Annotated in this window: 43 protein-coding genes (1 of these 43 only partly in view); 26 read left to right on the forward strand and 17 right to left on the reverse strand. The window is 57.5% G+C overall.

Features of this window, described 5'->3' with window-relative positions; all coding sequences use genetic code 11:
• Positions 1-564 carry the 5' portion of a PP2C family protein-serine/threonine phosphatase gene (locus BLW02_RS01590; RefSeq protein ID WP_092696690.1) on the reverse strand. It extends 243 nt beyond the left edge of the window, so only the first 564 of its 807 coding nucleotides appear in the window; the start codon lies at positions 562-564; its stop codon lies beyond the left edge, outside the window.
• Between the two features lie 120 nt (positions 565-684).
• On the opposite strand from BLW02_RS01590, the gene BLW02_RS01595 reads away from it, so the two are divergent.
• On the forward strand, positions 685-888 hold the full coding sequence (locus BLW02_RS01595; RefSeq protein ID WP_026436080.1) for a YdcH family protein: 204 nt from the start codon (positions 685-687) through the stop codon (positions 886-888).
• On the forward strand, positions 888-2,945 hold the full coding sequence (yoaA, locus tag BLW02_RS01600; protein ID WP_092696691.1) for a DNA repair helicase YoaA: 2,058 nt from the start codon (positions 888-890) through the stop codon (positions 2,943-2,945). Before BLW02_RS01595 ends, yoaA begins: the two co-directional genes overlap by 1 nt.
• On the opposite strand, the gene BLW02_RS01605 is transcribed toward yoaA, so the two are convergent.
• The gene (locus BLW02_RS01605) at positions 2,908-3,705 is read right to left on the reverse strand and encodes an outer membrane protein assembly factor BamD (protein ID WP_092696692.1); all 798 of its coding nucleotides are present in this window, start codon (positions 3,703-3,705) and stop codon (positions 2,908-2,910) included. The two genes, yoaA and BLW02_RS01605, sit on opposite strands and share 38 nt — an antisense overlap.
• 198 nt (positions 3,706-3,903) lie before the next feature.
• Between BLW02_RS01605 and dnaE the strand changes: the two genes are divergently transcribed.
• The 3 genes from dnaE to clpA all read left to right on the forward strand — a co-directional run bounded on the left by dnaE (position 3,904) and on the right by clpA (position 10,323).
• The gene (gene dnaE, locus BLW02_RS01610; RefSeq protein ID WP_092696746.1) at positions 3,904-7,452 is read left to right on the forward strand and encodes a DNA polymerase III subunit alpha; all 3,549 of its coding nucleotides are present in this window, start codon (positions 3,904-3,906) and stop codon (positions 7,450-7,452) included.
• 96 nt (positions 7,453-7,548) lie between these two features.
• Positions 7,549-7,917, forward strand: coding sequence for an ATP-dependent Clp protease adapter ClpS (gene clpS, locus BLW02_RS01615; RefSeq protein ID WP_092696693.1), 369 nt, complete (start codon positions 7,549-7,551; stop codon positions 7,915-7,917).
• A 57-nt stretch (positions 7,918-7,974) separates the two neighbouring features.
• Positions 7,975-10,323 carry an ATP-dependent Clp protease ATP-binding subunit ClpA gene (gene clpA, locus BLW02_RS01620; protein WP_092696694.1) on the forward strand — a complete coding sequence of 783 codons (2,349 nt, stop codon included), beginning with the start codon at positions 7,975-7,977 and terminating at the stop codon, positions 10,321-10,323.
• Positions 10,324-10,453: 130 nt separating this feature from the next.
• Here clpA and BLW02_RS01625 read toward each other — a convergent pair whose 3' ends face one another.
• Positions 10,454-11,773, reverse strand: coding sequence for a lytic murein transglycosylase (locus BLW02_RS01625; RefSeq protein ID WP_092696695.1), 1,320 nt, complete (start codon positions 11,771-11,773; stop codon positions 10,454-10,456).
• A 214-nt stretch (positions 11,774-11,987) separates the two neighbouring features.
• Here BLW02_RS01625 and sbcB point away from each other — a divergent pair, with 214 nt between their 5' ends.
• Complete coding sequence (gene sbcB / locus BLW02_RS01630; protein WP_092696696.1) at positions 11,988-13,433, forward strand: exodeoxyribonuclease I; 1,446 nt, start codon at positions 11,988-11,990, stop codon at positions 13,431-13,433.
• A 148-nt stretch (positions 13,434-13,581) separates the two neighbouring features.
• Positions 13,582-14,823 (forward strand): cystathionine gamma-synthase family protein, encoded by a 1,242-nt coding sequence (locus BLW02_RS01635; RefSeq protein ID WP_092696697.1) that lies wholly within the window; start codon positions 13,582-13,584, stop codon positions 14,821-14,823.
• 77 nt (positions 14,824-14,900) lie between these two features.
• On the opposite strand, the gene BLW02_RS01640 is transcribed toward BLW02_RS01635, so the two are convergent.
• On the reverse strand, positions 14,901-16,130 hold the full coding sequence (locus BLW02_RS01640) for a nucleoside recognition domain-containing protein (protein ID WP_092696698.1): 1,230 nt from the start codon (positions 16,128-16,130) through the stop codon (positions 14,901-14,903).
• A 287-nt stretch (positions 16,131-16,417) separates the two neighbouring features.
• Here BLW02_RS01640 and BLW02_RS01645 point away from each other — a divergent pair, with 287 nt between their 5' ends.
• The 6 genes from BLW02_RS01645 to BLW02_RS01670 all read left to right on the forward strand — a co-directional run bounded on the left by BLW02_RS01645 (position 16,418) and on the right by BLW02_RS01670 (position 21,662).
• Entirely contained in the window at positions 16,418-17,131 is a 714-nt protein-coding gene (locus BLW02_RS01645) for a YebC/PmpR family DNA-binding transcriptional regulator (RefSeq protein WP_092696699.1), read from the forward strand.
• Positions 17,132-17,193: 62 nt separating this feature from the next.
• Positions 17,194-17,478 carry a DnaJ domain-containing protein gene (locus tag BLW02_RS01650; RefSeq protein WP_026436069.1) on the forward strand — a complete coding sequence of 95 codons (285 nt, stop codon included), beginning with the start codon at positions 17,194-17,196 and terminating at the stop codon, positions 17,476-17,478.
• The gene (locus BLW02_RS01655) at positions 17,475-18,044 is read left to right on the forward strand and encodes a hypothetical protein (RefSeq protein WP_092696700.1); all 570 of its coding nucleotides are present in this window, start codon (positions 17,475-17,477) and stop codon (positions 18,042-18,044) included. Before BLW02_RS01650 ends, BLW02_RS01655 begins: the two co-directional genes overlap by 4 nt.
• A gap of 21 nt (positions 18,045-18,065) precedes the next feature.
• Positions 18,066-18,815, forward strand: coding sequence for a hypothetical protein (locus BLW02_RS01660; protein ID WP_092696701.1), 750 nt, complete (start codon positions 18,066-18,068; stop codon positions 18,813-18,815).
• A 112-nt stretch (positions 18,816-18,927) separates the two neighbouring features.
• Entirely contained in the window at positions 18,928-20,214 is a 1,287-nt protein-coding gene (locus BLW02_RS01665; RefSeq protein WP_092696702.1) for a hypothetical protein, read from the forward strand.
• A 287-nt stretch (positions 20,215-20,501) separates the two neighbouring features.
• Complete coding sequence (locus BLW02_RS01670; protein ID WP_244273589.1) at positions 20,502-21,662, forward strand: GGDEF domain-containing protein; 1,161 nt, start codon at positions 20,502-20,504, stop codon at positions 21,660-21,662.
• A gap of 110 nt (positions 21,663-21,772) precedes the next feature.
• On the opposite strand, the gene BLW02_RS01675 is transcribed toward BLW02_RS01670, so the two are convergent.
• Complete coding sequence (locus tag BLW02_RS01675; RefSeq protein WP_092696704.1) at positions 21,773-22,111, reverse strand: TonB-dependent receptor; 339 nt, start codon at positions 22,109-22,111, stop codon at positions 21,773-21,775.
• A gap of 212 nt (positions 22,112-22,323) precedes the next feature.
• On the opposite strand from BLW02_RS01675, the gene BLW02_RS01680 reads away from it, so the two are divergent.
• Positions 22,324-24,042, forward strand: coding sequence for a nitrite reductase (locus BLW02_RS01680; protein WP_092696705.1), 1,719 nt, complete (start codon positions 22,324-22,326; stop codon positions 24,040-24,042).
• A gap of 98 nt (positions 24,043-24,140) precedes the next feature.
• On the opposite strand, the gene upp is transcribed toward BLW02_RS01680, so the two are convergent.
• The 4 genes from upp to BLW02_RS01700 form a co-directional block, all read right to left on the reverse strand.
• A complete protein-coding gene (gene upp, locus BLW02_RS01685; protein ID WP_092696706.1) occupies positions 24,141-24,770 on the reverse strand; it encodes a uracil phosphoribosyltransferase in 630 nt (209 codons plus the stop codon).
• 45 nt (positions 24,771-24,815) lie between these two features.
• A complete protein-coding gene (locus tag BLW02_RS01690) occupies positions 24,816-25,802 on the reverse strand; it encodes a threo-3-hydroxy-L-aspartate ammonia-lyase (protein WP_208859672.1) in 987 nt (328 codons plus the stop codon).
• A 145-nt stretch (positions 25,803-25,947) separates the two neighbouring features.
• Complete coding sequence (locus tag BLW02_RS01695) at positions 25,948-26,790, reverse strand: enoyl-CoA hydratase-related protein (RefSeq protein ID WP_092696707.1); 843 nt, start codon at positions 26,788-26,790, stop codon at positions 25,948-25,950.
• A gap of 181 nt (positions 26,791-26,971) precedes the next feature.
• Complete coding sequence (locus BLW02_RS01700) at positions 26,972-28,498, reverse strand: helicase HerA-like C-terminal domain-containing protein (protein ID WP_092696708.1); 1,527 nt, start codon at positions 28,496-28,498, stop codon at positions 26,972-26,974.
• Positions 28,499-28,748: 250 nt separating this feature from the next.
• On the opposite strand from BLW02_RS01700, the gene BLW02_RS19550 reads away from it, so the two are divergent.
• Entirely contained in the window at positions 28,749-29,153 is a 405-nt protein-coding gene (locus BLW02_RS19550) for a hypothetical protein (RefSeq protein WP_139285315.1), read from the forward strand.
• A gap of 98 nt (positions 29,154-29,251) precedes the next feature.
• Here the strand turns inward: BLW02_RS19550 and BLW02_RS01705 are convergent, their stop codons facing one another.
• From BLW02_RS01705 to BLW02_RS19555, 3 genes are all read right to left on the reverse strand, one after another.
• Positions 29,252-30,589, reverse strand: coding sequence for a relaxase/mobilization nuclease domain-containing protein (locus tag BLW02_RS01705; protein ID WP_092696709.1), 1,338 nt, complete (start codon positions 30,587-30,589; stop codon positions 29,252-29,254).
• A complete protein-coding gene (locus tag BLW02_RS01710) occupies positions 30,586-30,984 on the reverse strand; it encodes a plasmid mobilization protein (RefSeq protein ID WP_159433759.1) in 399 nt (132 codons plus the stop codon). The genes BLW02_RS01705 and BLW02_RS01710 overlap by 4 nt, the downstream gene beginning before the upstream one ends.
• A 328-nt stretch (positions 30,985-31,312) precedes the next feature.
• Positions 31,313-31,603, reverse strand: coding sequence for a hypothetical protein (locus tag BLW02_RS19555; protein WP_139285316.1), 291 nt, complete (start codon positions 31,601-31,603; stop codon positions 31,313-31,315).
• A 788-nt stretch (positions 31,604-32,391) separates the two neighbouring features.
• On the opposite strand from BLW02_RS19555, the gene BLW02_RS19560 reads away from it, so the two are divergent.
• Entirely contained in the window at positions 32,392-32,727 is a 336-nt protein-coding gene (locus tag BLW02_RS19560; RefSeq protein ID WP_139285317.1) for a hypothetical protein, read from the forward strand.
• Positions 32,728-33,146: 419 nt separating this feature from the next.
• Positions 33,147-35,831: a DotA/TraY family protein gene (locus BLW02_RS01720; RefSeq protein WP_092696748.1), complete on the forward strand. Its 2,685-nt coding sequence runs from the start codon at positions 33,147-33,149 to the stop codon at positions 35,829-35,831.
• A gap of 42 nt (positions 35,832-35,873) precedes the next feature.
• Here BLW02_RS01720 and BLW02_RS19565 read toward each other — a convergent pair whose 3' ends face one another.
• Together BLW02_RS19565 and BLW02_RS01725 are read right to left on the reverse strand one after the other, a co-directional pair.
• Complete coding sequence (locus BLW02_RS19565) at positions 35,874-36,317, reverse strand: hypothetical protein (protein ID WP_139285318.1); 444 nt, start codon at positions 36,315-36,317, stop codon at positions 35,874-35,876.
• Between the two features lie 95 nt (positions 36,318-36,412).
• A complete protein-coding gene (locus tag BLW02_RS01725) occupies positions 36,413-37,405 on the reverse strand; it encodes a DNA-methyltransferase (RefSeq protein WP_092696712.1) in 993 nt (330 codons plus the stop codon).
• A 98-nt stretch (positions 37,406-37,503) separates the two neighbouring features.
• On the opposite strand from BLW02_RS01725, the gene BLW02_RS19995 reads away from it, so the two are divergent.
• Together BLW02_RS19995 and BLW02_RS01730 are read left to right on the forward strand one after the other, a co-directional pair.
• The gene (locus tag BLW02_RS19995; RefSeq protein ID WP_167544051.1) at positions 37,504-37,716 is read left to right on the forward strand and encodes a helix-turn-helix domain-containing protein; all 213 of its coding nucleotides are present in this window, start codon (positions 37,504-37,506) and stop codon (positions 37,714-37,716) included.
• On the forward strand, positions 37,709-38,272 hold the full coding sequence (locus tag BLW02_RS01730) for a PDDEXK family nuclease (RefSeq protein ID WP_167544052.1): 564 nt from the start codon (positions 37,709-37,711) through the stop codon (positions 38,270-38,272). The genes BLW02_RS19995 and BLW02_RS01730 overlap by 8 nt, the downstream gene beginning before the upstream one ends.
• A gap of 74 nt (positions 38,273-38,346) precedes the next feature.
• Here the strand turns inward: BLW02_RS01730 and BLW02_RS19570 are convergent, their stop codons facing one another.
• Genes BLW02_RS19570 through BLW02_RS01740 form a run of 3 tightly spaced genes read right to left on the reverse strand, consistent with a single transcriptional unit; the run spans position 38,347 to position 40,187 of the window.
• Positions 38,347-38,658 (reverse strand): hypothetical protein, encoded by a 312-nt coding sequence (locus BLW02_RS19570; RefSeq protein WP_139285319.1) that lies wholly within the window; start codon positions 38,656-38,658, stop codon positions 38,347-38,349.
• A gap of 59 nt (positions 38,659-38,717) precedes the next feature.
• Complete coding sequence (locus BLW02_RS01735) at positions 38,718-39,086, reverse strand: H-NS histone family protein (protein ID WP_092696713.1); 369 nt, start codon at positions 39,084-39,086, stop codon at positions 38,718-38,720.
• Between the two features lie 48 nt (positions 39,087-39,134).
• A complete protein-coding gene (locus BLW02_RS01740) occupies positions 39,135-40,187 on the reverse strand; it encodes a site-specific integrase (protein ID WP_092696714.1) in 1,053 nt (350 codons plus the stop codon).
• A 152-nt stretch (positions 40,188-40,339) separates the two neighbouring features.
• Here BLW02_RS01740 and BLW02_RS01745 point away from each other — a divergent pair, with 152 nt between their 5' ends.
• The 7 genes from BLW02_RS01745 (at position 40,340) to rng (ending at position 47,291) form a co-directional block, all read left to right on the forward strand.
• Positions 40,340-41,059, forward strand: coding sequence for a YebC/PmpR family DNA-binding transcriptional regulator (locus BLW02_RS01745; RefSeq protein WP_092696715.1), 720 nt, complete (start codon positions 40,340-40,342; stop codon positions 41,057-41,059).
• 253 nt (positions 41,060-41,312) lie between these two features.
• Positions 41,313-42,593, forward strand: coding sequence for a phosphoribosylamine--glycine ligase (gene purD, locus BLW02_RS01750; protein WP_092696716.1), 1,281 nt, complete (start codon positions 41,313-41,315; stop codon positions 42,591-42,593).
• Positions 42,593-43,564, forward strand: coding sequence for an oxygen-dependent coproporphyrinogen oxidase (gene hemF, locus BLW02_RS01755; protein WP_092696717.1), 972 nt, complete (start codon positions 42,593-42,595; stop codon positions 43,562-43,564). The genes purD and hemF overlap by 1 nt, the downstream gene beginning before the upstream one ends.
• Before the next feature lie 193 nt (positions 43,565-43,757).
• Complete coding sequence (rsfS, locus tag BLW02_RS01760; protein ID WP_092696718.1) at positions 43,758-44,537, forward strand: ribosome silencing factor; 780 nt, start codon at positions 43,758-43,760, stop codon at positions 44,535-44,537.
• Between the two features lie 75 nt (positions 44,538-44,612).
• On the forward strand, positions 44,613-45,080 hold the full coding sequence (rlmH, locus tag BLW02_RS01765) for a 23S rRNA (pseudouridine(1915)-N(3))-methyltransferase RlmH (RefSeq protein ID WP_007858784.1): 468 nt from the start codon (positions 44,613-44,615) through the stop codon (positions 45,078-45,080).
• 101 nt (positions 45,081-45,181) lie between these two features.
• Complete coding sequence (locus tag BLW02_RS01770) at positions 45,182-45,796, forward strand: Maf family protein (protein WP_092696719.1); 615 nt, start codon at positions 45,182-45,184, stop codon at positions 45,794-45,796.
• A gap of 7 nt (positions 45,797-45,803) precedes the next feature.
• On the forward strand, positions 45,804-47,291 hold the full coding sequence (rng, locus tag BLW02_RS01775) for a ribonuclease G (RefSeq protein WP_092696720.1): 1,488 nt from the start codon (positions 45,804-45,806) through the stop codon (positions 47,289-47,291).
• Positions 47,292-47,584 lie beyond the last annotated feature (293 nt).

Below are 47,584 nucleotides of genomic sequence, written 5' to 3' on the forward strand. Positions count from 1 at the left end.
CACTTGCTGGATGGTGTGGGTGGTGATGGGCGGGTCGCTCTCGGTGCCCAGGCAGCCCACCAGAATGTTGGAGTGCGGATGGATGTTGGCCTCGGCCTCGGTCAGCTCGCCGCGATCGACCAGGGCCTGAACATACGAGTGGTCACTCGTGCGAAAGGTCAGCCTGGCCCCTTCAAAGTGGTAGATGCGCGAATCGCCTGCATGGACCCAGTGGCAGTCACCGCGGGGGTTGATCAGGAAAGCCGCAATCGTGCTGTGCGGTTCCTGCTCGGATGAAATGGCCGTGAGGCGGATGACGATGTGGGCCTCTTCCACCATGTTCTTGAGCATGGCGGCAGGGTCGTCGGTTTCCGGCGAGTAGCGTTCGAACAGCTGGCGTGCCGTCATCATCACCTGGTCGGAGGCCTTGCGCCCGCCACTGCGCCCGCCCATGCCATCGGCAACCACACCGAGCACGCATCCGTTGTAGCGGTCGTGCGAGATCAGGGCCACCTGGTCTTGCTGGTATTCGCGGTCACCCTTGTGGATGCCGGTCGATGCGATGAGGCGGAACGCTTTGGTCATGCTGGTGATTGTGGGGGGCGGCGGCGCAAATACCCATCGGAGAGGCGTGTCGGAGCGCGTATTATCCGCTCGCGTGTGGCATTTTTGCCATGCCCATGGGCGCATGGCGCCGCCACCGCCTTGAAATCAAACCACCACTCCTTGCCCCGCCAGTTGATAGATCTGCGCATCGCCCATGCCGATCTGGACGCCCGCATCGACCACGGCGCGCTGGAGGCGGTGCCTGACGAGTTTTCGCTCAGGCGCCTGAAGAAGCGCCGCCTCGCATTGCGCGATGCAATCGACCGCCTGGAGCGTGCGCTCCAGCCCCAAGAACCTGCGTGATGGGTCTTGCGGACGCAGTGCATGCGGCATTCCAACCCGATGGGGTGCTGTCGCGAACGGAGGGCCACTACCTCGCGCGCGAGGGGCAGATACGGATGGCGGATGCGGTGGCCAGGACCATCGAGCTCGGTGGCGCCCTGGTGGTCGAAGCCGGCACCGGCGTTGGCAAGACCTTTGCCTACCTGGTTCCGGCGCTGCTCAGTGGCGAGCGGGTATTGCTTTCCACGGCCACCAAGGCCTTGCAGGACCAGCTTTTTGCCCGGGACCTGCCTCAGCTGGTCTCTGCGTTGGGCTTGCCGGTACGCACGGCACTGCTCAAGGGGCGGGGCAGTTACCTGTGCCTGCACCGCATGGAACAGGCACGGCAGGACACCGCGCTGCACGATCGCAACGTGCAGCGGGTGCTGGCGAAGGTGGAGGTCTGGTCGCACAGCACGCACTCGGGTGATCTGGCGGAATTGCCTGGTCTTGACGAGCGATCGCCCGTCATCGCGCTGATCACTTCCACCCGTGAAAACTGTCTGGGCGTGGCGTGCCCCCGCTTTCGCCAGTGCCATGTGCACATCGCCCGGCGTGAAGCGCTGGCCGCCGATGTGGTGGTGATCAACCACCATCTGTTCTTTGCCGACGTGGCCGTGCGGGAGTCGGGCATGGCCGAGTTGCTGCCGACTGTGCGGGTCGTGGTGTTGGATGAGGCGCACCAGATCAATGAAATCGGTGTGCAGTTTCTCGGCACGCACCTGTCCACAGGGCAATGGCTGGATTATTCCCGTGACCTGCTGGCGACAGGTTTGCAGCACGCCCGCGGCCTTGCGGACTGGAGCACGCTGGCGGGGCACCTGGAGCAGGCGTGTGGCGATCTGCGAATTGCCGTGGGGCCGAGGGTGACCGGCGCCAAGCTGCGCTGGACTGGCGAAGTACCCGAAACCGTCACGCCTGCCGGCTGGCATGAGGCCCTTCGGGGCATGGCATCGGCGTGTGCGCAAGCGATGGAAGCGCTGGACCCGTTGAGCGAGGTGTCCCCTGATCTTGTCCGGCTGTATGAGCGTGGCTCGGAACTGTTGGCGCGCCTGGGCCGGTTTGCCGCGCCCTGCAGTCCGGACGCCGTGCGCTGGCTGGACGTGGGCGGCCAGCTGCGGCTGGTGGAGTCGCCGCTGGATATTGCACAGACCATGCAAACCCGCGTGCTTGCTGCTCCCGCTGAATCCGACGCCGAAAAAGATGACGGCGACGGATGGCCGGCCCCCGCGCAGCATGCGGGCCGGGCCTGGATTTTTACGTCCGCCACCCTGGGGGACGATGCCGGGCTGACATGGTTCACCGAGCGCTGTGGCCTGCAGAACGCTGAAATACTGCGTGTTGACAGCCCGTTCGACTATGCATCCCAGGCGGCGCTGTATGTGCCCCGGCATTTGCCAGAACCGTCTGATCCCGGCCATAGCCTGGCAGTGGCCGGGCTGGCTGGAGCGGCTGCCAGCCGCCTTGGCGGGCGCACGCTGGTTCTGACCACGACGCTCAAGGCCCTGCGCGCCATCGGTGATGCGTTGCAGGCCCGTTTCAGCAACCTGGAAGGGCCGGAGGTGCTGGTGCAGGGCGACCGGCCCAAGCGCCAACTCATGCAGCGCTTTCGCGAGGGAACCTCTGGCGGCGGACGCGGTTGCGTGTTGGTGGCTTCGGCATCCTTCTGGGAAGGCTTTGATGTGCCTGGCGATGCCTTGCAGCTGGTGGTCATCGACAAGCTGCCTTTTCCACCCCCTGGCGACCCGCTGATAGAGGCACGCAGCCAGCGCATCAAAGCCGCTGGCGGTCGCTCGTTTCAGATGGTTGCAGTGCCCGAGGCGGCTGTTGCACTCAAGCAAGGCGCAGGGCGGTTGATCCGGAGGGAGTCGGACCGCGGTGTGCTGGTCGTGTGCGACACGCGCTTGGCCACCATGGGCTATGGCAAGCGGCTGATGCGCGCGCTGCCGCCCATGCGCGTTCTGGAAAACACCGAGGGATTGGAGGCCGCGCTGGATGCGCTTACCAGAACTTCCACCACGGATTGGACTTGGCCTTGACGGTACCCGTGGCGTAGGCGCCCTGGGGGTAGGAGGCTTGCATGACCCGGCGGGCATCATCACGCAGCTGGGTCATTCCCAGGGCATCGTAGGACTGGATCAGGATGTACAGGGCTTCTTCCAGTGCAGGGACACCCTGGTAGTCGGCCAGTGCAGCCTGGGCGCGGCCGATGGCTGCCACATAGGCGCCGCGCTGGAAGTAGTAGCGGGCAACGTGGACTTCATACTGGGCCAGCGAATTGACGATGTAGGTCATGCGCTGGCGAGCGTCTTTTGCGTAGCGCGAATCAGGGAACCGTGTCGCCAGTTCGCTGAACGACTCGAAGGAATCCTTTGCGGCTTTCTGGTCGCGTTCGGAGAGATCCTGCTGGGAGATCCATGAAAAAAGACCCAGGTTGTCGTTGAAGTTGACCAGGCCTTTGAGGTACAGCGCGTAATCGAGCGCAGGACTTGCGGGGTGCAGCTTCATGAAGCGGTCCAGCGTGGCGATGGCCTGTGCCTTTTCCCCGCCCTTGTACTGCGCATAGGCTTTGTCCAGCTGCGCCTGCTGGGCCAGGGGCGTACCTGCCGCACGGCCCTCCAGTTTTTCAAGCAAGGGCACGGCCTTGTCGAAAGCGCCGCCGCTCAACTCGTCCTTGGCTTCCGAGTAAATGCGGTTGGGGCTCCAGCCCGCTGTCTTGTCTTCCGGCGTGCTTGAACAGCCCGCGAGCAAGCCGGCGGTCAGCAGGGCAGTGATAAAAGGCAGGGGGGCACGCAGCATCGCAGGCAGCTTTCAGACAAAAAGTGAACGTGTGTCCCGTGAGGCGCTGCACCGGCTGTCGCACCGGCATGGTACGGCTTGGCCTGCGGCGCAATCTCAACCGACACCGGCATTGTACCGACGGTGCCTGCCTGGTCCCGTTTGCCTGAAACGGCTATTGCCCGAGCCGGGCCAGGTGGGCTTCCTACAATGGAGCCCATGTTTGTACACCTGCGCCTGCACACCGAATTTTCCGTCGTTGACGGCACCAATCGCATCGATGACCTGGCCAAGGCAGCGGCCAAGGATGGCCAGCCTGCATTGGCCATCACCGACCTCAACAACCTTTTTGGCGCCATCAAGTTCTACAAGGAGATGCGCGGCAAAGGCGTCAAGCCGATTCTGGGCGCTGAAATCTTTCTGGAAGGCGAGGCGGGTGCAGCACCGTCGCGCATGCTGGTGCTGGTGCAGGGGCGCCAGGGCTATCTGAATCTGTCCGAATTGCTGGCACGTGCCTGGACCCGCAATGTGTCCAAAACCCATGCCGTCTGCACCTGGGAGTGGCTGGAGGAGCTGGGTGAAGGGCTGATCGCGATCTCGGGCGCCCAGGCAGGAGCGGTGGGGCAGGCCCTCATGAAAGGCGATGACGCCGGGGCGGCGCGTCTGGCGTTGCGGCTGGCGGGCATCTTTCCCCACCGTTTCTACGTGGAGTTGCAACGGGCAGGCCGCTCCGACGACGAGGCCCATGTGGTGGCGGCTGTGCAGCTGGCGGCACGGCTGCATCTGCCTGTGGTGGCCACGCATCCCGTGCAGTTTGCCACGGCGGACGATTACGAGGCCCACGAGGCGCGGGTGTGCATTGCCGAGGGCGAGATCCTGGGTAACCAGCGTCGGGTGCGCAAGTTCACGCGCGAGCAGTATTTCAAGTCGTCGGCGCAGATGCAGGCGCTGTTTGAGGACCTGCCCGCCGCGCTGGCCAATTCTGTGGAGATTGCCCGTCGTTGCAACATCACCCTGGTGCTGGGCAAGCCCCAACTGCCCAATTTTCCCATTCCTCCCGTGAATGGGCAGGTGCTGTCGGTGGAGGACTACTTTCGCCATGTGTCCTTTGAGGGGCTGGAGGAGCGCCTGACGCTTCTGTTTCCCGAAGAAGCCAAGCGCAATGCGCAGCGCCCACGCTATGTGGAGCGGCTGGAGTTCGAGCTCAACACCATCCTCAAGATGGGGTTTCCCGGCTACTTTTTGATTGTGGGGGACTTCATCCAATGGGCCAAGACGCACGGCTGTCCCGTCGGGCCGGGCCGGGGTTCCGGCGCGGGTTCGCTGGTGGCCTACGCACTCAAGATCACCGATCTGGACCCGCTGGAATACAACCTGCTGTTCGAGCGTTTCCTGAACCCGGAGCGGGTGTCCATGCCCGACTTCGACATTGACTTTTGCCAGGCGAACCGCGACCGCGTGATCGACTATGTGAAGGACAAATACGGCAAGGATGCCGTCAGCCAGATTGCCACTTTCGGCACCATGGCCGCCAAGGCCGCCATCCGCGACGTGGGCCGGGTGATGGACATGAGCTACACCTTTTGTGACGGCATTTCCAAGCTGGTGCCCAACAAGCCGGGGCAGTCCTACACCCTGCAGTACCCGCCCGAGACCAAGAAGGAGGGGGACAAGAACAACTACGCGCTGGAGCTGGAACCCCTGCTCTACGAGCGGGTGCGCAAGGAGGACGACGTCAAGACCATCATCGAGATGGCGCAGAAGCTCGAAGGCATGACGCGCAATATCGGCATGCATGCCGGGGGCGTGCTGATCGCGCCGGGCAAGCTCACCGATTTTTGCCCGCTGTACCAGCAGCCTGGCAGCGAATCGGCCGTGAGCCAGTACGACAAGGACGATGTGGAGGCCATCGGCCTCGTGAAGTTCGACTTTCTGGGCCTGGCCACGCTCACCATCCTGGAGATCGCGCGCGAGTTCATCATCAAGCGCCACAAGGGCCAGGAGAACTTCGCTTTCGAAACCATTCCGCTGGACGATAGCCCGACCTACCGGTTGTTCTCGGATGGCAAGACCGAGGCCGTTTTCCAGTTTGAAAGTCGCGGCATGCAGGGCATGCTCAAAGAGGCGCGACCCAGCCGTCTGGAGGATTTGATTGCCCTGAATGCTCTGTACCGCCCTGGTCCCATGGACCTGATACCGAGCTTCGTGAACCGCAAGCACGGCAAGGAGGTGGTGGAGTACCCGCACCCGCTGGTGGAGCCCGTGCTGGCAGAGACCTACGGGATCATGGTGTACCAGGAGCAGGTGATGCAGACCGCCCAGGTGCTGGGCGGCTACAGCCTGGGCGGCGCCGACATGCTGCGCCGTGCCATGGGCAAGAAAAAAGCGGAGGAGATGGCCGAGCACCGCGCCATCTTCCGCAAGGGTGCGGCTGAAAAGGGCATCGGCCAGGAAAAGGCCGACGAGGTGTTCGACCTGATGGAGAAGTTCGCGGGCTACGGCTTCAACAAGTCGCACGCCGCAGCCTACTCGCTGCTGGCCTATCACACGGGCTGGCTCAAGGTGCACTACACGGCCGAGTTCTTCTGCGCCAACATGACCGTGGAAATGGACGACACCGACAAGCTCAAGGTGCTGTTCGAGGATGCGGTCAAGAACTTCGGGATGACCTTCGAGCCCCCAGACGTGAACCGGGGCGTGTACCGGTTCGAGCCTGTGACCGACAAGGTGATCCGTTATGGCCTGGGTGCCGTCAAGGGTACGGGGCAGCAGGCCATCGAGGCCATCGTCGCCGCCCGTGAGGGACGGGGCGAGGGGCCGCAGGGCTCCACCACTGGCCCCTTCAAGAGCCTGTTCGATTTTTGTGTGCGGGTAGACCGGGCACGCCTGAACAAGCGCACGGTCGAGGCGCTCATCAAGGCAGGGGCGTTTGATGCGCTCCATCTCAACCGTGCCGCACTGGTGGCTTCGATCGACCGGGCTTTTGACTTTGCCGCGGCCACACTGGCCAACGTGAACCAGGGCGGGCTCTTTGACATGATGGGCGAAGACGCCCATGGATCGAGCACGCAGGAGCCCGATCTGGTCGATGCGGTGCCCTGGGGCATCAAGGAGCGGCTCACCCAGGAGAAAACGGCCGTCGGCTTCTACCTGTCAGGCCACCTGTTTGACGAGGTGGCGCACGAGGTGCGCCGTTTCGTGCGCACGCAGATCGATGAATTGCTGGACAGCCGCGAGCCCCAGATCTTGGCCGGCATCGTCAGCGACTTTCGGGTGATCAACGGCCAGCGGGGCAAGCTGGGCCTGTTCCGGCTGGACGACAAATCGGGCGTGATCGAGGCGTCCGCCGATGAAGCGCTGCTTAACACCTACCGCAACCAGCTCAAGGAAGATGAATTCGTGGTGATGATGGGGCGCCTGCAGCTCGACCACTTCAGCGGCGGGCTGCGGGTGAAGGTGCAGCAGGTGTGGGACATGGCCGGAGCGCGCGCCCGGTTTGGCAAATACCTGCATGTCGTGGTGGGGGACAAATCCCCTGACGTGCCAGGTCTGGTGCGGGAGTTCCCTCCACGCCGGGAGGAGTCGGAGCAGGGCGATCTGCTGCACGGGCTGCGCGTGCGCATGGGTGTGCGCTGCGTGGCAGAGCAGGGGGCCGCGGTGGCCGAACTCCAATTGGGTGACGCCAGCCGCTTTTACCCTGGCGATGCCGCGCTGGCGGCCTGGAGCGCAGGGGTGGGAACCGGCTCGGCCACGGTGATCTATGAGTGACCCCTGGATGGGGCGGCGTGCATTGCGCCGGCGGTTGTAAAAACCGCAATCGTCCTCAGATGACACCGGCTGCAGTGCAACGAATGCATCGCTAGAATGAATTTCATGGCAACAAAACCACCTTCTCCCCCCACCGCGCTGCCCTCCACCCGGCCAGCACAGGATGATGGCGGTTCGGTCGTGCTCGAAAGACGCGCGCAAAAGACCCAGCCGCCCCATATGTACCAGGTGGTCATGCTCAATGACGACTACACGCCCATGGAATTCGTGATCGTGGTGCTGCAGGAGTTTTTCAGCAAAGACCGCGAACAGGCCACCCAGATCATGCTGAAGATCCACCTCGACGGCAAAGGCGTGTGCGGCGTGTATTCCCGCGATGTGGCCGCCACCAAGGTGGACCAGGTGCTGGAGGCGGCGCTGAAGGCCGGCCACCCCCTGCAATGTGTGAGTGAGCCTGTTGAATAACGGGTTTCTCGTCCCGATCTAAAGTTATCCCTTCCACGCAAGCACAAAGGAGTTCACATGATTGCCCAGGAACTGGAAGTCAGCTTGCACATGGCCTTTGTTGAGGCCCGCCAGCAGCGCCACGAGTTCATCACCGTGGAGCATCTGTTGCTTGCACTGCTCGATAACCCCAGCGCAGCGGAGGTGCTGCGCGCATGTTCGGCCAATATCGATGATCTGCGCTCATCGCTGTCGAATTTCATCAAGGACAACACGCCGCAGGTCGCAGGGTCTGACGAGGTGGACACCCAACCCACGCTGGGCTTCCAGCGGGTGATCCAGCGCGCCATCATGCACGTGCAATCCACGGGGAACGGCAAGAAAGAGGTGACGGGTGCCAACGTGCTCGTGGCCATCTTCGGCGAAAAGGATTCGCATGCTGTGTATTACCTGCACCAGCAGGGCGTGACGCGCCTCGATGTGGTCAATTTCATCGCCCACGGCATCAAGAAGGGCGAGCCGCCAGAGCCCGCCAAGGCCGAGAGCCAGGCCGAGGGTGAAGAGGGTGGCGGCTCCGAGCGCAACGAGAAAGCCTCGCCGCTGGAGCAGTTCACCCAGAACCTGAACCAGCTCGCCAAGGACGGCAAGATCGACCCGCTGATCGGCCGGCACTACGAGGTGGAGCGCACGATCCAGATCCTGTGCCGCCGCCGCAAGAACAACCCGCTGCTGGTGGGCGAGGCGGGCGTGGGCAAGACCGCGATTGCCGAGGGCCTGGCTTGGCGCATCACGCAGAACGACGTGCCCGAGATCCTGGCAGAGGCCACGGTGTACTCGCTGGACATGGGCGCGCTGCTGGCGGGTACCAAGTACCGCGGTGATTTCGAGCAGCGCCTCAAGGGCGTGCTCAAGTCGCTCAAGGACAAACCCAACGCGATTCTGTTCATTGACGAGATCCACACGCTGATCGGTGCCGGTGCGGCATCTGGTGGCACGCTCGATGCATCCAACCTGCTCAAGCCGGCGCTCTCCAGCGGCCAGCTCAAGTGCATCGGTGCCACCACCTTCACCGAGTACCGTGGCATCTTCGAAAAAGACGCGGCGCTGTCGCGCCGCTTCCAGAAGGTGGATGTGGTCGAGCCCACCGTGGCCGAGACCATCGACATCCTCAAGGGTCTCAAGTCGCGCTTCGAAGAGCACCATAGCGTGAAATACGCGGCGGCCGCCCTGCAGGCTGCGGCCGAGCTGAGCGCCAAGTACATCAACGACCGCCACCTGCCCGACAAGGCGATCGACGTGATCGACGAAGCGGGTGCCGCCCAGCGCATCCTGGTGCCCAGCAAGCGCAAGAAGACCATCGGCAAGGCCGAGATCGAAGAGATCGTGGCCAAGATTGCGCGCATTCCGCCCGCCAACGTGTCCAACGACGACCGCGGCAAGCTGCAGACGCTGGAGCGCGACCTCAAGAGCGTGGTGTTCGGCCAGGACAAGGCGCTCGAAGTGCTCGCCAGCTCCGTGAAGATGGCGCGCTCGGGCCTGGGCAAGGGCGACAAGCCGATCGGCTCGTTCCTGTTCAGCGGTCCCACCGGCGTCGGCAAGACCGAGGCGGCCAAGCAGCTCGCCTACATCATGGGCATCGAACTGATCCGCTTCGACATGTCGGAGTACATGGAACGCCACGCCGTGAGCCGCCTGATCGGTGCACCTCCGGGCTACGTGGGCTTTGACCAGGGTGGCTTGCTGACCGAGGCCATCACCAAGAAGCCGCACGCGGTGCTGCTGCTCGACGAGATCGAGAAGGCGCACCCGGACATCTTCAATGTGCTGCTGCAGGTGATGGACCACGGCACGCTGACGGACAACAACGGCCGCAAGGCCGACTTCCGCAACGTGCTCATCATCATGACCACCAACGCGGGCGCCGAGACCATGAACAAGGCGACCATCGGCTTCACCAACCCGCGCCAGGCGGGCGACGAGATGGGCGACATCAAGCGCCTGTTCACGCCCGAGTTCCGCAACCGGCTGGATGCCATCGTCAACTTCAAGGCACTCGACGAGCAGATCATCCTGCGCGTGGTGGACAAGTTCCTGCTGCAGCTGGAGACCCAACTGGCCGAGAAGAAGGTGGAGGTCACCTTCACCGACCAGTTGCGCAAGCACCTGGCCAAGAAGGGCTTCGATCCGCTGATGGGCGCGCGCCCCATGCAGCGCCTGATCCAGGACACCATCCGCCGGGCGCTGGCCGACGAACTGCTGTTTGGCCGCCTGACCGAAGGCGGGCGCCTCACGGTGGACATCGAGCTCAAGACCGATGACAAGGGTGTGGAAACGTCCGAGGTGCTGCTGGACATCCAGCCGCTGCCCAAGAAAGAGCGCTCGGCCAAGTCAGAACCCGCCGAACCCGAAGAAGCCACGGCGGATTGACGCAGTGCAGTGGCTGCTGCCGCCGCCGCGGTCGCTGCAGCCCGCCAAAAGAAAGCCCACGGTGTATTCCGTGGGCTTTTTTCATGGCGCCAGGCGGGGGCCCCGGAGTGCGCTGTGGCACTACCGCCACTCAAGGGGTTTGCAGGCGTTGCAGCAGCTCCAGGGTGGGGTAGCCATCCTGCGCCGTGCCGATGCTGCGCTGGAAGGCCCGCAGCCCTGCGCGGGTGGCGGGGCCCATCACGCCGTCCGGGGTCCCGGCAGCAAACCCCCTGAGGTTCAGTGCCTCCTGCAGTGCCTGCATCTGCGCGCGCGACAGGGGCTCCAGATCGCGCGGCCAGGCGCCCGCGACCGCTGCGCCGCCGCCGATCTGTTGCGACAGCAGCGCCACCGCGAGCGCGTAGTGGATCGAGTTGTTGTACCGCAGGATGGTCCGGAAATTCGCACCCACCAGAAGCGCCGGGCCGCGGGCACCGGCCGGAGCCACGATGGAGGCCGCACCCAGGGCCGGCAGCCTCTGACCATCGAGCGCTTGTATGCCCTCGTTTTCCCATTGCGCGGTGGTTTGTTGCACCGACAGGTCCGCCCGGGCATGGTCGAACGCGGGTGGGAGCCGCACTTCGGCACCCCAGGGCTCGTGGGCCTGCCAGCCGGAGCGGGACAGAAAATGGGCCGTGGAGGCCGCCACATCGGGGATGCTGCCCCAGATGTCGCGGTGCCCGTCGCCATCGGCATCCACGGCGTAGGCCAGGAACACCGAGGGCAGGAACTGGGTGTGGCCCATGGCGCCAGCCCAGGAGCCCACCATGCGCTCGGCGGTGATGTCACCCTGGTCCAGGATGCGCAGTGCCGCCAGCAGTTCGCCCTGTGCCCAGGTGCGGCGCCGGCCGTCGTAGGCCAGCGTGGCCAGCGCATCCACGGTGCGGATGCTGCCGAAGTTGCTGCCGTAGTTGCTCTCCATGCCCCAGATGGCGGTGAGCACCGTGGCGGGCACGCCGTAGCGGGCGGCGGCCGCCTCCAGTGCTGCGTGGTGCTCGGCCAGCTGGGCCTTGCCCTGCGCGATGCGCTGCGCCGAGACGGCACTGTCGAGGTAGGCCCAGGGCGTGCGGGTGAATTCGGGCTGGGCACGGTCCAGCTCCACCACGCGGGGTTGCCATTGCGCGTTGCCAAGCACGTCGCGCACGGTGCCGGGCCGGATGCCGGCCGCAAGGGCCTGCGCAGAAAACGCGGCGCGCCAGGCGGCAAAGCCTGCGGCGTGCTCTGCATCGGCTGGGGTGTCCGCACTGGCGGCCGCTGGCAACGTGGTGCTTGCCGTGAGGGGCTGGCTGGGGGGCGTCGGCACGGAGGAGCAACCTGCGAGGGCCAGGGCCGCTACCAGTGCGGCAGGCAGCAACGTGGACGCGAGGGCCGGGCAAGGCGGCGGGAAAGAGGAAAGTGCTTGTATGCGGTGCATGCACCATTGTCCCGTGCTGCAGCGCCCGTGTCTTGCCGCACGCGTGGCACGCCGCGAATGGGCTGGTTTGCGTTTTTACTACTATTTTGATAGCTGCCAGTGCTTGATGTGCAAGCGCTGTAGGCCAAAATTTCACAAATCCCGGTTACAGTTGGAATTTGGCGCTTGTGATGCCCCTGCGCACTCTTTTCCAGCCTTTGTTTGTCCACCGACCATGGCCTCTCACACCTTTCTCTGGCACGACTACGAAACCTTTGGTGCCAACACCCGGCGCGACCGGCCGGCGCAGTTTGCGGCCATCCGCACCGACGCGGAGCTCAACGAGATCGGCGCGCCGCTGATGCTCTATTGCCAGCCGGCCAACGACTACCTGCCCGATCCAGAGGCCTGCCTCATCACCGGCATCACGCCCCAGCTGTGCCTGGAAAAGGGCGTGCCCGAGCATGAATTCGCCAACCGCATCGAGGCCGAATTCGCGCAGCCAGGCACCATCGGCGTGGGCTACAACACCATCCGCTTCGACGACGAGATCACGCGCTTCATGTTCTGGCGCAATCTCATCGACCCCTATGCGCGCGAGTGGCAGAACCAGTGCGGCCGCTGGGATCTGCTCGATGTGGTGCGCATGACGTATGCGTTGCGCCCCGACGGCATGGAGTGGCCTCGCAAGGAAGACGGCACGCCCAGTTTCAAGCTGGAGCATCTTTCCAAGGCCAACGGCTTGCTGCACGAGGCCGCGCACGATGCGCTGTCCGATGTGCGCGCCACCATCGCGCTGGCGCGGCTCATTCGCCAGCACAACCCCAGGCTGTTTGACTTTGCCCTGTCGCTGCACAAAAAGGACCGCGTGGCTGCCGAGTTGCGCCTGCCCGCCACGGCGCTCACGGCGCGGCCTTTTTTGCATGTCTCGGGCATGTTTCCGGCCGAGCGCGGTTGCCTGGCGGTGATGTGGCCGCTGGCCAGCCATCCCACCAACAAGAACGAGCTGATTGCCTGGGACCTGGCCCATGACCCGCGCGAGCTGGCCACGCTGGGCGCCGACGAGATCCGGCTGCGCATGTTCTCCCGGGCGGCCGACCTGCCGGAAGGCACCACGCGCCTGCCCATCAAGACCATCCACCTGAACAAGTCGCCCATGGTGGTCGGCAATGTGAACACGCTCACGCCCGCGCTGGCGCAGCGCTGGGGCCTGGACCTGGCCCAGGCAGCGCAGCACGCCGATAGGGCGCGGGCCTTGCCGGACATGAGCGGCATCTGGCCGGCCGTGTTTGCCCGCCCGGCCGAGCCCGCCCCCGATGTGGACCAGGACCTGTATGGCGGATTCGTCGGCAACAGCGACCGCCGCCACCTGAACGATCTGCGCGTGCTGAGTGGCGCGAAACTGGCTGCCGCGCGCACCGGCTTTGACGACCCGCGCCTGGCCGAGCTGGTATGGCGCTACCGGGCCCGCAACTTTCCCGGTACCCTGTCGCACGAAGAGGCCGAGCGCTGGGAGGCGCATCGCGCCGCCTGCCTGTTTGACGGGGCGGGCGGGGCGCGCACCGTGGAGCAGCTGTTCACCGAAATCGACCAGATCTCGGAGACCGCCGACGACGACCGCACCCAGGAGATCCTGGGCGCCTTGTACGATTACGCCGAGCACATCGCGCCTGAACGCTAGCCCCCTGAGGCGCTGGCGCGCCTTCCCCCAGAGGGGGACGCACCCGGTGGCCTGGCAGAGCCAGTTCCACGGGTGCGCTGGCGTCAGGGCGCGCCAGTATTGATCGTCCCGCCTTGTAAGTAGCCCCGCAGAAACAGCGCAGATTTTTATGACGACACCGCAAAACCGCAGCTTCACCACCCAGATCGTGCATGCCGACCGCCTGGGCGGCGCCGTGCATGGCGCCATTCACCAGCCCATCCACACCTCGGTGCAATACGGTTTCGACCAGGTCGAAGATCTGATTGCCGTGTTCCAGGGCACCGCCAAAGGCGGATTCAACTACGCCCGCCAGGGAACCCCCACCACGGCCGCGCTCGAGGCCAAGCTGACGCAGATGGAGCAGGGCCAGGGCAGCATCGTCTTTGCTTCCGGCATGGCGGGCATTTGCGCCATTTTTCTCACGCTGCTCAAGGCGGGTGACCATCTGGTGGCTAGCAAGTTCGTGTTTGGCAACACCAACAGCGTGTTCGGCACCCTGGTCGATCTGGGCATCGAGGTGACCACGGTGGATGCCACGGACGCCGCCCAGGTAGCTGCCGCCGTGCGGCCGCAGACGCGCATGGTGTTTGTCGAGACCATCGCCAACCCCGGCACCCAGATGCCCGACCTGGAGGGCATTGGCGCGCTGTGCCAGGAGCGCGGCCTGCTGTACGTGGTGGACAACACCGTGGCCTCGCCGTACCTGTTCCGTCCGGGCACGGTGGGGGCGGGCCTGGTGGTGCATTCGCTCACCAAGAGCATCGGCGGGCAGGGCGACGCGCTGGGCGGCGCCGTGATCGACACCGGCGTTTTCGACTGGAGCTGCTACCCCAACATCTTTCCGGCCTACCGCAAGGGCGATGCCAAAGGCTGGGGCCTGCAGCAGCTGCGCAAGAAGGGTCTGCGCGACATGGGCGGCAGCTTGTCATCCCATGCCGCGCACCAGATGGCGCTGGGCGCCGAAACGCTGGCGCTGCGCATGGACCGCACCAGTGCCACCGCATTGGCGCTGGCCCAGTGGCTGGAGCAGCACCCGGCCGTGGCGCGGGTGCATTACCCGATGCTGGCGTCGCACCCGCAGCATGCCCAGGCCCAAAAGCACCTGAAGGCAGGCTCGTGGCTGCTGTCGTTTGAACTGCGCGACCCCACCCGGTGCCTGCCCCTGTGCAACCGGCTGCAGCTGCCCGTCAAGGCCACGGGCCTGGCGGACACGCGCACGCTCATCATCCCGGTGGCCCACACCATCTTCTGGGAAGCGGGCCCCGAGGTCCGGGCCGCCATGGGCATTGGCGACAGCATGATCCGCCTGTCGGTCGGCCTGGAGGAGTTGCAGGACCTGCTGGCCGACTTTGCGCAGGCGCTGGCCTGAAAGCGGGTGATGTGTTCTTAAAGTTATAGATTCCAGCGCTTTGTCTGTAATCGCTGGTAGCCAGTTTGGCTTGAAATTCAGTCAAAAAACCGGTAGCACACCCCAATGGCCGCCACGACGCCTGCCAGCTCCGCCAGCAGCGCGCAGGCCACCGCATGGCGGGCGCGCTGGATGCCCACCGCCCCGAAGTACACCGCCAGCACATAAAACGTGGTTTCGGTGCTGCCCTGGATGGTGGCGGCCACCAGCGCGGCGAAGCTGTCCACGCCCTGGCTCTGCATGGTTTCGATGAGCATGGCGCGCGCCGCGCTGCCCGAAAACGGCTTGACCAGCGCCGTAGGCAGGGCATCGACGAAGCGCGCATCCACGCCCAGCAACTGCACGCACCAGCGGATGGCGTCGAGCACATAGGCGAGGGCGCCCGAGGCGCGGAATACCCCCACCGCGCACAGCATGGCCACCAGGTAGGGCAGCAGGCCCTTGGCCACTTCGAAGCCCTCGCGGGCGCCTTCGATGAAGGCTTCATAGACGGCCACCTTGCGCCAGGCGCCCACCACCACAAAGAGCACGACCAGGGCAAACAGCGTGAGGTTGCCCAGCAACGACGACAACTGCGCCAGGGCTGCCGCCGACAGCGTGGCCAGCAGCGCCATGAAGCCTGCCAGCGCCAGCGCCAGCGGCAGCAGGTAGGCCAGCACCACCGGGCTGAACAGCGGCAGGCGCTGCACCACGGCCACGCTGAGCAGCCCCACCAGCGTGGATGCCGACGTGGCCAGCAGGATGGGCAGGAACACCAGCGTCGGGTCGGGTGCGCCCTGCTGCATGCGGTACATGAAGATGGTCACCGGCAGCAGCGTGAGTGATGAGGCGTTGAGCACCAGGAACAGGATTTGCGCATTCGTGGCGGTGTCGGGCTGGGGGTTCAGCTCCTGCAGCGCGTGCATGGCTTTCAGGCCCATGGGCGTGGCGGCGTTGTCCAGCCCCAGCGCGTTGGCGGCAAAGTTCAGTGTCATCAGGCCCAGGGCCGGGTGGCCGCGCGGCACGCCGGGCATCAGCCGCGCAAACAGCGGCGCCAGCCAGCGCGCCAGGGCGTTGACGATGCCCGCCTTTTCGGCAATGCGTAAAAAGCCCAGCCACAGGGTGAGCGTGCCAAACAGCAACACCATCACCTCGACCGACAGCCTGGCCATGGCAAACAGGGCCTCGACCATGGCCGCAAAAATCTGGGCATGCCCGCCGACCAGCCATTGGGCCAGGGCGGCAACTGCCGCGGTGACAAAAAACCCCAGCCAGAGGATGTTGAGCAAGGAAAAAACTCCGTGTGGGCCGTAATGCGTTGTGGGGCCGGCTCGCAGCCGTCCTGATCGCCACGCCCACCTGGGTGGCGAACCCGGCCATGGATAGGTTAACCCGCATTGTTGCCTGCAAACGCGCAACGGACAGGGTAAATCGCCGGGTGGTAATCTACAGGGTTCGGTTGCGTGCCCGGTTTTGGTTGAAAAAACCAGCACGCATTCGCCCCACGACAAAAACCAGGCGCCATGGATCCATTGAACCGGTTCATCGAGCGCCACAACACCAAGGAACATCCGCCATGGGCGCGCAATGGAAAGCAAAAGGCAAGGCACAGGTTGCAGATGCCAGAGGCAAGCTGTTTGGAAAACTGGCCAAGGAAATCATGGTGGCTGCGCGCGGCGGGGCCGACCCGGCTGGCAACTCGCGCCTGCGCCTCGTGGTCGAGCAGGCCCGCAAGGTCTCCATGCCCAAGGACACGCTGGAGCGCGCCATTAAAAAGGGCGCCGGCATTGGCAGTGAGGCCGTTCATTTCGAGCATGTGATCTACGAAGGCTACGCCCCCCACCAGGTGGCCGTGATGGTCGAGTGCCTGACCGACAACGTGAAACGTACGGCGCCCGAAATGCGCGTGCTGTTTCGCAAGGGCCAGCTGGGCACATCGGGTTCGGTGGCCTGGGACTTCGACCATGTCGGCATGATCGAAGCCGAGCCTGCGGTTGCCGGTGCCGACCCCGAAGAAGCCGCGATCGAGGCTGGTGCGCAAGACTGCGAAGCGGGCGATGAGGCTGGCACGACCACCTTCTGGACCGACCCCGCTGAACTCGACCTGGTCAGCCGTGCGCTGCCGGCGCACGGCTTCACCGTGCTGTCGGCCAAGCTGGGCTACAAGCCCAAGAATCCGGTGAACCCCGCCAACCTGACACCAGAGCAGCTGGAAGAGGTGGAAAGCTTTCTGGCCGCCATTGACGCCAACGACGACGTGCAGAACGTCTTTGTGAGCCTGGGCAGCTGATCGCCCGGGGCTGGCCACCACCCCGGCCCGCGCTGGGCTTTTGTTTTTTTGGCAACCATTCCATGACCGCTGACCATTACGCAGCCCTCGGGCTGGGCGCCAACGCGTCGCTGTCCGACATCAAGAAGGCTTTTCGCCAGAAGGCATCGTTCTATCACCCCGACCGGAACGACGCACCCGATGCCGCACAGCGCTTCCAGGCCGTGCAAAAAGCCTACGAGGTGCTGGCGGACGACGAGGCCCGCCAGGCCTACGACGACAACCGCCGCCGCAACCTGCTGGACGACCCGCTGCAGACCGCACAAGAGATCTGGCAAACCTATTTCAAGAGCATTCTTCCTTCGTGAAACTATCCCCTTACTTTTATGACTTGCGTTCGGCCTACCAGGCCGAGCTGGATGACCTGGTTTCGGATTCGGAGGGCAAGGATGTGCTGCGCAAGCGGCTGGCCGAAAAGCGCTCCGAAATCGGCTTCCTGGTGAAGATGATGGAACTGGCCCCCGAGATGGTGGCGGTGGCTTTTCACCAGGGTTTCCGTTTTGCCAAGCCAGCGGTGATGGAGCATTGGCTCGGCCAGGGTGCGGACAAGCTGCCCGAGTGGGGGGCGCTGACGGGCGCCGTTGCGCTGGAACCCTGGGCCGCCAGCCTGGCTCAAACCGTGCTGCGCGAGCCCGGTGGCCCGGTCTTCATGGTCGTGGCGGCGGCGCTGGAGTATCTGCACCAGCATGCGCGCCTGGCCCCGGCACCGGCGCAGGGCGAGGCCGGGCACGATGGCGACGAAGAGGCCGCCGAGCACGACGATGACTACAACGCCCTCAGCGCCGACGACGCCGCCGACCCGCACAACAGCCGCACCCGCGAAGAGGCCAGCGCCCACTGGCTGGCCGAGGCCGGCTTTGACCGCAAAGACTGACAAGACCGAGATTTTCCGCCCATGAACCACCTGGCCCTCATCACCAAAACCACCAGCCTGATTGCCGCGGGCGACATCGTGGGTGCCGAATCGGCGCTGGCCGAGCTGGCCGATACCGAAGGCGACAACGCCCTGATGGTCGTGCTGGACCAGCTGGCACCGAAAGACGTGCTGGCCGTGATGCGCGAATACGACGACTCCAAGGCGTCGGTCGTCAACCTGCTGGTCACGCCCGAGCAGTTTGCGCGCGCCATGGTGCTGGAAAAGCAATACAAGGACCTGACCCACACGCACCTGCGCAACATGGTCAACGCCGTCATCTTTCGGGACGATGCCGACCCGGTGGAGTTCTTGACCGCCATTGGCGACCTGGAAGGCGGCGCCGAGGCCCTGGCCAACTACTTTGCCGAAAAATGGAGCCGCATCGAGGCTTTTGCCCGCACCGGCACCTTCGACGCCACCGAAGATTACGGGCTCACCCTGACCGATGACGAACTGCTGGCTTCCGGCTACGTGCAGCCCCGCATCGACCAGGACGAAGTGGCCGACCGCGACTGGATGCAGCTGGCCTGGCTGCTGCGCTATGAATGCCGTGATCTCTTTATCGAAACCTTGCTGGTGCTGCGCGCCAAGGCCCGTGCCCATGACATGGGCCTGGAAGAGGGCGACGAGCCCGCCGAGGACGACGACGGCAAGTTCGAGACCAGCGACACCGACCGCGGCAAGGCCACCCCCGCAGCGCGCACATCTGACGAAGAATCCGCGATTTAGTATGTATCTCCTGAGGCGCCAGCGCGGCGGGGCGGCCCTTGCGCGGCGGCCCTGGCCTGGTCCGTGCCAGTTTTGTGACGCCGCGATGACGCGCAGCGCGATGGAAAACTGAATGACATTGCCTGACACACCCAACACTGATCTGCCTGCCGCAACCAATGCTCTGCAACTGCACGACGCCCGCCCGTTCTTTGAAAAAGCGCTGGTGCATGGCGTGCAGCACGGCATCCTGGATGCCGCCCGTCTTGATGCCATTTGCACTGATGCGCCCAAGGGCATGGTGCAGATCGCACGCTATTTCGGCAGCGAGTTTCTGCGGCCCGAGCTGGAAAAGGCCCGCGACCGCATGGTCAACCTCATCAGCCTGTATTTGCTGGAAACCACGGGCGGTGATCTGACCCAAGCCGCCATCTCGCTGCGCGACCACTCGTTCCTGTCGCGCTCCAAGGGCGGCTCCGACATGCTCAAGCGCCTGATCGCTCTGCCCGAGAGCAGCAATTTCGGCATGGCGGGTTATGCCGATGCCCAAACGCCGCTGCTGGCGCTGTGGTCGCTGCGCAGCCATGCCGATTACCGGGCCGAGCTGGCCCGCCGCAGCCAGATTGCCAGCGCCATCGGTGCCGCCCAGTGGCTGGCCGAGCAATACGACCTGGATACCGACGAGCTGGAGGCCGCTGGTGCCGATGCCGAGGCCGTCATCCGCACCGGCCTGCTCATGCAGGCCCTGGCGCCCAAAGCCATGCACCTGGGCGAGTGGCCCAGCGCCGTGGCCCTGGAGAAACTGGTGACGGCGCAGCGCAAGAAAAAGCGGGCAGCACCCACGCAGCTGCAGCTGCCCGCTGGCGTGCCTGCGGATCTGCGCGCGCTGATGCAGGCGCAGTGCGCAGCCGTGCTGGCCGACCTGGCCAAGCTGCTCGATTCGGCTGCGCCGCTGCGTGCGCTGCTGCGCCCCACCGGCGTATTTCGTGCCCGGTATTTTCTGCTGGACGACCCGCTGGCCGAGGTGGACCGGTACCACCGCAGCCTGGATGCGCTGCAAGAGGGCGGCGAGCCGCCCCAGCCCGCCAGCAAGACATGGATGAAGACCACCCAGGGCAACGAAGACGAACATTCGCTGCTGACGCTGTTCCTGTGCGTGGCAGCAGGCGCTCCCAAAAAGACCTTGCTGACCGAAAAAACCGCTGCCAGCCTGGTGCGCAGGATCCGCAAGAGCGGCCTGCAGCCCGAGCTGGCCACCGCGTTCATCCGCAGCCATGCGCCAGGTGCTCACCAGTCCGACTACATCGACCTGTGGAACAGCTTTGTGCAGGAATCGGCCAAGACGCTGGGCAGCGACATGGATTACCAGATGCACGACGCGCTGGCCTTGCTGCGCCGCGAGTGCCATGTGGCGGGGTGACTCTGCGTGCCGGAGCGACCCGGGCGCTTGACGGGGGCTGGCGCCTGCTGTTGTGGTGCGCGTGACTCATGCGCGCCATCGCCCGCGCTATGGCGGTGCGGTGCGCCTTGATGGCGCACGTGGGTGCCACCCGCTCGGGCACGTAGCGCTCATGCACATCTTCTGAGCCATCGGGGTGTGCATACAATTGCATGCGAATTTTCTGGCGTGCTTTTCCCGCCGGTTCGCAACACACGGCGGATTCCTCAGGCCGTTGCGCGCACAGTCCTCAGCCTTTCCCATCCTCCGTGCACAGTCCCACGCTCGTTATCGTCGCAGGCATCCTCGCGGCGCTGGTCACCACGGTGCTTTATGCCGTGTGGCATTTCAACAAGGGCATTCCAGGCTTGCGGTTGTGGACGCTGTCTTTTCTGAGTGCGTCGGTGTTTTGCGCCATTTTGCTGGTGCGCGATCACACGCCGGAGGTGCTGTCAGTGGTGCTGACGCAGGCGTCCATCTCCGTGGCCGCCTACCTCTGCCTTCTGGCAAGCCGTGCCTACATGGGGCGGCACCCCTTGCCGCATGGGTATGTGGTGATGGTCATCGCTGCCGTGACGGCGCTGGCGGTGTATTTCACGGTGGTGCAGCCACACCTGGGAATCCGGTTTGCGTTGGCGGGATCGGTTTCTGGCGTGTGCTTTTTGCTGACCGGCCACACCCTGGCGCGGGGTGGCTTTCGAAATGTGCCGGCACGCTATCTGTTTGCCCTCGTGGCGGGCCTGCATGGGCTTTTCCTGTTCTTGCGTCCGCTGCTGTTCAGGCTGGCCACGCCCGAAGGGGGTGGGGGTGCTGGCACCGGCATGGTGGCGCTGCTGTCGCAGTTCGTGGTGCTGGAAGCCACTTTGGCCTTGGTGATGATGGCATTTGGCACGCTGATGCTCACCAATGAATACATTACCAGCGAGCTGCGCCATCTGGCCGAGATGGACCCGCTGACCAATGTGTTCAACCGGCGTGCGTTCCTCACGCTGCTGGACAAGGCCATCAGCAGCACACGGCGCACGCCGTCCGGTCTTTCCGTGCTGGCGATGGATCTGGACCATTTCAAAAAGGTCAACGACACCTGGGGGCACAAAACTGGCGACGACGTGCTGCGCCACTTTGTCCGCCTGGCCACCGGCTGCCTGCGCAAGGAGGACGTGATGGGCCGGCTGGGTGGCGAGGAGTTTGCCATTTTTCTGCCCAACGCCGGCAGCGAGGGCACCCGTGCCGTGGCCGAGCGCCTGCGTGCCATGGTGGCCAGCCAGCCTGTGCTCACCGAGCGTGGCCCCATTGGCTTGACGGTGAGCATCGGGGCTACGCAATACCTGCCTGGCGATTCTTCAGACGCCCTTTTGCAGCGCGCGGACGAGGCCATGTACCTGGCCAAGGAGCATGGGCGCAACAGGGTGGAAGCAAGGGCTCTTTGAGAGCATGCGTGGGTTGATCACGGGCGGGCAACGCTGGCCGGCAACCCCGAGGGCGCCATCGCCGGGATGGCTGGTGCCCTGGGGCGGGCGCTCTGTGCATCCTGGATGCTTCAGAAGTCCATGACCCGCGATGCGTGCAGGCTGCGGCCAGGCTGGGTGTAGGCGTCGTTCACGGTGCTGGCGGCTGCCAGGCCGTACACGTCGGGCCAGAGCCGGTATTTGCGGTTGGTGAGTTTGTGCACGGCAACGTTGGGCCGCAGATCCTTGCGCAGACGCCACTGGGCCGAGAGGTCGAGCGTGGTGGCCTGCCCGATGGTGAACTGCGTGTCGGGCGCCTTGACGACCGAGGCACTGTCAATGTCGCTGGCCTTTTTGGCGCCGTGGTAGCGCAGCTCGGCGCGCAGGCCCCAGGCGGCCGTGTCGTAAAGCACGCCCAGGCTGACCTTCATGGGTGTTGGTTTCTTGTATCCGTTGTTGGATTATTGGTGTGTCTCGGGGTGAATGATGCAAGTTAAATGGTTGTTTGACGCGTATCAAAGTGGGCCCAGGACACCCGTCGAAGAATGGCCGCCATGTCTGCCGAAACCATATCGTCGCAGCCCTCGGCGGGCGATCCTGCAGGATGGAATGAGCGTATGGGCTGTGAAAAAAAGGAGTTCCCATGACAACCCGAAAGCTGGCGCGCCTTGCGGCCCTGGCACTGTCCACTCTGGCTCTGGCCGCTGCGGCACAACACAAGGAGGGCGCATCGGCCCCCGAGGTGAATTACCAGGCAGGTACTTCACCTCTGGCCGATGTGGCCATGTACCAAAGCTCGAATCCCAAAGCGCCCAAGATGACGCAGGCCGAGTTCGACCGAGCCCGCCAGATCTACTTTGAGCGTTGCGCTGGCTGCCACGGCGTGCTGCGCAAGGGTGCCACCGGCAAGCCGCTGACGCCTGACATCACGCTTGCCAAAGGCACGGACTACCTCAAGGTGTTCATTGCCTACGGCTCGCCCGCAGGCATGCCCAACTGGCAGACCTCGGGCGAAATGACCGAGGCCGACGTGGACCTGATGGCCCGCTACGTCCAGCAGGATCCCCCTGTTCCACCAGAATTCGGCCTGGCGGACATGAAGAAAACGTGGAAGGTCGTCATTCCTGCGGACAAGCGTCCGAAGAAGAAGATGAACAACTACAACATCACCAACATCTTCTCGACCACCCTGCGCGATGCGGGCGAGATCGCGCTGATCGATGGCGATACCAAGGAAATCATCAGCATCATCAAGACCGGCTACGCGGTGCATATCTCGCGCATGTCGGCTTCGGGCCGCTACCTGTTCGTGATCGGCCGTGACGCCAAGGTCAACATGATCGACCTGTGGATGGAAAAACCCGACACGGTGGCTGAAATCCGCACCGGCCTGGAAGCGCGCTCGGTCGAAAGCAGCAAGTTCAAGGGCTTCGAAGACAAGTACGCGATTGCCGGCACCTACTGGCCGCCGCAGTTCGTCATCATGGATGGCGACACGCTGGAACCCCTGAAGATCGTCTCCACCCGTGGCAACGTGGTGGGCACGCAGGAATACCACCCCGAGCCGCGCGTGGCCTCCATCGTGGGCAGCCACTTCAAGCCCGAGTTTGTCGTGAACGTCAAGGAGACCGGCAAGACCCTGATGGTGGACTACTCCGACCTGAACGCACTGAAGTTGACCGAAATTGGTTCGGCACCTTTCCTGCATGATGGCGGCCTGGACGCCACCAAGCGCTACTTCATGGTGGCTGCCAACAACAGCAACAAGATTTCGGTGTTCGACCTCAAGGACAGCAAGCTTGCGGCCGTCGTCGATGTGGGCAAGATTCCCCACCCCGGCCGTGGTGCGAACTTCAACCATCCGAAATACGGTCCTGTGTGGGCTACCGGCCACCTGGGTGACGAAACGATCTCGCTGATCGGTACCGACCCCAAGAAGTACAAGCAATATGCCTTCAAGGAAGTGGCCAAGCTCAAGGGGCCTGGCGGCGGCGCTCTGTTCATCAAGAGCCACCCCAAGTCCAACCACCTGTATTCGGATGCACCTCTGAACCCCGATCCGAAGGTCTCGCAATCGGTGGTGGTGTACGACATCAAGAACCTGGACAAGGGCTATGTCACGCTGCCGATCGCCGAGTGGGCCGACATCAAGGACGATGGCGCCAAGCGCGTTGTGCAGCCTGAATTCAACAAGGCCGGCGATGAAGTCTGGTTCTCGGTGTGGAGTGCCAAGGACAAGATCAGCGCCATGGTGGTGGTGGACGACAAAACGCTCAAACTCAAGAAGGTCATCAAAGACCCACGTCTGATCACGCCTACCGGTCACTTCAACGTCAACAACACGCAGCACGACGTGTACTGAAGTGAAAGCGCCGCTACGAAGCCCCTGGGCCTCGCGGCGGTGACCACAAAAAAACCGCCCTGCCGCAAGGTTGGGCGGTTTTTTATGGAGCTGGTGGACTACTTGGTGCCAAAAATGCGGTCGCCCGCATCGCCCAGGCCGGGCAGGATATAGCCATGGTCGCTCAGTTCCCGGTCGATGGCGGCGGTGAAGATCTGCACGTCGGGGTGGGCTTTTTGCAGCGTGGCAATGCCTTCGGGCGCGGCCAGCAGGCACACGAACTTGATGGAGCGGGGGTGGAGCTTCTTCAGGCGCTCCACGGCGGCAGCAGCCGAATTGCCGGTGGCCAGCATGGGGTCCACCACGATGATGTCGCGTTCTTCCATCTCGGACGGCATCTTGAAGTAGTACTCCACGGGCTGCAGCGTGGTCGGGTCGCGGTACAGGCCGATGTGGCCCACGCGGGCACCGGGCACCACGTTGAGCATGCCGTCCAGAAAGCCGTTGCCGGCGCGCAGAATGGACACCAGCACCAGCTTCTTGCCATCGATGACCTTGCCGGTCATGGTCTCCAGGGGGGTTTCGATCTGCACGTCCTGCAACGGCATGTCGCGCGTGACTTCATAGGCCATCAGCGTGGAGAGTTCGCCCAGCAGGCGGCGAAAGCTGTTGGTGCTGGCTTCCTTCTTGCGCATCAGCGTGAGCTTGTGCTGGACCAGGGGATGGGTGATGACGGTGACGTTGCTCATGGGGATGGGCCTTTTTTTATGGTTATGGAGGATCGGTAAAACAGGTCAGTCTGCCAGAAAGCGCGAATAGCGCGCCATATCGACGTTGCCGCCGCTGATCACGATGCCAACCCGGGCGCCGCGCACGTCCACGCTGCCGTTTCCTGCGCCGGCAAAGGCGAGGGCCCCGGTGGGTTCGACCACGATCTTCATGCGTTCGGCAAAAAAACGCAGGGCCTGCACCAGTTGTTCGTCGGTGGCGGTGACCATGTCGTCAGCCAGGCGCTGGATGATGGGGAAGGTGAGCTGGCCCAGCGCCTGGGTTTGTGCACCGTCGGCAATGGTGTGGGGCGTGGCGATCCGCACGATATGGCCCGCGCGGTAGGACTGTTGCCCGTCGTTGCCTGTCTCGGGCTCCACGCCCACCACGCGGCAGTGCGGCGCCAGTGCCTCGGCGGCCAGCAGGCTGCCCGCCAGCAGGCCGCCGCCACCCACGCAGACGAAGAGGTAGTCGAGGTGGGGCACTTCTTCCAGCAGCTCCTTGGCGGCGGTGCCCTGGCCCGCGATGACGTGCGGGTGGTCATAGGGCGGCACCAGCGTCATGCCGCGCTCCTGCGCCAAGCGCCGACTGATGGCCTCGCGGTCTTCGGTGTAGCGGTTGTAGGTGATGACCTGTGCGCCATACCTGCGTGTGGCGGCCATCTTGGCGGCGGGGGCATCTTCGGGCATGACGATCACGGCGGGCATGTCCAGCAGCCGGGCCGAAATGGCGATGGCCTGGGCATGGTTGCCGGCCGAAAAAGCCAGCACACCGCCCTTGCGCTGCTCATCGGTGAACTGGGCCAGGGTGTTGAAGGCCCCTCGAAACTTGAAGGCGCCCGTGCGCTGCAGGTTTTCGCACTTGAAGAACAGCTGCGCGCCCAGCCGCTCATCGGCGGTGGTCGAGCGCAGCACTGGCGTGCGGTGCGCCATGCCATGCAGGCGATGCGCTGCATCGGCCACGTCGGCGTAGGTGGGCACAGACATGGGCACGGAAACGGGTGTCTGGGTCATGGCGGCGTCCTTGGGCAGGCGCGGCGCTGGGAAGCGGCAACCACGCTGCCGCATCATAGCCCGTTGCGATGCTGTTTTAAGCAAAAAAGCCTTATAGCGCTTGTCCCGTAAGCGCTGGTAGCTATCTATTTTGATGAATCTGGGCTCAGGCCTGTTCGCTGAAGCGCTGTAGCGGGGCCAGCGCCGGGAAGTCGCCCGCCCGTTTTTGCTTCATGGCCGTGACCGATTCGCGCACATGCTGGTTGCTCCAGATGGCGCCCTGCAGCCAGCCCATCTGGCGCAGGCTGTCCTCCACGGAATGGTCGCGGGCGTAGTTCACCGCCTGCTTGGTGCCCCAGATGGCCACGGGGGGCTTGCTGGCGATCTCGCGCGCGCATTGCAGGGCGGCGGCCAGCATGGTGTCCTGCGTGTCGAACACTTCGTTGACCAGGCCGTAAGCCAGGGCTTTTTGCGCGCCCAGGCGGCGGCCGGTGTAGGCCAGTTCCTTGACGACGCCCAGCGGGATCAGCTTGGGCAGGCGCTGCAGCGTGCCCACGTCGGCCACCATGCCGATGTTGATCTCCTGGATGCAGAAGAACGCATCCTGCGTGGCGTAGCGGATGCAGCCCGCCGTGACCATGTCCACCGCACCGCCGATGCAGCCGCCGTGGATGGCCATGATCACGGGGATGCGCAGGCTCTCGATGCGGGTGAAGGTGGCCTGCATGTCGGTGAGCAGGTCGAAGATGGCGGCGCGGCCCTCGGGGCTCTGGTCGTCCATGGCAATGGCGCCGCCGAAGGTTTCGAGCGCCATGCCCGCGCTGAAATGCTTGCCGGTGCTGCTGATGACCAGCGCCCGCGCCGCGCCCGCCTGGTGCAGTTGGGCCAACACCCCATCGAGCTCGCGCCAGAAGGCGGGGTGCATGGTGTTCATGGCCTCTGGTCTGTTCAGTACCAGATGGGCCACATGGTCGATGGTGCTCAGGGAAAAACAGGTGAGGGTGTTCATGGACGAGGAATGTAGGCCTGCGGCGCTACTGCACACCGTCGCGTGGGTGACTTCCCATGAATATGCCGTTGGTGCTTTTGAATAAGGCGCTGGAAGCTATGAAAACAGGAGTAATGTGCTGTGCCAGAGTGCCAGAGTGCCAGAGTGCCAGAGCGCCGCAGCGCCCGGGCTGCCTGCCGCATCAACGCCGCTTGCTGCCCCCGAAGATGCCGCCCAGCACGCCGCGCAGGATTTCCCTGCCCAGCGAGGTGCCCATGGTGCGAACCGCCGACTTGGCCATGGTCTGTGCCAGCCCGTCGCGCTTGCCGCCGCGTGGCCCCGTGCTGCCAAACAGCACGTCGTTGAGCCCGCCCATCAGGCCGCCGCCTTCTTCGGCAGGTGCCCCGTTGGCGGCCTTGCCATTGCCCCCGCCCGCCTGCTCGCTCCCTTCGGCAGTGCGGCCCTTGAGTTTTTCATAGGCCGATTCACGGTCCACCACCTTTTCGTACACCCCGGCTACCAGCGAGCTGGCCATCAACGCCTGGCGCTGCTGCGGCGTGATGGGGCCGAGCTGGCTGCCGGGCGGCAGCACGAAAACGCGTTCGGTCACGCTGGGGCGGCCCTTGGCGTCCAGAAAGCTCACCAGCGCCTCACCCACGGCCAGCTCGGTGATGGCGGTTTCGATGTCCAGGCCCGGCTTCTGGCGCATGGTGGTGGCCGTGGCCTTCACGGCCTTCTGGTCGCGGGGGGTGAAGGCGCGCAGCGCGTGCTGCACGCGGTTGCCCAGCTGGGCGAGCACGCTGTCGGGGATGTCCAGCGGGTTCTGCGTGACGAAGTACACGCCCACGCCCTTGGAGCGCACCAGGCGCACCACCAGCTCGATCCGCTCGATGAGCACCTTGGGCGCCTCGTTGAACAGCAGGTGGGCCTCGTCGAAGAAGAAAACCAGCTTGGGCTTCTCGGGGTCACCAATCTCGGGCAGCGTCTCGAACAGCTCCGAGAGCATCCACAGCAGGAAGGTCGCGTAAAGACGCGGCGAGTTCATGAGCTTGTCGGCGGCCAGGATGTTCACCACCCCGTGGCCGTTGGTGTCGGTCTGCATGAAGTCCTGGATGTCGAGCATGGGTTCGCCAAAGAACTTGTCGCCGCCTTGCTGCTCGATCTGCAGCAGCCCGCGCTGGATGGCGCCCACGCTGGCGGCGCTGACGTTGCCGTACTCGGTGGTGAACTCCTTGGCGTTGTCGCCCACGTACTGCAGCATGGCGCGCAGGTCCTTCAGGTCCAGCAGCAGCATGCCGCTGTCGTCGGCGATCTTGAAGACCAGGTTGAGCACGCCGAGCTGGGTCTCGTTGAGGTTGAGCATGCGTCCCAGCAGCAGCGGCCCCATGTCGGAGATGGTGGCGCGCACCGGGTGACCCTGTTCGCCGAACACGTCCCACAGCGTGGTGGGGCAGGACTGGGAAGTGGGCAGTTCCAGCCCGCGATCCTTCAGGGTGGCGGCCAGCTTGTCGCCGATCTTTCCGCTCTGGCTGACGCCCGTGAGGTCGCCCTTCACGTCGGCCATGAAAACGGGCACGCCGATGCGCGAAAAGTTCTCGGCCAGGGTCTGCAGGGTGACGGTCTTGCCGGTGCCGGTGGCACCGGTGATGAGCCCGTGGCGGTTGGCCAGGCCGGGCAGCAGGTGGCATTCAATCGTGCCGTGTTTGGCAATCAGCAGGGGTTCGGCCATTTAGGGTTTCCTCGGAGATCGGTGACGGGCAAAAGTAAAATCGCGGCCACTAGATTAAATCAATACCAAAGGACTTCCCGTGGCAGGACACAGCAAATGGGCCTAACCACGATGTACCATAACAGAATAATTCGAGTACGTCCAGGCGTGTAAGTTGTTGATTTTACTGTGTTTTTCCAAGTTGCGTTTTTACAACGATCAGCCAAAATCAGGGTAGATCAGAGGCCAACTGTGTTTTTGGTGTGTTTTTATGTTCGATCTCATACTCGCTGATCTACGGGCCCAGTTTGGTCCAAAAGTGCTACTTGATCCTGCTGATTTGGTGGAAGTCATCGGCATATCTGTAGGACAGCAAGCCAACTTGAGAAGTGAGGGGAAGTTCCCCATAGCAGTTCAGAAGATTGGAAACCGTGTAAAAGTGTCCATCTATGAACTTGCAAAATATCTTGCTGGCCTTGCCACTCAACATGCAAAGCAGGAAATTGCTTCTTTTCCTGTAAAAATATCCAGAACTGAAAAGAAATCCAAAAAAGGACTTCTGGAAAAAAATTGGTGGGCCTTCCACCATGATCAAGTGGTTTCCATTATCAGGAAATCCATTCTTTTTGACGAACTAAAGCACAGTTCAGAAGAGAGCACCTTCACCAAACTGTAACCAGTAGCTCAAAAACAGCTTTACAGCATTTTTCTGTGGTTGGGTATGGGTAGGTATCAACCAGCACAAAAAAACGGCTCTATGGCCGTTCTGTAGTGTCAAGGTCTGGGCCTTCTTCGTGGTGTGTGACCTGGTGTCTGTTCCTGGTTAAGTTCTGCAATTCTGGCTTGTTCAAGTTCAGCTAAAAGCTTGTTTTTCTGCAAAATTAAAGAATTTAATTTTGCTTCAGCTTTAATTCTATCTTCCAAAGTTTGAGCATTAGCTAAATCAGCTTGTGCTGAATCAATCTGCATTTGCAGACTGCCTAATGATTTAGCTACGCCTTGAACTGCACCAGAACTCGTTTTCCTTTCGGAAACGGGGCTTTTCGCATTCTGCGATCCTTTAGCTCCGCTGGTTGCTTTAATTGCATCTTGGAAAGAAATTCCTTTTTCAACAGAATTTGAGTTGTTAGCTATTGGTTGGCTACTAATATCAATTAAATTGCTGATCTGTGGATTTGTCTTGATTTTAGGCACTCTTCTTTTGAGTAGATTTTTATTAGGATCAGGTCTTCTTTTTTTGGGTGTGTATCTACTTTTATTGAAAATCAATCTCTGCTGAACTGATTCTTCCATTCTATTTAAAATCTTTATTTTTTGAATTGGATCAAGAACAGTATTGTTCATCTGTTGGTTTGCAGTTTGAGCCAAAGCTTGATAATCAGTATTTGCAGAGAATGCAGGTCCTTTAAATTTGATAGCCTTTTTTTCACCTGGAAATTTTACTGAAATGTAATCCTTTCCTTTTCTGGTGATCTCACAACCTCTACTTTCAAGAAAATTTGTGAAATCATCTCTGCTCTTCAATGTTCCATTTCTTATGGCCTTTGAAATAGATTGACTTACACGTTCCTTAATTTTTTTGCTTGTTGAGCCAGCAGGAACTTTTTTGTCAAATTGAGAAAAAACTGCTTTAAGGGGATCTTCAATAACTTGAGAAAATCCAAGTTTATCATTCCAAATTGCTTGAAAATCATTGGCTAATTGTTGTGATTTCTTGCCTGGTGGAGAAATATTAAAACTCTTCATTGTTTTTGTATCAAGCCTTGGAACCAAGAAATGTAATTCAACATTTCCTTTGTCTTGATGTTTAACAATAAACATATTTACTCTGTCAGGTCCAAGACCTGGAGCAAAAGCTTCATAAAATGCTTTAACGATTTGCTTAAGCTGTGCAGTTGTAGGCTTTTCATTGTCACGAAAAGCTATAACACCAGATGTGTATTTAAACTCATTTGGATTGTTGTCTATAAGGTTGGCAGTTAACTTTTTATCACCATAAAAAATTTCTGGTGGTGGATTCCTTATTTTTCCTTCTGAATCTTTGGCAGACAACAAATAGCCAATGGCTGATTTTGATTTACCTTTGCCGTGGTTAAAAAATTGAACAATCATTTTATATTTCCTCTCAAGTTTTTTGAATGGAAATTTTTTGCTGTTCTTTTTAACTCTGAAAGCTCACATCGTAATTCATCAACCAATTCTGGGTAATCAGTTTTAAGGGTATTAATTTTTTTTGCTATCTGGTTTAAGTTTGAACCAATCTTGTTGAGTTGGTAAATTAAACTGGCATGCTGTGAATTAATTTCTGCACTACTGGTGACTGAGCCAGGCTTGGTTAATAATTTTTCTCTACAAAATTGTGCAAAAGTTCCTTGTGGAGATTGTGCATAAAATTTTGAAATTTTTTCAAATTCTGTTGGTGATAAACTAAATTCGATTCTTTTTGTTCGTAATTCCTCATTGCCATCATTCCCAGATTGGCCAGCACTTTTTTTCTTTTCGTTCATTTTTGGTCTTCCTTTCTTCTTGTTTTTATGGACCTGCAAAGCTGTTACTTCATACAAAAAAATGCGTGCATAGTAACGGGGAGTGGGGGGACCCCACATTTAACTATTTCATTTATTCCTACGGAATAATGAGTCCCCTTGCTTATGAATTTAATTTTTCAATGTTTTTGGTTGGTCTGTGTATTTATTAAAACAGATTAAAATTCAAAATCAAGATTCAGAAATAAAAAAACCACCTTGCGGCGGTCATTTTTCATAAAGTGCCAAAATCCACAATACAGCCCAAAAAATTATTTCAAATGTTTCGAATTTGTTGTTAGAGATCCAGTCAAATATTTTCTTCATTGCTATCATCTCCAAGCCTAAAAAATCCATCGTAGTTAGTTAATGCGTATCGCTCATTAGGATCACCTGGAAAAATACGTGTTATAGAGATGTTGTCGTGAAGAAAAACCAATCTGTATTTCAATCCATTTGGAAATTCGTAATCCATAAAGAATAATGGATCTCCATCACGAACTGAAAATGACTCCATTTGTTTTGCTCTAAGTTCATCTTCAGTTTTTGGTGTTCCATCTTTTTTGTTGAAATACTGAATATAAAGTCTGCCTTTTGCCATAATTGATCTCCTTTTTCAAAATCTACCAAATTGAAATAGAAAATCAAATTTTTGCCGCTCTGTCCTTTTTTGTTTTATTAACATAAAACCTGCCTACGGCAGTTCTATTCTTATGTTTTTTGTACTTCCTCGTGGAAGTACTGATCTTCGATAGTTGAATTTATCTTTAATTTGATCTTAAACTGCCTAAAGGCAGTACAAATGGATAGAGCTTAAAGGGTAAAGCCTATAGCTTTCCCTAACCCGCTTAGTAGCGTGGTTTAGGGCATTTCCCTTTAGCTCGTGGATAGAGCCCATTTGGGTCTAACTAATTACAAGATTTCGTTAGTTGATGGTTCAGGATTCTTGTATCCCTTTAACACGGTCCATCGTTCGCCTTCGTTGCCAGTTTGTTAAATTCCCCATTGTTCTGGCTTTAAGAACTCATTTATCCAGTTTTGCTTAAGGGGACTATGGTAGTCAGTTTTGTTTTTTTCCCCGCCTTCTACTTCGGCTTTCTGGTAGTTCGGGTGCTCCAATCGGGAAAAGAATAAGAATTAATCTCTGAGGTTGACTCTTAATCAATCGACGCATAAAACACTTAATTATTTTCTAATAAATTATTTTTGGCTTGTCAAGTTTTATTCAGAAAACAAAAAAGCCAGCTTGCGCTGGCTTTCCTGCTTGTTGTCAAACTGAATTGAATCAACCTCAGATGTGAATATATTACTGATTTATTTATATTTGTCAATAGCAAATTATTGACATAGTTAAAATATTTATGTACTCAATCTAAAAGGCGAGTGCATATGTCAAAAATTAAAACATATTCTCAAGAGGTTTGTTCATTTCTGTGTTTGTCCAACAACCCACCAGAGTTTTATCTAATAGATAGGAATTGTGAGGTTATAGGAGAAGCAAATATTGTTAAACTTAATGAAGAAATAAAAGGCAAGTTTGTTTGGAGGGTTAACATTCCTGTAGCTGGAATTTACTGCTTCAGAAATGTAAATCTTTTGCACAAAAGAAAAGGGGACAGAAGATTCAATGATCAAGCAAATGGAATTGTTTTATTTCATCAAGAAAAAAGAAATCCACCAATTGTGTTCGATGAATTGACATTTAGGAAAAAATCGTTAGAGTAATTATTGAAGATGCTTTCTCCCAAAGAAGCTCTTCGTTGTTTATTTTATATAAAGATAGCCAGCGAAAGCTGGCTTTTCTTATTTGACTTATCAAAATATTTTGATAGATTAATTTTGTAGGTTAAATGGTTTCGCCTATATTCTTGTATGGTTATGGGTCTGAGCAATCAGACCCATTTCTTTTGGAGGCTTTGTATGAGTGATTGGCAGGCTTTAAAGGAAACGGTGTATTTTATTCTTGAATCTTTTGGGGATCTCTTTGATTGGTGTGTGCAAAAGATTCAGGATTTTTCCATATTTTTTCTACTATTTATTGGTGCGTGCATTCTTTTTGGATTTGCAATTATCTTGTTTTCTTGATTTCCAATAATTTATTTGTATGCTTAATAGACATACAAGAATAAATTTAGGGAGAAATCATGTTGTTTAGAATTTTAGTTTTACTATGTATGCTTGTGCCAGAGTTTGCACAAGCTGCTGATTTATTTGTGCCAGTTTCAGGCGATAAATCAATGATGTTGTTAGCTCAAATATTTGGTGGCCTTGGTGCTTTTGGTGCTGGTGGTTCAGATCCAATGGCAGAGGGAATTTTAGTTTTTAATGGTGCGTGTCTGATTGTTGGGGGTATTTTAGTTGCTTACACAATCATCGCTGGAACTGTTAATACTGCTCATGATGGAGAAATGTTGGGTAAGAAATTTTCTTCTGTATGGGTTCCTATTAGAACTGCATTAGGAACAGCTTTGATACTTCCTGTAATTGGTGGTGGTTACTGCATTATGCAAGCTTTAGTAGGTTGGGTAATCGTTCAAGGTATTGGATTAGCTGATACTGTTTGGAATAAATTTGCAACGACTCAAAACATTAAGCTTATAGCCACACAAGGATTGGCATCAAATGCCGGATCAACCTTAGGCTATAACCTATTTCAATCATATGTGTGTGTTCATTCATATAATGCCGCAATCAACAAAGCAAATCAAGATGGTGAGTTGATTCTTCCTTTAGGAATTATGACTGAGGCGACGGAATGGGCTTCAAGGCGTAATACATATAAGCCAGGAACAACATATTATTTTGGTCCTAAAGGCGGTGGCTACGATGGGACACCTGAAAATGCCTGTGGTCGTTTAGATATTCCAACAACTACAACTGGAATGAGTTCAGCTAATGGAATTACACAAATTGGATCATTTTTTAATTTGACTGAAGCCTCAAAAGCAGAAGAGGCTGTCCTTAAAGCCAATCAAGATGCTGTTAAAGCATTAGATGCAGATATGAATGCTTTGGCGAGTACATTGGTTACAGGAAAGGCACCAATTGATCCTTCAAAGCTTGACCAAGCTATCAAGAAATATAATGATGCCATTGCGAAAGCGGCCGCTGATCAAGCAATGAAACTAAATGATTTTAATACATTAAGTACAAGTGCAACTGCTGATGGCTGGTTTATGGCTGGTGCTTTTTATACGAAAATTGCTTATTTAACCGATGTGATACAAAGAGCAATGACTAACACTGGAACTGCAAGCGGTCCTCAAAAATTAGGCTCAAACAATCTGTTAAATGATTTTATGAATGTTGATAATAATAATATGGCTCTAACCTTGGCAGATAGTAAAGCACCACAAAAATTAAGTTTTGGTTCAAATATTGAATCAAATTCAGATGATGATTGGGGTTTTGATACTATTTTGAATAAACTTTACCATACTGAGGCATTGGTTGTAGATGATGGAGAGCATCCACTAATTGCACTTAAAAGAATTGGCAATTGGTTGTTGGGTATTTTGGGTGCTGCGGGTGCTGCTTCTTTAGCAATGTCTATGGTGAAAAATAGTTCTTTATCCTGGGTTGCTGATAAGGTTCAAAGTTTATTCACTGGTGTTGCTATTGGTCCAGTGGTTGATTTTGTTCAAGGTATGTATGAAAAGTTTTTCCTACCAATGTTAGCTGTAGGTGTATTTTTGTCTTACATATTACCAATGATGCCTTATATGATTTGGCTTGGTGCAACAATTGGTTGGTTAATTTTGTGTGTAGAAGCAATCATCGCTGCTCCAATGTGGGCTGTTATGCACTTAACAGCAAATGGTGACGATATGGTTGGTTCAGGTGCTCAAGGATATAGATTGGTTCTATCATTGATGTTAAGACCGGTATTAATGATATTTGGATTGATCGCTGCTTTCGTTCTATTGAATGTTCTTGGTGGATTAATAACAAAGGTTTTCTTTGGAATTTTTGCAATGTCTCAAGCAGAATCTGGAATGTTCATTAAAGTTGTTGGTTTAATTGTGGCTCCAATGATGTATGGATTTGCAATGTATGAGGTTATTAAAAGAACATTTGCTTTAATTCACGTTATTCCTGATGAGTTGTTGAACTGGTTCGGTGGTGGTGGTCCTAAACTTGGTGATACTGCTCATCAAATGGGTGGCGAAGGTGCAAGACAGTTCCAGTTTATGGGTAATGCAGCTAACTATGCTGGCAATGCATTAATGTCAGAAAATATGAAAAATCTTGATAATAAAATGAAAGGTAGTCAAGCACAGGCTCAATTAGGATTGAGCGATAAAGCAATGAATAATGTAAATACAGGAAGTCGCCATAATCAAGAGATGCAGCGAGGCAAGCTTGCTTCTTTGGCTAATTCTTTAGGTGGTCCAAACTCAGAAGATGGTTCAAGATTTTTGAGAGAATTTGAAAAAAATTCTGAAAATGGTGAATCATTTAACGATGCTGTTCAAGGTGCCTTGGAGCATACAAACAATGCAAAGTATGGTGATAATGCAAGTCAATTAATTGATAAGTTCACTGGTGGTGGTTCTGGTAGTCACAATAGCCCTGAATATGCTGGAATAACTTCAGCACTTAACAATAAGCTAAATAAATTTATGCAAACATCAGGTGGTGATGAAAGCACAGCAAAAGAAAAAATGTCCAGTTTTATTAATGATGTGATTGCTGAACACGGTGAAAGCGGTGGAAGTATTGGTAAGTCGCTTAAATCAGTTTCTGCAAAATATAACGAAATGGATTCACCAGTTAAGAATGAAGTTCAAGAGCAAAATACTATTCAGCCTCCTAAGGTAGATGATTAATAAAAAAACCCCGCGAATGCGGGGTTTTGTCTTGATGTGCTTTTATTTGCTTGAGTGCTTGAATATAAATTCATCAGCATTTGTTTTGTGATCGGGATTATTTTTTCCTTGAATCACACTTGTTTTCAAATCTTTCGCTTGTTGAATTGTCTCTTGTGCTGACTGACCTTTTTCAAAACCAAATTGAATGGCTAACTCTTTAAATGCTTTTTGTGAAACCATCCAATCAGCCATTATTTCCATTTGCTTTTCGTAGGTTTCTTTAAAATTGCCATTCTTTTCTGCAATTTCATTCATTGGTTTACAAAGCAACTGACGGTAATACTGATTTTCACCTTGAAGCCTTGCGACTTCTTGTTGTAACTGGACGTTTTGAGCTTGAATACTTCCGCTATTCAAAGCTTGGTTTGTATTACTTAAATTTGCTCGCTCCATATCGCGTTGCAAGTTTAAATAATGGGCTGTTTGCATTGGGTCTTTAAACATAGTTTTTCCTTATATTCTTGTATTTATCATACAAAAACAAAATGGAATGTCCAGATACAAAAAAACGGCGATGAATCGCCGTTTTTATTTTGATGCTAAATCAACGTTGGTTGAATTGTAGGAATGTGTTTCGTTGTGTTCTCATCTTCAGCCATCAATTCATTAAAAGCTTCTTTGATTTCTTCAATTGGCTTTTCCTGCATGAACCTGAAGACTGAAGCTGACAAGTAGTCTTTTCGTTCTTCAAAAGCCATCCAGCGGCGTTTTTCCAGTTCGCAAACATAGCCAGTAGTGTTTGATCCTCCAAAAATATCAACCACCAAATCATTAGGCTCAGTCAGAAATCGAATAAAAAATTCTGGTAATTTTGCTGGAAATCTTGCAGGGTGTGCAGAAACACCAACTTCTTTACACAGCTTCAAATATTTGGAACTTGCTTCAGAGTTTGAAATTTGCAGAAGATTTGAAGGAATGGCTCCACCATTGTCTTTTCCAAAGGTGTTACTAATATCGTGACCTGATGGTCGTTTTGCTGGTGAATAGTAAGCTTCTGGATCTTTAAGAAGCTTCTTCATTCGGTCTGAATATTCAGTCAAAACCTTTGAAACATCAGCTTTTGGCCATTCTGTTTTAGATAGCCACCAAACAGTATTGACAGAATCCTTTGCACGAATTTTTCTTTTATTTACCCATTCAATAGGACTGGGTAATTTTGAAGGGTTAAACCAGAAAAATTCTTCTGCAAGATGAAATCCAATTTCATCACAGAATTTAATCAAAACACGATAGTTATAAAGGCTCCTGACTGGGTGTCCTTTTCTGTAGGCTCCACCCAGATCAACAACAAAGCTTCCATCTGGTGTGAGCTTTTGATAGACCAGCTTTGCAAACTCTGCCAACCAATCTACATAGTCATACTCATCTTTGTTCCCGTACTCTTTCTGCCGTTGTAGTGCGAACGGTGGGGAAGTCATCACCAGATTGACACTGTTGTCAGGTAGCTGTGCGAGAGCTTCCAGGCTGTCCACGACGTAGGCCGAGCCGTACTCAGTGGTGTACAGGGGGTTCTTGTTGAGAGTGGGGAGCATGTGTTCTCGTGTTCAAGTTCAAAGTCGAAACTTATAGTCTGTAGATTTAAAGTCGTCAAGCACAGATCATCTCATATTCCAAATAGTTCTTCCAGAGCATGACTGCACGCACTGTCTTCACTCACAACCTCAAAAAATTTCGGCTGGCTAAGGGCTTCTCTCAAGAGAAGTTAGCTGAAGAATGTGAGCTTCACAGGACTTATATCAGTTCAGTTGAAAGAGGCGAGAGAAACATAACCATAGATAATATGGAAAAGCTGGCAATTGCTCTGGGTGTTGATATCCGAGAGCTTTTGAATCCAGATGACTAACCCCACAACAGAAACTGATCAGCAAAAATTCAAGCGACTTTTTCCTTTTATTCGTGAATATCAGGATTTAGCCACAAAATACAACATCAAAGACATTTTTCAAGATAACGGTGGAAAATATCTTCAATTGTTAATGGTTCTTGGTCTAACCACGGATGGAGCAAGAGAAGGTAACGATGCCACTGATTCAGATGGTAATGAATACGAGATTAAAACTGTCAATATTGAATTGACGGATCAATTCAGTACTCATCATCATTTAAATCCTGTAATTCTTGAAAAATACCGAAAAGTTGATTGGTTTTTTGCTCCATTCAAAAGCATTGAACTTCAGGTCATCTATAGAATGAAACCTTCTGCTATGGAGTATTACTATAGCAAATGGGAAAAGAAATGGCATGATGACGGAGGAAAGGATATTAATAATCCTAAAGTCCCTCTTAAGTACGTTATGGAACATGGTGAGGTTGTTTGGTTGCCTGAAGGTGTTGAACAATTCACCTATACAAAGCCTAAAAAAACTGAAAAAACCCAAATCACCAAAAAAGTAAACTGAGGCCGTTTATTTGATTGAATGGATTTCTATTCAATTAAATAAATGGTCTAACGGGGACCAGTCCCCGTTTTGCTTTAAACAGCTTTTCCTTGAATGAAGTCCATAAGAATGGATTTCATCATTGGTTTTAATGTATCAACATCTTTAACCAAATCAATCCAAGTTTCAAAAACTCTTCGTTGATCTGCTGGTTCAAGTTTCTTAATATCTTCGAATGGTTCGCTTACATTGCCAACCATATATTGAGACAACCAGAAAACCCGCTGTTTCTCAAACTCATTGTTGTCCAGTGCTTTTACTTCGTCCAGATCAAAAATTTCCTTGATCTGTTCTTCTGAAAAATTGCACAGGTGGTTTTCTTCGTTAAAAAATTCGCTAAATTTCATTTTTAAAGCTCGAATGAAAAGAGCCAGAAACTGGCTCTAATTTTGAAGTAGGGGAGTGGTTAAACCGTTTCTTCTTTCTTGATTCGGTAGTCTTCAATATTTTCACCAGCTTCAAGAATTGCTTTAACCCACTTAGGACGGGCACCAATTCCACCAGCCCATTCTTCATTGTTTGGACCACGATATTTAGCTTCAGCTTTATTTTTACCTGCTGGTGTGGATTTCGTAGGTTTAATGCTGGTTGTGGGTGCTGACAACTGGAACCCAAGTTCATTAGCTGTAATGCCATAGTCAGAAATTTTTTCCTTCATTTCTGCAATGATGGTGGCTTTTTCATTGGCAACAATTGCATCATGCTGCTTTTGCAATTCTGCCATCTGAGCTTTAATGTCAGCTAATGTTGTCACTTTAGGTCCTTTGGTTGCCATGAAATTACTCCTGATTGTATCACTAAAAAATTCTTCAGAAAATTGCTTTTACCATAATTTTTTCACAATGGTTGATGGTCGTAGGTGAGCATACCTTTTGAGCATGTTCATCGTTTTGTGACCTGTAATTTCTGAAATTTCAATGTCTGACAAAGTTACATTATTTATTGGATTTACCCATTCAAAAAATCGACTGGTTCCTTCGTGCCTCAAATCATGCCAACGAATATCATAAATTTCTGCTCTTTTACAGCAAATTTGAAACTGTCGGCTTAAATGATGTTCGTTAAGGTGCCAGAAATCAAAAACTCTTTTCTGGTTGTCGTTCTCTGGGTTGTGGTTCTTTTTAATCCAAATTAATATTTTTTTGGCTACAGTGGTTAATGGGATTTCACGATATGTTTTTGTTTTTGTGTTTTCGGCTAAAAATTTAATTTCTCGCTCTTCGAGGTAGACTTCGTTCCATTTGAGTTTAAGCATTTCACCAACACGACAGGCTGTTTCAATTGCAAACAATACAGAAATCATCATTTCCTTTTGCTTGTTTCTGCTTGTTTTATGAATAGATTTAAAAAGCTTTCGTGTTTCATCACGACTAAAACGCCGATCCCTAACTCCTGAAGTTGTCGGACATTTCACTACATTGAAAATTTCTTGTGAATAACCATTCTGAACTGAATGATGTAGCATTGCATTTTTTAATGCTACATAGTAGTGATAAACCGTTGCTGGCTTATTGATTTTCAGTCTTTGAGAAATCCATTTGGAGAGAATTTTTGCATTTAATGTTAATACGGTGAAATGTTCAAATTCTTTTTTTAGAAATTCAAGCCTAATGAAATGCTTTTTTGTTTCTAATTTCCTATGCTCATTGGGATTTTCAATATACCAATCAATTAAATCAGGAATTGTCCATTTTGTGGCTTCACGTGGATTAATAATTTCATTTTTTAAAACTCCAGCTTCTGTTTCAGTTGCATACTTTTGAGCTTCCCTTTTGCTGGTGAAGTTCTTGCTGATTGGTGGGTAGCCTTTCCTTCGGATCTGCACTTGGTAGGTGGTTACACCTGACTTGCTCACTCGTTCCTTGATGCTGGCCATTTTCGTTCCTGCTCCTACTGGTCTTCAGAGGTGTGTTTTTGGGATAATAGCTATCTTTGTGGGGTGCTCTGTGTTTCTGCTGTGTTTCTACGGGTATGAAGACACTTTAAAATGCACATAACCCATTGATAACACTGAGGAAATCAGAGAACATGGCAGGACACAGCAAATGGGCGAATATCCAGCACCGCAAGGGGCGCCAGGATGAAAAACGCGGCAAGATCTGGACCCGCATCATTCGGGAAATCACTGTGGCTGCCCGCGCCGGTGGCGGTGACCTGTCTGCCAACCCTCGCCTGCGCCTGGCGGTGGACAAGGCCAAGGCGGCCAACATGCCCGCCGACCGCATCAAATACAACATCGACAAGGCCACGGGCAACGCCGAAGGCCTGACCTACGAGGAAATCCGCTACGAAGGCTATGGCATTGGTGGTGCGGCCATCATGATCGACACCATGACCGACAACCGTGTGCGCACCGTGGCCGAAGTGCGACACGCATTCAGCAAACACGGCGGCAACATGGGCACTGAAGGCTCGGTGGTGTTCCAGTTCAAGCACTGTGGCCAGCTGATTTTTGCCCCCGGCACCAGCGAAGACAAGGTGATGGAAGTGGCGCTGGAGGCGGGCGCCGAAGACGTGGTGACCGATGACGATGGTGCGGTGGAGGTGTTGACCGCCCCAGCCGACTTTGAAGCCGTGAAGAATGCGCTGGAGGCCGCAGGCCTGACGCCCGATGTGGCCGGCGTGACCATGCGGCCCGAGAACACGATTGAGCTGACTGGCGACGACGCCGCCAAGATGCAAAAGCTGCTGGATGTGCTGGAAGACCTGGACGATACCCAGGAGGTCTACCACAACGCGGCACTGTGAAGCTCCCCCTGAGGCGCTTCGCGCCTTCCCCTCTCTCGCTGCGCTGCGCTTGCGGGAGGGGGACGCCACCAGCGCACGGAGCGTTAGCGACACGGAAGTGTCTTGGCGGCCCTTGCGCGGTGGCACTGGTCTGGGGCGCGCCAGTTTTGGCGGTTGTGGGTGTAGCGCCTAGCGCGATTGGTTGCTGAGATAGTTTTTTTACGAGCCCCTGGGCTTCGGCGTTGTGCCAGGCAGGGGTTCACCAAAGGTTCCTATGAAAGTACTTGTAATTGGTGGCGGCGGCCGTGAACACGCGATGGCGTGGAAACTGAGCCAGTCCCCCAAGGTGACCAAGGTGTATGTGGCGCCCGGCAATGGCGGCACGGCCCTGAACCCCAAGCTCGAAAACGTGGCGATCTCCGACGTGCGCGAACTGCGTGCCTGGGCCCAGGCCGAGAAGATCGCGCTGACCGTGGTGGGCCCCGAGGCCCCGCTGGCTGCGGGCGTGGTCGATGAGTTCCGTGCCCACGGCCTGCGCATCTTTGGCCCCACCAAGGCGGCTGCGCAGCTCGAAAGCTCCAAGGCGTTCTCCAAGGCCTTCATGCGCCGCCACAGCATTCCCACGGCCGATTACGACACCTTCACCGATCCCGCAGCAGCCCACGCCTTTGTGGATCGCCTGGGCGCGCCCATCGTCATCAAGGCCGACGGCCTGGCCGCTGGCAAGGGCGTGGTGGTGGCCATGACGCTGCAAGAGGCGCACGATGCCGTGGACTTCATGTTGGTGGACAACAAATATGGCGTGGCACACAACGAAGGCGGCGCGCGCGTGGTGATCGAGGAGTTCCTCGAAGGCGAGGAAGCCAGCTTCATCGTGCTGTGCGACGGCAAGAATGTGCTGGCGCTGGCCACCAGCCAGGACCACAAGCGCCTGAAAGACGGCGACGAAGGCCCCAACACCGGCGGCATGGGCGCGTATTCGCCCGCGCCGGTGGTCACGGCCGACGTGCATGCCCGTGCCATGCGCGAGATCATCCTGCCCACCATCCGTGGCATGGAAAAGGATGGCATCCCGTATACCGGCTTTTTGTATGCGGGGCTGATGATCGACGCCAAGGGCCACCCCAAGACGCTGGAGTTCAACTGCCGCATGGGCGACCCGGAGACGCAACCCATCCTCATGCGCCTGAAAAGCGATTTTTACGATGTGATGGCCGCTGCGGCCGACGGCAAGCTCGACCAGATGGAATTGCAGTGGGACCGCCGCACCGCGCTGGGCGTGGTGATGGCTGCGCACGGCTATCCCGAGAATCCGCGCAAGGGCGATACCATCACCGGCCTGCCCGCCGAGGCGGACGACGCAGTGGTGTTCCATGCAGGCACGCAGTTGAAAGACGGAGTGGTCAGCGCAACGGGCGGCCGGGTGCTGTGCGTGACGGTTCTGGCCGACAGCGTCAAGCAGGCGCAACAGCGGGCCTATGACGTGGCGCGCGGCATTCACTTTGACGGCGCGCAATACCGCCATGACATCGGCTTTCGCGCCCTGAAAAGCTGATGGCAGGCGCTCAGACCTTGAACGCCGCCGACACGGTGACCCGCGTGCGTGCCTACCTGGTGGGCCTGCAGGCGCGCATCACCGATGCACTGGAGGCCGTGGAAGGTGAGGGCGGGGCCCGCTTTCTGGCCGATGCCTGGCGCAAAGCCCCCGGCGAGCTGCTGCAGGGCGACGGCATCACCAAGATCCTGGAAGGCGGCCGCGTGTTCGAGCGCGCAGGTTGCGGCTTCAGCCATGTGCGCGGCCCGCAGCTGCCGCCTTCGGCCACGCAGCACCGGCCCGAGCTGGCGGGAGCGCCGTTCGAGGCCATGGGCGTGTCGCTGGTCTTCCACCCGCGCAATCCGTATGTGCCCACGGTGCACATGAATGTGCGCATGATCGCGGCCGGGCACCCGGGGCAGGCGCCAACCTGCTGGTTTGGCGGCGGCATGGACCTCACGCCCTACTACGGGTTTGAAGAGGACGCGGTGCACTTTCACCGCACCTGCCGCGATGCGCTGGCGCCTTTTGGCGACGACAAGTACCCGCGCTTCAAGCAGTGGTGTGATGAATACTTCTATCTCAAGCACCGCAATGAGCAGCGCGGCGTGGGCGGGGTGTTCTATGACGACTTCTCGGAGCTGGGCTTCGAGCAAAGCCTGGAGATGACGCAGTCGGTGGGCGATGCCTTCCTTGGCGCCTACCTGCCCATCGTTGAAAGGCGCCGGAACCTGCCGTTTGGCGAGCGCGAGCGCGATTTCCAGCTCTACCGCCGGGGCCGCTATGTCGAGTTCAACCTGGTGTGGGACCGGGGCACGCACTTTGGCCTGCAGTCGGGTGGGCGCACAGAGTCCATTTTGCTGTCCATGCCGCCGCTGGTGGCCTGGTCGTACCAGCGCTCGGACGCCGCCGATTCGGCCGAAGCCGACCTCACGCGGCGCTTTCTGGTGCGGCGCGAATGGCTGGGCCGTGGCGCTGCCACCGCCCCCTGAAAGCAGTGAAAAGCGCAAAAGCTATAATTTCAATAGCTTTCCGCGCTTTTCACACCAGCGCCAGAGGTCAAAAACACCTCAAACTGCCGCAGCACCCGAGCGCAACACCAGCGCAACACCCAAGGCGTAGCCCGCTGGCTGTGCGCCGCGTTGCACGCTATATTGATTCCATTCCCTTTCTAATCACCGCCTGATGACCACCTCCACCAAATCGGAAACCGCCGCCAAAAAAGACGTCACCAAACTCCAGCGCGCCATCGTCGATGGCCTGGAGGACGTCAAGGCGCAAGACATCCAGGTCTTCAACACCGAGCATCTCTCGCCGCTGTTTGAACGGGTGATCGTGGCATCGGGCACTTCCAATCGCCAGACCAAGGCCCTGGCTGCCAGCGTGCGCGATGCGGTGAAAGAAGCCGGTTTTGCCAAGCCCCGCATCGAGGGCGAAGACAATGGCGAATGGATCATCGTGGATTGCGGCGCCGCCGTGGCGCACATCATGCAGCCCACCATCCGGCAGTACTACCGCCTGGAAGAGCTGTGGGGCGACACCCCCGTGCGCCTGAAGCTGGGCGCTGCCAAGCCCGTGGCAGCGGCAGCCAAGAAGGCCCCCGCCAAGAAGAAGGCTGCTGCAGCTGCGGAAGTCCCTGCCCGTAAGCCAGGCAAGCCCAAGGTCGCCATTGCTGCCGGGGCCGAGGGCAAGGCCAAGGCGCCTGTCAGTGCAACCAGGAAAGTCCCGGCCCGCAAGACACCAGCCGCGGCCGCAGGCGCAGCCGCCAAGGCCCCTGCAGCGAAGAAGCCCGCAGCCGCCAAGAAGGCCCCCGTAAAGACGGTGGTCGTCAAGCCCGCAGTCAAAAAGCCTGCTGCGAAGAAGTCTGCCCCACGCGTCGCTTCCAAGCCCGCAGCCAGATCTGCTGCCAAGCCCGCTGCGGCCACAAAGTCCGCAGCCAAAAAGGCGCCTGCCCGCAAGGGCTGAGGCTTTGCCGCAGGGTTCTTTGCGCGCGTCGCCTGACCTGCGCCAGGGGCCCGGTTTTCACACCAAGGCGCATACATGAAGCTGCTTATCGTGGCGGTGGGGCAGCGGGTGCCTGACTGGGCGCAAACGGCCTACGACGATTACGCCAAACGCTTTCCACCCGAACTCAAGGTCGAGCTCAAGGCTGTCAAGACCGAACCGCGGGGCTCCAAGACCCTGGAGACGCTCTACGCCGCCGAGCGCGAGCGCATCGAAGCCGCCATCCCGCGCGGCACACGCGTGGTGGCCCTGGACGAACGCGGTACCAACCTCACCACCAAGGCCCTGGCCGAACGCCTCAAGGGCTGGCAACTGGGGGGCGACGATGTGGCGCTGGTCATCGGTGGCCCCGACGGGCTGGATCCGGCCTTCCGCCAGGCCGCACACGAACGCATCCGCTTGTCGGATCTCACCCTGCCTCATGCCATGGTGCGGGTGTTGCTCATCGAGCAGCTGTACCGCGCGTGGTCGGTGAATGCGGGGCATCCTTACCACCGCGAATGAGATGCCGGGACGGCGGGGTGGCGTATGAATTACTATTTTATTGATAGCTTCTAGCGCTTTATTTATAAGTGCTAGAGTTGATTTTTGCTATAAATCTAGCCATGCCCGACTTCATCTATCTTGCCTCCCAGAGCCCCCGCCGGCGCCAGCTGCTCGAACAGCTGGGCGTGCGCCACGAGCTGCTGCTGCCCAACGTGGAGGGCGACGAGCCGGAGGATGCTGAGGCCATCGAAGTGGTATTGCCCGGCGAATCCCCCACGGCCTATGTGGAGCGCGTGACGGGGCTGAAGCTTGACTCCGCCGTGGCGCGGCGCACACGCCGTGGTCTGCCCGATGCCCCTATCCTTTGCTCCGACACCACTGTGGCCCTGGGCCGCACCATCTATGGCAAACCCGACGATGCGGAGCATGCAGCGTGCATGCTGGCCGAGCTGGCGGGCCACGAGCACCGGGTGCTCACCGCGGTGGCGCTGCAGGTGGGCCCCAAGCGCATTTCGGCACTGTCCGTGTCGCGCGTCACCTTTGCCGCCATGACGACCGCACAGATCAACGCCTACGTGGCCACCGGCGAGCCGCTGGGCAAGGCTGGGGCCTATGGCATCCAGGGCCGGGCGGCAGCGTATGTGGAGCACCTGGCGGGCAGTTATTCGGGCATCATGGGCCTGCCCATGTACGAAACGGCGCAACTGCTGCGCGCCGCCGGGTTTGCTATCTGAGAACAACATGCAACAAGACATCCTGATCAACTGGTCCCCCCAGGAAACCCGCGTGGCCGTGGTGGAGCATGGTGCTGTGCAGGAGCTGCACATCGAGCGCACGCTGGAGCGGGGTCTGGTGGGCAATGTTTATCTGGGCAAGGTCTCGCGCGTGCTGCCGGGCATGCAGTCGGCCTTCATCGATATCGGGCTGGAACGCGCGGCCTTTTTGCATGTGGCTGACGTGTGGCAGCGCCAGCCGGATGGCGAGCCGCCGGCATTTGCGCGCAAGAGCGAGCCGCAGGTGCCGATCGAAAAGCAGGTGTTCGAGGGCCAGGCGCTCATGGTGCAGGTCATCAAGGACCCCATCGGCACCAAGGGTGCGCGCCTGTCCACGCAGATCAGCATTGCGGGCCGCCTGCTGGTGTTTTTGCCGCAAGACGACCATGTGGGCGTGTCGCAGAAGATTCCCCCCGCCGAGCGCGACGCGCTGCGCGCCCGGCTGCAGGCGCTGGTGGGCGACAAGTCCACGGGCGGTGGTGGCGGCTTCATCCTGCGCACCAATGGGGAGGATTCCACCGACGCAGAGCTGGCTGAGGACATTGCTTATCTGCGCAAGACCTGGGCGCGCATCAAGGAAGCCTCGCTCAAGCTTCCCGCCATGTCGCTGCTGCACCAGGACCTGGACCTGCTGCAGCGCGTGCTGCGCGACCTGGTGGGCGACCACACGCAGACCATCCGGCTCGATTCGATGGAGCAGTTCCAGCGCCTGCGCGCGTTCGGGCAGGAATTCATGCCAGCAGCCGCCGGCAAGCTGCAGCACTACAAGGGTGAACGGCCCATCTTCGACCTGTACGCCATCGACGAGGAGGTGGCCAAGGCCCTGGGCCGTCGTGTGGATCTGAAGTCGGGTGGCTACCTTATCGTGGACCAGACCGAGGCGCTCACCACCATTGATGTGAATACGGGTGGCTATGTGGGCGCGCGCAATTTCGACGACACCATCTTCAAGACCAATCTGGAAGCCGCGCAGGCCATTGCGCGCCAGCTGCGCCTGCGCAACCTGGGTGGCATCATCATCGTGGATTTCATTGATATGGCCCGTGAGGACCATCAGGAAGCCGTTCTTTCAGAGTACAAGAAACAGCTTGCGCGCGACCGGGTCAAAACCATGTCGGGCGGCTTTTCTCAATTGGGCCTGGTGGAGATGACACGCAAGCGCACCCGCGAATCGCTTGCACACATGTTGTGCGAACCTTGCAGCGTCTGCAGGGGGGCCGGTCAGGTGAAAACCGCACGCAGCGTTTGCTACGACGTACTGCGCGAAATTCTGCGCGAGGCTCGCCAATTCAACCCGCGGGAGTTTCGCGTAGTGGCGTCGCCGCGCGTTGTTGAGCTTTTTCTGGATGAAGAGAGCCAGCATCTCGCGGGCTTGAGCGATTTCATTGGCAAACCCATCTCACTGCAAGCCGAGAGTGCCATGGGTCAAGAGCAGTACGACATCGTGCTGCTGTAATGTTGTCAATGCAATGCACGCCGGGGTAGCGGACTCGGTCCATCCGCCTTGCCACTCGGGATGAAGCAGGTGACGGGACGCGCTGCAGTCTTGTTTTTTCTGGGTTTTTCCGTGCTATAGTGTATGGCTTCGCTGCCGTGAGCCCTCTTCGTGAGGGCACTGGATGCGGAGGAAAAAAGAAGATGGTTTTGGGTTGGACTGGGTAAAAACCCGGTATATAATTCAAGGCTTCGCTCGGTGGATCTGGTTGCTGCAAGCGGCTGGGGCCTGGAGAGAGAAAGTTTTCAAAAGTT

Origin of the sequence: Acidovorax soli, from assembly GCF_900107605.1 — a bacterium.
GTDB classification, from domain to species: domain Bacteria; phylum Pseudomonadota; class Gammaproteobacteria; order Burkholderiales; family Burkholderiaceae_C; genus Acidovorax; species Acidovorax soli.

Excerpts from the sequence above, each read along its gene's own strand:
- yoaA (WP_092696691.1), top strand. The coding sequence starts at position 888 with ATGGGTCTTGCGGACGCAGTGCATGCGGCATTCCAACCCGATGGGGTG.
- BLW02_RS01605 (WP_092696692.1), bottom strand. The coding sequence starts at position 3,705 with ATGCTGCGTGCCCCCCTGCCTTTTATCACTGCCCTGCTGACCGCCGGC.
- dnaE (WP_092696746.1), top strand. The coding sequence starts at position 3,904 with ATGTTTGTACACCTGCGCCTGCACACCGAATTTTCCGTCGTTGACGGC.
- clpS (WP_092696693.1), top strand. The coding sequence starts at position 7,549 with ATGAATTTCATGGCAACAAAACCACCTTCTCCCCCCACCGCGCTGCCC.
- clpA (WP_092696694.1), top strand. The coding sequence starts at position 7,975 with ATGATTGCCCAGGAACTGGAAGTCAGCTTGCACATGGCCTTTGTTGAG.
- BLW02_RS01625 (WP_092696695.1), bottom strand. The coding sequence starts at position 11,773 with ATGCACCGCATACAAGCACTTTCCTCTTTCCCGCCGCCTTGCCCGGCC.
- sbcB (WP_092696696.1), top strand. The coding sequence starts at position 11,988 with ATGGCCTCTCACACCTTTCTCTGGCACGACTACGAAACCTTTGGTGCC.
- BLW02_RS01635 (WP_092696697.1), top strand. The coding sequence starts at position 13,582 with ATGACGACACCGCAAAACCGCAGCTTCACCACCCAGATCGTGCATGCC.
- BLW02_RS01645 (WP_092696699.1), top strand. The coding sequence starts at position 16,418 with ATGGGCGCGCAATGGAAAGCAAAAGGCAAGGCACAGGTTGCAGATGCC.
- BLW02_RS01650 (WP_026436069.1), top strand. The coding sequence starts at position 17,194 with ATGACCGCTGACCATTACGCAGCCCTCGGGCTGGGCGCCAACGCGTCG.
- BLW02_RS01660 (WP_092696701.1), top strand. The coding sequence starts at position 18,066 with ATGAACCACCTGGCCCTCATCACCAAAACCACCAGCCTGATTGCCGCG.
- BLW02_RS01665 (WP_092696702.1), top strand. The coding sequence starts at position 18,928 with ATGACATTGCCTGACACACCCAACACTGATCTGCCTGCCGCAACCAAT.
- BLW02_RS01675 (WP_092696704.1), bottom strand. The coding sequence starts at position 22,111 with ATGAAGGTCAGCCTGGGCGTGCTTTACGACACGGCCGCCTGGGGCCTG.
- BLW02_RS01680 (WP_092696705.1), top strand. The coding sequence starts at position 22,324 with ATGACAACCCGAAAGCTGGCGCGCCTTGCGGCCCTGGCACTGTCCACT.
- upp (WP_092696706.1), bottom strand. The coding sequence starts at position 24,770 with ATGAGCAACGTCACCGTCATCACCCATCCCCTGGTCCAGCACAAGCTC.
- BLW02_RS01690 (WP_208859672.1), bottom strand. The coding sequence starts at position 25,802 with ATGACCCAGACACCCGTTTCCGTGCCCATGTCTGTGCCCACCTACGCC.
- BLW02_RS01695 (WP_092696707.1), bottom strand. The coding sequence starts at position 26,790 with ATGAACACCCTCACCTGTTTTTCCCTGAGCACCATCGACCATGTGGCC.
- BLW02_RS01700 (WP_092696708.1), bottom strand. The coding sequence starts at position 28,498 with ATGGCCGAACCCCTGCTGATTGCCAAACACGGCACGATTGAATGCCAC.
- BLW02_RS19550 (WP_139285315.1), top strand. The coding sequence starts at position 28,749 with ATGTTCGATCTCATACTCGCTGATCTACGGGCCCAGTTTGGTCCAAAA.
- BLW02_RS01705 (WP_092696709.1), bottom strand. The coding sequence starts at position 30,589 with ATGATTGTTCAATTTTTTAACCACGGCAAAGGTAAATCAAAATCAGCC.
- BLW02_RS01710 (WP_159433759.1), bottom strand. The coding sequence starts at position 30,984 with ATGAACGAAAAGAAAAAAAGTGCTGGCCAATCTGGGAATGATGGCAAT.
- BLW02_RS19555 (WP_139285316.1), bottom strand. The coding sequence starts at position 31,603 with ATGGCAAAAGGCAGACTTTATATTCAGTATTTCAACAAAAAAGATGGA.
- BLW02_RS19560 (WP_139285317.1), top strand. The coding sequence starts at position 32,392 with ATGTCAAAAATTAAAACATATTCTCAAGAGGTTTGTTCATTTCTGTGT.
- BLW02_RS01720 (WP_092696748.1), top strand. The coding sequence starts at position 33,147 with ATGTTGTTTAGAATTTTAGTTTTACTATGTATGCTTGTGCCAGAGTTT.
- BLW02_RS19565 (WP_139285318.1), bottom strand. The coding sequence starts at position 36,317 with ATGTTTAAAGACCCAATGCAAACAGCCCATTATTTAAACTTGCAACGC.
- BLW02_RS01725 (WP_092696712.1), bottom strand. The coding sequence starts at position 37,405 with ATGCTCCCCACTCTCAACAAGAACCCCCTGTACACCACTGAGTACGGC.
- BLW02_RS19995 (WP_167544051.1), top strand. The coding sequence starts at position 37,504 with ATGACTGCACGCACTGTCTTCACTCACAACCTCAAAAAATTTCGGCTG.
- BLW02_RS01730 (WP_167544052.1), top strand. The coding sequence starts at position 37,709 with ATGACTAACCCCACAACAGAAACTGATCAGCAAAAATTCAAGCGACTT.
- BLW02_RS19570 (WP_139285319.1), bottom strand. The coding sequence starts at position 38,658 with ATGAAATTTAGCGAATTTTTTAACGAAGAAAACCACCTGTGCAATTTT.
- BLW02_RS01735 (WP_092696713.1), bottom strand. The coding sequence starts at position 39,086 with ATGGCAACCAAAGGACCTAAAGTGACAACATTAGCTGACATTAAAGCT.
- BLW02_RS01740 (WP_092696714.1), bottom strand. The coding sequence starts at position 40,187 with ATGGCCAGCATCAAGGAACGAGTGAGCAAGTCAGGTGTAACCACCTAC.
- BLW02_RS01745 (WP_092696715.1), top strand. The coding sequence starts at position 40,340 with ATGGCAGGACACAGCAAATGGGCGAATATCCAGCACCGCAAGGGGCGC.
- purD (WP_092696716.1), top strand. The coding sequence starts at position 41,313 with ATGAAAGTACTTGTAATTGGTGGCGGCGGCCGTGAACACGCGATGGCG.
- hemF (WP_092696717.1), top strand. The coding sequence starts at position 42,593 with ATGGCAGGCGCTCAGACCTTGAACGCCGCCGACACGGTGACCCGCGTG.
- rsfS (WP_092696718.1), top strand. The coding sequence starts at position 43,758 with ATGACCACCTCCACCAAATCGGAAACCGCCGCCAAAAAAGACGTCACC.
- rlmH (WP_007858784.1), top strand. The coding sequence starts at position 44,613 with ATGAAGCTGCTTATCGTGGCGGTGGGGCAGCGGGTGCCTGACTGGGCG.
- BLW02_RS01770 (WP_092696719.1), top strand. The coding sequence starts at position 45,182 with ATGCCCGACTTCATCTATCTTGCCTCCCAGAGCCCCCGCCGGCGCCAG.
- rng (WP_092696720.1), top strand. The coding sequence starts at position 45,804 with ATGCAACAAGACATCCTGATCAACTGGTCCCCCCAGGAAACCCGCGTG.